The sequence below is a fragment of the Allobosea sp. GW821-FHT10B12 genome, assembly GCF_059415545.1.
This window is the reverse complement of record NZ_JBWKNL010000005.1, coordinates 401,147-457,317: the sequence shown is the minus strand read 5'-3', so window position 1 is coordinate 457,317 and position 56,171 is coordinate 401,147. Positions and strand designations below refer to the sequence as shown.

At 66.5% G+C, this 56,171-nt stretch carries 55 protein-coding genes (1 of these 55 cut by a window edge); 29 read left to right on the top strand and 26 right to left on the bottom strand.

Annotated features, from left to right (window positions below; translation table 11 throughout):
* On the top strand, positions 1–296 hold the end of the coding sequence (locus tag AC07O0_RS19830; protein WP_494625396.1) for a glycosyltransferase family 2 protein. It extends 2,026 nt beyond the left edge of the window; the window shows 296 of its 2,322 coding nt (coding positions 2,027–2,322); its start codon lies beyond the left edge, outside the window; the stop codon is at positions 294–296.
* 85 nt (positions 297–381) lie between these two features.
* Here the strand turns inward: AC07O0_RS19830 and AC07O0_RS19825 are convergent, their stop codons facing one another.
* The 7 genes from AC07O0_RS19825 to AC07O0_RS19795 form a co-directional block, all read right to left on the bottom strand.
* Positions 382–1,188 carry an ABC transporter ATP-binding protein gene (locus tag AC07O0_RS19825; protein WP_494625395.1) on the bottom strand — a complete coding sequence of 269 codons (807 nt, stop codon included), beginning with the start codon at positions 1,186–1,188 and terminating at the stop codon, positions 382–384.
* Complete coding sequence (locus AC07O0_RS19820) at positions 1,185–2,234, bottom strand: FecCD family ABC transporter permease (protein WP_494625394.1); 1,050 nt, start codon at positions 2,232–2,234, stop codon at positions 1,185–1,187. The genes AC07O0_RS19825 and AC07O0_RS19820 overlap by 4 nt, the downstream gene beginning before the upstream one ends.
* The gene (locus tag AC07O0_RS19815) at positions 2,231–3,202 is read right to left on the bottom strand and encodes a FecCD family ABC transporter permease (RefSeq protein WP_494625393.1); all 972 of its coding nucleotides are present in this window, start codon (positions 3,200–3,202) and stop codon (positions 2,231–2,233) included. Before AC07O0_RS19815 ends, AC07O0_RS19820 begins: the two co-directional genes overlap by 4 nt.
* Before the next feature lie 8 nt (positions 3,203–3,210).
* Positions 3,211–4,137: an ABC transporter substrate-binding protein gene (locus AC07O0_RS19810; protein WP_494625392.1), complete on the bottom strand. Its 927-nt coding sequence runs from the start codon at positions 4,135–4,137 to the stop codon at positions 3,211–3,213.
* Between the two features lie 5 nt (positions 4,138–4,142).
* Complete coding sequence (locus AC07O0_RS19805; RefSeq protein ID WP_494625391.1) at positions 4,143–6,533, bottom strand: TonB-dependent siderophore receptor; 2,391 nt, start codon at positions 6,531–6,533, stop codon at positions 4,143–4,145.
* A 162-nt stretch (positions 6,534–6,695) separates the two neighbouring features.
* Entirely contained in the window at positions 6,696–7,667 is a 972-nt protein-coding gene (locus AC07O0_RS19800; RefSeq protein ID WP_494625390.1) for a FecR family protein, read from the bottom strand.
* A gap of 37 nt (positions 7,668–7,704) precedes the next feature.
* Positions 7,705–8,196: an RNA polymerase sigma factor gene (locus AC07O0_RS19795; RefSeq protein ID WP_454026900.1), complete on the bottom strand. Its 492-nt coding sequence runs from the start codon at positions 8,194–8,196 to the stop codon at positions 7,705–7,707.
* Positions 8,197–8,376: 180 nt separating this feature from the next.
* On the opposite strand from AC07O0_RS19795, the gene AC07O0_RS19790 reads away from it, so the two are divergent.
* Positions 8,377–9,147, top strand: a complete 771-nt coding sequence (locus tag AC07O0_RS19790; protein ID WP_494625389.1) for a siderophore-interacting protein — start codon at positions 8,377–8,379, stop codon at positions 9,145–9,147.
* Between the two features lie 134 nt (positions 9,148–9,281).
* Here AC07O0_RS19790 and AC07O0_RS19785 read toward each other — a convergent pair whose 3' ends face one another.
* Positions 9,282–10,187: a dihydrodipicolinate synthase family protein gene (locus AC07O0_RS19785; protein WP_494625388.1), complete on the bottom strand. Its 906-nt coding sequence runs from the start codon at positions 10,185–10,187 to the stop codon at positions 9,282–9,284.
* A gap of 99 nt (positions 10,188–10,286) precedes the next feature.
* Between AC07O0_RS19785 and AC07O0_RS19780 the strand changes: the two genes are divergently transcribed.
* The 4 genes from AC07O0_RS19780 to AC07O0_RS19765 all read left to right on the top strand — a co-directional run bounded on the left by AC07O0_RS19780 (position 10,287) and on the right by AC07O0_RS19765 (position 14,059).
* The gene (locus AC07O0_RS19780; protein WP_494625387.1) at positions 10,287–11,033 is read left to right on the top strand and encodes a FadR/GntR family transcriptional regulator; all 747 of its coding nucleotides are present in this window, start codon (positions 10,287–10,289) and stop codon (positions 11,031–11,033) included.
* A complete protein-coding gene (locus AC07O0_RS19775; protein ID WP_494625386.1) occupies positions 11,030–11,998 on the top strand; it encodes a tripartite tricarboxylate transporter substrate binding protein in 969 nt (322 codons plus the stop codon). The genes AC07O0_RS19780 and AC07O0_RS19775 overlap by 4 nt, the downstream gene beginning before the upstream one ends.
* A 75-nt stretch (positions 11,999–12,073) precedes the next feature.
* On the top strand, positions 12,074–12,547 hold the full coding sequence (locus AC07O0_RS19770) for a tripartite tricarboxylate transporter TctB family protein (protein WP_494625385.1): 474 nt from the start codon (positions 12,074–12,076) through the stop codon (positions 12,545–12,547).
* A gap of 6 nt (positions 12,548–12,553) precedes the next feature.
* A complete protein-coding gene (locus AC07O0_RS19765; RefSeq protein WP_494625384.1) occupies positions 12,554–14,059 on the top strand; it encodes a tripartite tricarboxylate transporter permease in 1,506 nt (501 codons plus the stop codon).
* Positions 14,060–14,124: 65 nt separating this feature from the next.
* On the opposite strand, the gene AC07O0_RS19760 is transcribed toward AC07O0_RS19765, so the two are convergent.
* A complete protein-coding gene (locus AC07O0_RS19760) occupies positions 14,125–15,717 on the bottom strand; it encodes an ABC transporter substrate-binding protein (RefSeq protein WP_494625383.1) in 1,593 nt (530 codons plus the stop codon).
* A 221-nt stretch (positions 15,718–15,938) separates the two neighbouring features.
* Between AC07O0_RS19760 and AC07O0_RS19755 the strand changes: the two genes are divergently transcribed.
* Positions 15,939–16,988, top strand: coding sequence for a phosphotriesterase family protein (locus AC07O0_RS19755; RefSeq protein ID WP_494625382.1), 1,050 nt, complete (start codon positions 15,939–15,941; stop codon positions 16,986–16,988).
* 8 nt (positions 16,989–16,996) lie between these two features.
* Here the strand turns inward: AC07O0_RS19755 and AC07O0_RS19750 are convergent, their stop codons facing one another.
* Complete coding sequence (locus AC07O0_RS19750) at positions 16,997–17,779, bottom strand: TetR/AcrR family transcriptional regulator C-terminal domain-containing protein (RefSeq protein WP_494625381.1); 783 nt, start codon at positions 17,777–17,779, stop codon at positions 16,997–16,999.
* Between the two features lie 156 nt (positions 17,780–17,935).
* Between AC07O0_RS19750 and AC07O0_RS19745 the strand changes: the two genes are divergently transcribed.
* A complete protein-coding gene (locus tag AC07O0_RS19745; protein WP_494625380.1) occupies positions 17,936–19,246 on the top strand; it encodes an aspartate aminotransferase family protein in 1,311 nt (436 codons plus the stop codon).
* A gap of 103 nt (positions 19,247–19,349) precedes the next feature.
* Here AC07O0_RS19745 and AC07O0_RS19740 read toward each other — a convergent pair whose 3' ends face one another.
* The 6 genes from AC07O0_RS19740 to AC07O0_RS19715 form a co-directional block, all read right to left on the bottom strand.
* The gene (locus AC07O0_RS19740) at positions 19,350–19,646 is read right to left on the bottom strand and encodes a hypothetical protein (protein ID WP_494625379.1); all 297 of its coding nucleotides are present in this window, start codon (positions 19,644–19,646) and stop codon (positions 19,350–19,352) included.
* 151 nt (positions 19,647–19,797) lie between these two features.
* On the bottom strand, positions 19,798–20,559 hold the full coding sequence (locus AC07O0_RS19735; RefSeq protein WP_494625378.1) for an HpcH/HpaI aldolase family protein: 762 nt from the start codon (positions 20,557–20,559) through the stop codon (positions 19,798–19,800).
* A gap of 11 nt (positions 20,560–20,570) precedes the next feature.
* Positions 20,571–21,353: a fumarylacetoacetate hydrolase family protein gene (locus tag AC07O0_RS19730; RefSeq protein ID WP_485847893.1), complete on the bottom strand. Its 783-nt coding sequence runs from the start codon at positions 21,351–21,353 to the stop codon at positions 20,571–20,573.
* Positions 21,354–21,446: 93 nt separating this feature from the next.
* A complete protein-coding gene (locus AC07O0_RS19725) occupies positions 21,447–22,952 on the bottom strand; it encodes a 2-hydroxymuconic semialdehyde dehydrogenase (RefSeq protein WP_494625377.1) in 1,506 nt (501 codons plus the stop codon).
* Positions 22,953–22,979: 27 nt separating this feature from the next.
* Positions 22,980–23,720: an SDR family NAD(P)-dependent oxidoreductase gene (locus tag AC07O0_RS19720; RefSeq protein ID WP_494625376.1), complete on the bottom strand. Its 741-nt coding sequence runs from the start codon at positions 23,718–23,720 to the stop codon at positions 22,980–22,982.
* Positions 23,717–24,430, bottom strand: a complete 714-nt coding sequence (locus AC07O0_RS19715) for a GntR family transcriptional regulator (protein WP_494625375.1) — start codon at positions 24,428–24,430, stop codon at positions 23,717–23,719. The genes AC07O0_RS19720 and AC07O0_RS19715 overlap by 4 nt, the downstream gene beginning before the upstream one ends.
* Before the next feature lie 255 nt (positions 24,431–24,685).
* Here AC07O0_RS19715 and AC07O0_RS19710 point away from each other — a divergent pair, with 255 nt between their 5' ends.
* From AC07O0_RS19710 to AC07O0_RS19675, 8 genes are read left to right on the top strand one after another with little or no spacing between them, the layout of a single operon-like run.
* Positions 24,686–25,891 carry an ABC transporter substrate-binding protein gene (locus tag AC07O0_RS19710; protein ID WP_494625374.1) on the top strand — a complete coding sequence of 402 codons (1,206 nt, stop codon included), beginning with the start codon at positions 24,686–24,688 and terminating at the stop codon, positions 25,889–25,891.
* 20 nt (positions 25,892–25,911) lie between these two features.
* A complete protein-coding gene (locus AC07O0_RS19705) occupies positions 25,912–26,781 on the top strand; it encodes a branched-chain amino acid ABC transporter permease (RefSeq protein ID WP_494625373.1) in 870 nt (289 codons plus the stop codon).
* Positions 26,778–27,797 carry a branched-chain amino acid ABC transporter permease gene (locus AC07O0_RS19700; RefSeq protein ID WP_494625372.1) on the top strand — a complete coding sequence of 340 codons (1,020 nt, stop codon included), beginning with the start codon at positions 26,778–26,780 and terminating at the stop codon, positions 27,795–27,797. Before AC07O0_RS19705 ends, AC07O0_RS19700 begins: the two co-directional genes overlap by 4 nt.
* A complete protein-coding gene (locus AC07O0_RS19695) occupies positions 27,794–28,564 on the top strand; it encodes an ABC transporter ATP-binding protein (protein ID WP_494625371.1) in 771 nt (256 codons plus the stop codon). The genes AC07O0_RS19700 and AC07O0_RS19695 overlap by 4 nt, the downstream gene beginning before the upstream one ends.
* Complete coding sequence (locus tag AC07O0_RS19690) at positions 28,564–29,310, top strand: ABC transporter ATP-binding protein (RefSeq protein WP_494625370.1); 747 nt, start codon at positions 28,564–28,566, stop codon at positions 29,308–29,310. The genes AC07O0_RS19695 and AC07O0_RS19690 overlap by 1 nt, the downstream gene beginning before the upstream one ends.
* Complete coding sequence (locus AC07O0_RS19685; protein ID WP_494625369.1) at positions 29,307–30,164, top strand: VOC family protein; 858 nt, start codon at positions 29,307–29,309, stop codon at positions 30,162–30,164. Before AC07O0_RS19690 ends, AC07O0_RS19685 begins: the two co-directional genes overlap by 4 nt.
* 40 nt (positions 30,165–30,204) lie before the next feature.
* The gene (locus AC07O0_RS19680; RefSeq protein WP_494625368.1) at positions 30,205–31,062 is read left to right on the top strand and encodes a VOC family protein; all 858 of its coding nucleotides are present in this window, start codon (positions 30,205–30,207) and stop codon (positions 31,060–31,062) included.
* Positions 31,059–31,745, top strand: coding sequence for a class II aldolase/adducin family protein (locus tag AC07O0_RS19675; protein WP_494625367.1), 687 nt, complete (start codon positions 31,059–31,061; stop codon positions 31,743–31,745). The genes AC07O0_RS19680 and AC07O0_RS19675 overlap by 4 nt, the downstream gene beginning before the upstream one ends.
* Positions 31,746–31,857: 112 nt before the next feature.
* On the opposite strand, the gene AC07O0_RS19670 is transcribed toward AC07O0_RS19675, so the two are convergent.
* Complete coding sequence (locus AC07O0_RS19670) at positions 31,858–33,042, bottom strand: MFS transporter (RefSeq protein ID WP_494625366.1); 1,185 nt, start codon at positions 33,040–33,042, stop codon at positions 31,858–31,860.
* A 51-nt stretch (positions 33,043–33,093) separates the two neighbouring features.
* Positions 33,094–33,750 (bottom strand): O-methyltransferase, encoded by a 657-nt coding sequence (locus AC07O0_RS19665; protein WP_494625365.1) that lies wholly within the window; start codon positions 33,748–33,750, stop codon positions 33,094–33,096.
* 93 nt (positions 33,751–33,843) lie between these two features.
* Here AC07O0_RS19665 and AC07O0_RS19660 point away from each other — a divergent pair, with 93 nt between their 5' ends.
* Positions 33,844–34,491 carry a TetR/AcrR family transcriptional regulator gene (locus AC07O0_RS19660; RefSeq protein WP_494625364.1) on the top strand — a complete coding sequence of 216 codons (648 nt, stop codon included), beginning with the start codon at positions 33,844–33,846 and terminating at the stop codon, positions 34,489–34,491.
* A gap of 119 nt (positions 34,492–34,610) precedes the next feature.
* On the opposite strand, the gene AC07O0_RS19655 is transcribed toward AC07O0_RS19660, so the two are convergent.
* The gene (locus tag AC07O0_RS19655) at positions 34,611–35,519 is read right to left on the bottom strand and encodes a LysR family transcriptional regulator (protein WP_494625363.1); all 909 of its coding nucleotides are present in this window, start codon (positions 35,517–35,519) and stop codon (positions 34,611–34,613) included.
* A gap of 116 nt (positions 35,520–35,635) precedes the next feature.
* Here AC07O0_RS19655 and AC07O0_RS19650 point away from each other — a divergent pair, with 116 nt between their 5' ends.
* The 10 genes from AC07O0_RS19650 (at position 35,636) to AC07O0_RS19605 (ending at position 45,332) form a co-directional block, all read left to right on the top strand.
* Complete coding sequence (locus tag AC07O0_RS19650) at positions 35,636–37,069, top strand: NAD-dependent succinate-semialdehyde dehydrogenase (protein WP_494625362.1); 1,434 nt, start codon at positions 35,636–35,638, stop codon at positions 37,067–37,069.
* A gap of 26 nt (positions 37,070–37,095) precedes the next feature.
* On the top strand, positions 37,096–38,076 hold the full coding sequence (locus tag AC07O0_RS19645) for a dihydrodipicolinate synthase family protein (RefSeq protein ID WP_494625361.1): 981 nt from the start codon (positions 37,096–37,098) through the stop codon (positions 38,074–38,076).
* 32 nt (positions 38,077–38,108) lie between these two features.
* Positions 38,109–38,660, top strand: coding sequence for a 3-hydroxyanthranilate 3,4-dioxygenase (locus AC07O0_RS19640; protein ID WP_454026863.1), 552 nt, complete (start codon positions 38,109–38,111; stop codon positions 38,658–38,660).
* A gap of 120 nt (positions 38,661–38,780) precedes the next feature.
* Positions 38,781–39,953, top strand: coding sequence for an ABC transporter substrate-binding protein (locus AC07O0_RS19635; protein ID WP_494625360.1), 1,173 nt, complete (start codon positions 38,781–38,783; stop codon positions 39,951–39,953).
* A gap of 76 nt (positions 39,954–40,029) precedes the next feature.
* On the top strand, positions 40,030–40,944 hold the full coding sequence (locus AC07O0_RS19630; protein ID WP_494625359.1) for a branched-chain amino acid ABC transporter permease: 915 nt from the start codon (positions 40,030–40,032) through the stop codon (positions 40,942–40,944).
* Positions 40,945–40,996: 52 nt separating this feature from the next.
* Positions 40,997–41,959 (top strand): branched-chain amino acid ABC transporter permease, encoded by a 963-nt coding sequence (locus AC07O0_RS19625; RefSeq protein ID WP_494625461.1) that lies wholly within the window; start codon positions 40,997–40,999, stop codon positions 41,957–41,959.
* The gene (locus tag AC07O0_RS19620) at positions 41,956–42,708 is read left to right on the top strand and encodes an ABC transporter ATP-binding protein (protein WP_494625358.1); all 753 of its coding nucleotides are present in this window, start codon (positions 41,956–41,958) and stop codon (positions 42,706–42,708) included. Before AC07O0_RS19625 ends, AC07O0_RS19620 begins: the two co-directional genes overlap by 4 nt.
* Entirely contained in the window at positions 42,708–43,409 is a 702-nt protein-coding gene (locus AC07O0_RS19615) for an ABC transporter ATP-binding protein (RefSeq protein WP_494625357.1), read from the top strand. Before AC07O0_RS19620 ends, AC07O0_RS19615 begins: the two co-directional genes overlap by 1 nt.
* Positions 43,396–44,514 carry an alpha/beta hydrolase gene (locus tag AC07O0_RS19610; RefSeq protein WP_494625356.1) on the top strand — a complete coding sequence of 373 codons (1,119 nt, stop codon included), beginning with the start codon at positions 43,396–43,398 and terminating at the stop codon, positions 44,512–44,514. Before AC07O0_RS19615 ends, AC07O0_RS19610 begins: the two co-directional genes overlap by 14 nt.
* Entirely contained in the window at positions 44,403–45,332 is a 930-nt protein-coding gene (locus tag AC07O0_RS19605; RefSeq protein ID WP_494625355.1) for an aspartate dehydrogenase, read from the top strand. The genes AC07O0_RS19610 and AC07O0_RS19605 overlap by 112 nt, the downstream gene beginning before the upstream one ends.
* A 54-nt stretch (positions 45,333–45,386) precedes the next feature.
* Here AC07O0_RS19605 and AC07O0_RS19600 read toward each other — a convergent pair whose 3' ends face one another.
* From AC07O0_RS19600 to AC07O0_RS19570, 7 genes are all read right to left on the bottom strand, one after another.
* Positions 45,387–45,947, bottom strand: a complete 561-nt coding sequence (locus AC07O0_RS19600) for a PRC-barrel domain-containing protein (protein WP_494625354.1) — start codon at positions 45,945–45,947, stop codon at positions 45,387–45,389.
* A gap of 40 nt (positions 45,948–45,987) precedes the next feature.
* The gene (locus AC07O0_RS19595) at positions 45,988–46,326 is read right to left on the bottom strand and encodes a cytochrome C oxidase subunit IV family protein (RefSeq protein WP_494625353.1); all 339 of its coding nucleotides are present in this window, start codon (positions 46,324–46,326) and stop codon (positions 45,988–45,990) included.
* A 7-nt stretch (positions 46,327–46,333) separates the two neighbouring features.
* Positions 46,334–47,056, bottom strand: coding sequence for a heme-copper oxidase subunit III family protein (locus AC07O0_RS19590; RefSeq protein ID WP_494625352.1), 723 nt, complete (start codon positions 47,054–47,056; stop codon positions 46,334–46,336).
* Positions 47,057–47,080: 24 nt separating this feature from the next.
* Positions 47,081–47,803, bottom strand: a complete 723-nt coding sequence (locus AC07O0_RS19585) for a cytochrome c oxidase subunit 3 (RefSeq protein ID WP_494625351.1) — start codon at positions 47,801–47,803, stop codon at positions 47,081–47,083.
* Positions 47,804–47,815: 12 nt separating this feature from the next.
* A complete protein-coding gene (locus tag AC07O0_RS19580) occupies positions 47,816–49,576 on the bottom strand; it encodes a cbb3-type cytochrome c oxidase subunit I (RefSeq protein ID WP_494625350.1) in 1,761 nt (586 codons plus the stop codon).
* A 63-nt stretch (positions 49,577–49,639) separates the two neighbouring features.
* Positions 49,640–50,455 carry a cytochrome c oxidase subunit II gene (locus AC07O0_RS19575; RefSeq protein ID WP_494625349.1) on the bottom strand — a complete coding sequence of 272 codons (816 nt, stop codon included), beginning with the start codon at positions 50,453–50,455 and terminating at the stop codon, positions 49,640–49,642.
* A 436-nt stretch (positions 50,456–50,891) separates the two neighbouring features.
* The gene (locus AC07O0_RS19570) at positions 50,892–51,251 is read right to left on the bottom strand and encodes a c-type cytochrome (protein WP_494625460.1); all 360 of its coding nucleotides are present in this window, start codon (positions 51,249–51,251) and stop codon (positions 50,892–50,894) included.
* Between the two features lie 222 nt (positions 51,252–51,473).
* Between AC07O0_RS19570 and AC07O0_RS19565 the strand changes: the two genes are divergently transcribed.
* Both AC07O0_RS19565 and AC07O0_RS19560 read left to right on the top strand, forming a co-directional pair.
* Positions 51,474–51,680, top strand: a complete 207-nt coding sequence (locus AC07O0_RS19565) for a hypothetical protein (protein ID WP_494625348.1) — start codon at positions 51,474–51,476, stop codon at positions 51,678–51,680.
* A 268-nt stretch (positions 51,681–51,948) separates the two neighbouring features.
* A partial coding sequence (locus AC07O0_RS19560; protein ID WP_494625347.1) for a beta strand repeat-containing protein occupies positions 51,949–56,171 on the top strand: 4,223 nt, incomplete at its 3' end.

Here is a 56,171-nt window from a genome sequence, read left to right as displayed (position 1 = left end):
AGGCGGTCGGCGGTTTCGATCCGGCCTATCGGATCAACTACAACGATGTCGATTTCTGCATGCGGCTCAACGCCCGGACCGGTGGGCATTTCATCTTCACGCCCTATGCCTGCCTCGAGCATCACGAGTCGGTCAGCCGGCCGGAGCCCGTGTGCGGCGATCTCGACAAATTCAATCGGCAGTGGTCCGCAATCGTCGGCCGTGATCCGTTCTACAATCTCAACCTGTCGCAGAACTCGGCCTGCTTTGCGCTTGCGGCTGATCCTCGATCGCTGCAGGAGATATACGGGCTGTAGTTTGGAGTATTGGCGCAAGGCATGTCGTGACATGCCGTCCAGGCCCTCTTGTGAGCGACCGGCCGATGTTTCGGCCGCCGGCGGCCTATCTCGGCGACGGGTGTTCCATCCTGAAGCGCGGCACGATCATCGGAGTCCCGGCCATAGGGTCCGGGATGACGACGCAGGCGACGCCGAAGACCGCTTCTATCAGCTCGCTGGTCACGATCCCCGCCGGGGTGCCCTGAGCCTGGATCCTGCCGTCCTTCATCGCAATCAGGCAGCTCGCATAGCGGCAGGCCTGGTTGAGATCGTGCAACACGGCGACGATGGTCTTTCCAGCTCGGTTCAGCGCCCGGCAGAGCTCCAGCACCTCGATCTGGTGCGCAAGGTCGAGGAAGGTGGTCGGTTCGTCGAGCAGCAGCAGGTCAGTTTCCTGGGCGAGCGCCATGGCGATCCAGGCCTTCTGGCGCTGGCCGCCCGACAATTCGTCGAGGCGTCGCGCGGCGAGAGCGGTGACGCCGGCCGCCGCCATGGCTTTGGCGACAGCGGCCTCGTCATCGGCCGACCAGCGCTTGAACAGGCCGCCATGCGGGTGGCGTCCGCGCGCGACGAGATCGGCGACGGTGATCCCATCCGGTGTCTCCGCTCCTTGCGGCAGCACGGCGAGCCGACGCGCGCGCTCGCGATGGCTGAAATCGGCGATGGCGCGCCCGTCGAGCAGGACGCTGCCGCCGGATGACGCGTGCAGGCGAGCGAGCGTGCGCAGCAGGGTCGACTTGCCGCAGGCATTGGGGCCGACAATGACCGTGAAGCCGCCGCGCGGAAAAGCGAGATCGAGCCCGCACAGAATGTCCCTGGTACCGTGGCCGGCACGCAGGGCACGGGTCTCGAGGGGATAGACTTCACTCATGAACCCGCACCGCTTCGCATCCTGCTCCGCAGCAGCAGGACGAAATAGAGGCCGCCGAGGCAGGCGGTGACCGCTCCGACGGGAAGCGAGCGGGGTGCGAACAGGATCCGCGCGACGCAGTCGCTGCCGAGCAGGAAGAGCGCCCCGAACAGGGCCGAGGTCGAAAGCGGCAGCCCCGTGCTGCCGGCGAGCCGGCGCGCGGCATGCGGCGCGATCAGCGCGACGAAGCCGACCGGCCCCGCGATCAGGGTCGCGGTGGCGGTCAAGCTGAGCCCGACGAGGCCGAGGCACAGTCGCGCGGTGCCGGGCGGCTCGCCCAGCGCCATCGCCTTGTCGTCGCCCAGTGCGAGCGCATCCATCGTGCGGCGGCAGGCAAGACCCAGCGGCAGCAGCACGAGCAGGATGGTCGCTCCGATCGCGAGCCGGCCCCGGTCGATGCCGGCGAGCGCGCCTTGTTTCCAGCTCGCCGCGATCAGCGCGGAATCGAGCGGAGCGGTGAAAATCAGCCAGTCGTTCAGGGCGGTGAAGCCGGCGCCGACGGCGATGCCGATCAGGATCAGCCGGTTGCGCTCGACATGGCCGCCGCCGGCCGCGGCATAGACGAGCAGCCCGGCGAGGAGCCCTCCGGTGAAGGAGGCCAGCGCGACGATCGAGGCGGCGGCGCCTGCCAGCATCGCCAGGATCGCGCCGGAGAAGGCGCCTGCGTCGAAGCCGATCACATCCGGGCTGCCAAGTGGGTTGCGCAGCAGGGTCTGGAACAGGGCGCCCGCCATGCCGAGCGCGGCGCCGGCTGAGAGTGCGGCGAGGACACGCGGCAGCCGCCATTCGAGCACCATGAGCTGGATCGGAGCTGCAGCCTCGCCCGCCAGCGCGCGAGCGGTATCCGCGAGCGAAACCGGCATGGTTCCGAGCGTAAGCGCGAGCAGCGCCAGGCCAATGCAGGTCGTTGCAAGGCCAAGGTCGACTGCGAGCGAGCGGCGGGCGGGACGCCCAATACGGGTTGTCTCGCCTTGCGCTGGAACCTGAGCGATGAGCGGCATCGTCATGCCTGGCTCTGCCGTGATCGCGCCAGCAGGACCAAGATGGGCGCACCGATCAGGGCTGCGACGATACCAACGGGTAGCTCCGCGGGCGGTGCGGCCACGCGCCCGAGCGCGTCGGCGGCGGCGACAAGTGCGGCACCAACGAGAGCCGCGACGGGTAGGATGATGCGCTGGTCAACGCCACCGAGCCGACGCGCGATATGTGGGGCGGCGATGCCGATGAAGGCGATCGGCCCGGCGGCCGCGACAGCCGCGCCCGCGAGCAGGACGACGGCGACGAGGCACCCCGCTTGCGCCCAGCCGACATTGAGCCCGAGCGCGGCAGCACGGTCTTCGCCAAGCGCCAGCAGGTTGAGCCGTGGCGCCAGCAGTGCGGCAAGCACCATCCCCATGAGCAGCGGCGGCGCGATCGCGGGCAGCAGAGCGAGGCCGTCGCCGGAGAGCGCGCCGACCCGCCAGTTGCGGACGATGTCGAAGCGTTCCGGGTCGGCGAGCGCGATCGCCTGCCCGACGCCGAAGCAGAAGGCGGTGACGGCGACGCCGGCAAGCGTCAGCTTGATCGATGCGGAGGAGCCGCGCGGCGCGCCGGCGACCGCATGCACGGCGAGCGCAGCCAGCGCAGCGCCGCCGGAAGCGAGCCAGACATTTGCCGTCGGGCCGAGTGCGAACACCCCCGAGCCGATGATCATCGCCAGGCTGGCCCCCGCATTGATGCCGAGCAGGCCGGGATCGCCGAGCGGGTTGCGCGTTGCCGCCTGGATGATCGCGCCAGCCACACCGAGGGCGGCGCCGACGATGAGCCCAAGCGCCAGCCGTGGCAGGCGCAATTGCCAGAGGATCAGCACCGCCTCGCTGTCACGCCCCTGCGCCAAGTCGAGCAGGCTCGACGGTGGCAGCAGTTTTGCTCCGGCGAGCAGGCTCGCCAGCATCGCGGCCGCAAGCAGCAAGCCGGCGATGAGAGTGCTGCGCAAGTGGCCAGTCATGCCGAAAGCCGCGCAAACAGCGCGCCCCAGGCGCGGGCGAGATAGCGCGCCGTATAGAGCGAACCGAAGGTGCAGTTGCCGGCAACGGTCTCGATCCGGTCGGCCCTCACCGCCGGCAGCCGCTGCCAGAGCGCCTCGCGCGCCAGCATCTGCGGCCCGCCGTCGCCGAAATCGATCAGCAGGATGCCGTCGACTGCGCCGAGCACGTCGCCGAAGGAATCGAGCGCGACCTCGCCATTGGGGCCGAGGCGGTCGGCGGCGACTTCGCGGCCGCCGAGCTCGGCGAGCACCTGGGCCGGCATGACGAGGCCGTAGCGGGTGCCGGCGCTACGCACCAGCAGGCGGCGCTTGATCGCGTCGTAGTGCACGGCGGCGACGAGCGAACCTTCGATCGCTGGCCGATGTCGCTGCCGGATCGCAGCAACTATCTCTGCATGGGCCGCGACGATCCGCACCGCCTCCTCCGGTCGGTCGAGCCAGCCGCCCAGCCGCGTCAGGTTCTCCTGCCAGGTGATGCGATGGTTGCTCGGCAGGACGGGAGCGATTGCCGGCAGCCGTGCTAGCGGCCACCAGTCGGAGTTCGGAGCGCTGTCCGGACACAGGATCAGGTCCGGTGCCAGCATCAGGATCTGTTCGAGATCGGGCGGCGCGGCGAGGAAGGGCACGTTCGGCGGCACGGGAACCCAGGGCCGCGCCCGGCTATGGCTGTAGCCGACCAGCGGCAGATCGAAGGTGAGTGCCTGCTCCAGTCCGATACGCGAGTCGATCGCAACCACCCGCTGCGGCACGGCCGGGATATCGAGCCGGCCGAGCGAGGTTTCGACCTGCCGGCGAGTTGGCGCGGCCGTTACTGCTGCGGGCGCACCTAGCAGCGCTGCCGCCCCGGCCGCGAAGACACGCCGCGAGAGCTTCCGGCCCCGCACGCCGTTCAGAACTCGAAGGTCGAGGACACAGAGACCATGCGCGCCTCGCTCGGGTAGAGCAGGTTGAAGCCCGGATAGGTCGTCCAGTAGGCCTTGTTGAACAGGTTGGTCACATTGGCCTGCAGCGTGATCGGCTTGCCGTCGGCGCGTTCGATCTTGTAGCGCGCCCCAATGTCGAAGGTGGTCCAGGCCTTGAGCTTCTGCAGGTTGGCCGCGTCGGCATAGTTCGAGCCGGTGTAGATCATCCGCCCGAACAGGGTCAGGTTGCGGACGAAGCCCGGATCCCATTCGACGCCGAGATTGGCCTGCACGCGCGGAGCGCCCTGCGCGGTGTTGCCGTCATAGAGCGCGTCCTGCGTGCGGGTCAGTTTGGCGTCGAGCAGCGTCACGCCGCCAAGCACGCGCACGCCCGGGGTGACTTCGCCGGCGAGATTGAGCTCGATGCCGCGATAACGGGTCTCGCCATTGTCGTTGAAAGTGTTGGTCACGGTGTCGGCGATGCCGGAGGCTTGCGTCGTGTGGAAGGCGCTCAGCGTGGCCAGCATCGTGCCCCAGTCGACCTTGACGCCGGCCTCGTACTGCTTGGTGACGAAGGGCGGCAGGATCTGGCCGGCATTGGCGAAATTGTTGGCGACGACGGTGCCGACCGTCAGCCCCTCGATATAGCTGGCATAGAGCGAGACGTTCTCCAGCGGCTTGACGACGAGGCCGACCATCGGCGTCAGGGCGTTGCTCTTGTTGCGCGAGGTCACCGCCTCGGTCACCGCGGCGAAGGTCTTGGCCTCCACATATTGCTGGCGCAGCCCGAGCGTGAGCTGCACGCGCTTGTCGAGGAAGGAGAGCGTGTCGGAAACGGAGACGCTACTGAAGGTGCTTTCGTTCTGCTTGTAGCGGATGCGCGAGCCCAGCGGCGGCATCACCGAGAAGGTCGGATTGTAGATGTTCGACTGCGTCACCACCGCTGGCGGCTGCGGTGCGCTGGCGCGGGCCGAGAACAGCGTGTTGGCGGAGACCACGACCTCATGCTCGACCGGACCGGTGACGAAACGGCCACGCAGGCCGGTCTCGCCGGAATGGCGGTTGATGTCGATCAGATAGGCCGCGCTGGTCGCGGTGAAGTTGCCGTTCGGCATCAGCCGCGTGCCGGCCTCGACCGCCTGGTCCCAATCCATCCGGCTGGCGCCGCCCTTGGCATAGACGGTGACATCGGGCGTGATGTCGTATTCGGCCGAGAGCATGCCGTAGGTGTCGGCGAACTTGCTGTAGTTCCAGGGCGAGACGTAGCTCTTGTCGGGCTTGATCGGCCGCGGCACGGGCTGCCCGGCGAGCGGCGTCACCGTGTTGTTCATCCGGTCGGTGTTCAGGATTTGGTGGCCGACATCGAGTGAGACTCGCAGCGCCTCGCCGCGGTAGTCGAGCCCCAGCGTGCCGTTGAGCAGCGTCTGCGATTGCTGGCTGATCGGCGTGCCGCCGTCGCGATAGAGCAGGTTCGCCCGGACGCCGAATTCCTTGTTGGCGCCGAAGCGACGGCCGATATCGAGATGGCCGCCGAACTGGGTATTGCTGATCCAGGTCGCGGTGAAGCGCGTCAATGGCTCGTCGCCGGCGCGCTTCGGGATCAGGTTGATGATGCCGCCGACGCCGCTCGGCGAGAGCCCGCCGAGGAAGGCGCCGGGCCCCTTGATGATCTCGACGCGCTCGATGCCGGCGAGCGTCGTCTGCGCGTTCGGCGCAATGCCGAACAGTCCGCCGAAGCCGACCGCGGCGTTGCCGATCTGGATGCCGCGGATGACGAAGTAATTGGCGTTGCCGACATTGGTCGGCTCGACATTGCGGATGGCGGAATCGTTCTTGACGACATCGGCCACCGACTGCGCGCGCTGATCCTCGATCAGCTTGGCGGTGTAGTTCGAGACGGTGAGCGGGGCGTCCATGACACTGCGGGCACCGAGCACGCCGAGCTGTCCGCCGGTCGCGATCTGGCCGCCGGGATAAACGGGTGCGAGACCCGGCACGCCCGCTCCGGTGACATTGATCGTGTCGAGCGGGATGGAGCCGGCCGGCACACCCGCCACGCCCGGCTGCGGCCTTGCCGGGTCGAAGATCTCGACCGTCGTCGCGTTGCTGAAGCGATAGGACAGGCCGGTACCCGATAGCAGCGCCGCGACCGCCTGGCCGGTGGTCAGCGAGCCGCGAACCGGATTGCCCCGGCGCGAGGCGGCAGCGGTCTCGGCGAAGACGACGTCGATGCCGGTAACCCGGACGATGTCGTTCATCGCGGCGCGCACCGGCTTGGCGGGAATGTCGAAGCTGTAGGCCGACTGTGCCTGTGCCGGCCTCACTATCCCCGTGGTGCCCACGCCGATCAGCATCGTCGTCGCCAGCAGGAGCCCCATTCTGCCCAGCCTTGCCCTGCTCATGCCCCGGCCTTCCCGAAATCCAGCGATGCGGGCAGCTCCGCGCACCCGTCGCGTGCTGCCTTCATCTCCTTGTCGTCCGGGAGCGGGCGCCACCCTCACCGTTTCAGGAAAAAACTTTGCGGGCCTGTGCTGCTTCGTTCACGGGCTGACCAGCGTCAGCCGGCCGAGTGTGGTGACCTGGAAACCGACCGAGGACTGCACCGCCGCGAGGGCGGCATTGCCGTCGCGCAATGCGATGTTGCCGCTGACACGCCGCTCGCCGAGCGCGCCGCTCGTCACCACGATGCGGCCGCCGCGATAGCGCCCGATCCGTTCCAGCACATCGGCGAGCCGGACATTGGTGAAGATGTAGCGGCCCTGCCGCCAGGCCGTGGTCTCCGCGAGATCGACGGCATGGGCGCTGCCGAGGCTAATAGCGTCATAGGCGACGCTTTCGCCCGGCTTCAGCACGAGACGGCCGCTGCCGTTGCGCAAGGCGACCTCGAGGCTGCCGCTGTCCAGCGTCACGCTGACCGCGCGATCCTCGGCCGCGACCTCGAAGCGGGTGCCGAGCACGCGCGCTTCGCCATTACGGGCCGCGACAGCGAAGGGCACTTGCCCCGGGATGACGCTGAAGAAGGCGGTGCCGCGGAGGAGCTCGACCCGGCGTTCCGTTACGGTGAAATCGACCGTGATCGCGCTGTCGGCGTCGAGCAGAACGGTCGAGCCGTCGGTGAGCGTCAGATTGCGCTGCTCGGCGCGTGTTGTCGCATAGTCCGCCTGCCAATCCTGTAAAAGATGTGGGCGCTCCAGCCAGAGCCAGCCCATCGCCACGCACAAAAGCAAACTGAGCACCGCTCCCGCGGCGACCTTGCCGCTTCGGCGTTGGCGCCGGAGTTCCTCGATCTTCTGCAGGGGGCCTGCAAGTGCTGTCGCATCGTGCGGCTCGACTGCGTCCGCGAGCGGACCGAGATCGGCCCAGAGCCGCTGCACATTGGCGTAGTGCTGCTCATGGGCTGCCGAGACGGCAAGCCAGCGCGCGAAATCCTCATGGTCGGCAGCCGACGGCCTGCCGTTCATCCGTGTGAACCAGGCGATGGCCTGCTTCTCGATCTGCCGCTCGTCCGACATGGCCCGGAAGCCGCCTTTGTGCTCGCTCAGCCGCTGGTTAGCGCAGGCCGTCGCGGCAGGCCAGCAGGGCCCGCGCGATCTCGCGCTCGACCGTGCTGTAGGACAAGCCGAGCGCCGCTGCGATCTCCTCATATGAACAGGCGTGCAGCCGGTTCAGCAGGAAGACCTGCCGCGTCCGCTCCGGCAGGGCCGCGATCGTGTCGTTCAGCCGCGTAAGCTCCTGCCGCGCCGCCACGACCTGGTCTGGCAGTACCGCGGGAGCGACGTACTGCTCCTCGGTGATGCGCTGCGGCAGGCTGGCCCGCCGGCGCTCCGCCCGCAAATGGCTGATTGCCGTGTAGTGGGTTGCGCGCGTCAGATAGGCAGAGGAGCAGCCGATCTGCTCGCGCGCCCGCGTCCACAGCGTGATGAAGACGTCCTGCACGACATCGGCGGCGTTGGCCGCTCCGACGCGGCGTGCCGCCAGCCGTTCGAGCCGACGTTGCTCCAGCGCATAGAGGCTCCCGATGTCATCGAGGCTCGTGGACATGGCCGAAAAAGGCTCCGCGGACGCCATCACCGGAAGCGTCCATAACAGCGGATACCTTGTGCAGCAACGACGATAATTTAGAGATAATCTAAAGAAATCAAATGCCTAAGTCGCTTGCCCCCGAGCGCGCGACATGGAAGAAGCAGCGCCACGACCAGCGCCAGCCAGACCTGCGAGAGCATGAGCAGCAGCCCCTTCCATGAAGCGACCTTGGTGCGGCGCGAGATGCTGACGCCCGGCATGGTCCGGCTGACCTTCTCCGGCGAAGGCCTCGCGAACTTCCATTCGACTGGCATTCCGGACGAATACATCCGCCTGTTCTTCCCCGATCCGGAGAGCGGCGAGCTCGTCCTGCCGGCGATCGACGCCGACGGCCGCTGGACCTTTCCGGAGGAACGGCACCGTGTCCGCTATTCCACCTACACGGTTCGCCGCTTCGACGCGGTCAGCCGCGAGCTTGATATCGATCTCGTGGTCCATGACGGCGGTCAGGCCAGCGACTGGGCGATGACAGCCTCTGTCGGCGAGCGCATCGTCATCAACAACCCGCGCGGGCTCTATGTGCCGCCGGCCGATCTGCGCTGGCAGCTCCTGATCGCCGACGCGACCGGCCTGCCGGCGGTCGCCCGCATCCTCGAGCAGACGCCGGCGGGGATCTTCAGCGACATCTTCGTCGAGCTCGTCGACGAAGCGCATGTCCAGGATTTGCCTGAGCACTCCAGTGCGCGCGTGACCTGGCTCACCGGCAGTGGCAATGGCATCGCCGACAGCCGGATCGGCAGCCTGCTCGCGAACGCCCCGCGGACGCAGGACGGCGGCTATCTCTGGGTCGCCGCCGAGAAATCGGCGGTCCGCGAGCTGCGCGAACAGGCGCGGGCGCTGCCCTGTTTCGTCGACGGGCGCCAGAAGCTCGTCGCCTATTGGAGCCGGTCGCAGGACATGGCTGGGTAGGCCAGGGAGCACCTGCGGCGCGAGCACTCGGTGGCCTCGCGCCGGTGGCGCGGCGCTTCAGCGCTGGCAACAGGCGGGCTTTCAAGCGGGCAGCAGCATGGCCCGCTCATGCGGTTTTCATCGGGTATGACCGGTCAACGCCGGATTTGATAAGATCCGAGGTGCTCTGCATGGCGGCGGACGAGTTCCAGCCCAAAGGCCGTCGGCCTCATGGCAGGCGCGCGATCGTGGATCTCGATACCGGCCCGCGCCCCGAAGATGCGCTTGCCGTAGCAGATCAGGCTTTCCAATGACTGCATGATGAAGACGATCGCCGGCAGCACCTCGCGGTAGAGCGCCTCCGCCCCGTCTTCGTCACCAGCGACAAAGCGCTCATAGATCGCCACGGTCAGGTCGATCAGCTCGGGCGCGAGGATCATGCCGACGCAGCCGGCACGCAGATTCTCGATCAGTTCGAGCCCGCCGCGCCCGTTCAGCACCGGCAGACGGCCCTCGGTCGTCTCGATCAATTGCCGGATCTCGGTCGCCGCTCCCTCGCCCTTCACCAGCCTGATGTTGGGATGCTGCGCGACGAGGCTGCGGATATCCTCCGCCGACAGGCCGCGGCCCATATAGGCCGGCGCGTTCTGGATCGCGACCGGTAGGCTCGTCGCATCCGCGACCCGACCGAAGAAACGGATGTATTCGATCGCCGCGAAGCTGCCGACCATGGGCGGCTGCAGGATGACCCAGTCGGCCTTCGCTGCCTCCGCTGCCCTGACCAGCTCGATCTGTTCGCCGACCGAGGTCCCGTAGATCGTGAAGCCGAGCGGCTTCAAGCCCCCGACATCCTCCGAGGTCCACTCCATCACCGTCCGCCGCTCCGGCACGGTCAGCTTCGAGACTTCCGTCGCGAGGCCGAGCGCCGCGATGCCGTGGGCACCGTGCTCCAGGCAGATCTCGACCTGCCGCTGCATCGCCTGCCGGTCGAGCCGCTCCTGCGCATCGAACAGCGCATAGAGGATCGCATGAATGCCGGTGAACGCGGTCTGAGTGGTCATGGTCATACCTCGCTTCAATGATCAGATGTTAAACATCAGATGAATGCTTGCGCGCAAGCCCCGGACGTGACAGCTTCCCGCCGCGGGAGAGAAAACGGCATGGCGCGGGGCAGCAAACCGGGAAAGATCGGCACGATGGTCGCGGCGCTCGGCGCTGCGATCGTGCGTGGCGAGATCGCCTCGGGCACCGTCCTGCCGCCCGAGCCGGAACTGGCCGAGCGCTATGGCGCCGGGCGTAGCGTCGTTCGCGAAGCCGTGAAGATCCTCGTCGCCAAGGGCCTGCTCACAGTGCGCCCGCGCCATGGCACGCAAGTTCGTCCCCAGCACGACTGGACGCTGCTCGACCGCGAGGTGCTCGGCTGGATGCGCAGCGAGGACGGGCTCGACCGCGACCTGCTGCTCGCTCTGGAGGAGACGCGCGAGATCATCGAGCCGGAAGCGGCCGCCTTGGCAGCGACCCGCGCCACGCCCGAGGATCTCGCCCGCATCCGCGCCGCGCTCGCCGCCATGGAGGCCGAGCAGGACGATCCGCAGGCCGCCATCGCCGCCGACAAAAGCTTCCATCTCGCGATCCTCGACGCCACCAACAACCCGATCCTGCGCAGCTTCCGCGGCGCGATCGACACGATCCTCAGCGCGATGTTCGACTTCACGGTCGATGTCTTCGCCGGGAACCTCGCGAACCACGCCGCGGTCGTCGACGCGATTGCCGCCGGCGAGCCCGAGCAGGCCCGCCAGGCGATGCGCCAGGTGCTCGGCTACACGCGCGGCCACATGCTTTCCAGTTCCGCACTTGCGGATGGAGCCAGCCCAAAAAAGAAAACCGTTCCGGGAGAAACGCCATGAAACTCGCAAAACTGCTGCTCGCCGCCGCTATCGCAGCGGTGTCGCCGCCCGCCTTCGCCGCCTGGCCCGAGCGCCCGATCACCCTGGTCGTGCCCTGGGCCGCCGGCGGCGGCACCGATGCGGTCGCCCGCATCCTCGCAGCCGGGTTGGAGAAGGAGCTCGGCAAGCCGGTCAACGTCGTCAACCGCACCGGCGGCGGCGGCGTGGTCGGCCATACCGAGATCGTCAACGCCAAGCCGGACGGCTATACGATCGGTCTCGCCACGGCGGAGGTCACGACCTTCTACTGGTCCAACACGGCGCCGTTCACCTATGAGAAGCTCACCCCGATCGCGCTGGTGAACTTCGACTCCGCCGCCTTCAACGTCGCCGCGAACTCACCCTGGGCCGATCTGCGCGCCGCGCTCGACGACATCAAGAAGCAGCCGGTCGGCAAGTACAAGCTCTCCGGCATGGGCGCAGGCGCGGCCTATCACCTCGCCTTCGCCGGCTTGATGCAGCTCGAAGGCATCGATCCCAAGGCGGTCGTCGTGGTGCCGAGCCAGGGCGCCGCTCCCGGCTTCCAGGAACTGGCCTCGGGCGGCGTGCAGATCGTCCCGTCCTCCCTGCCCGAGGGCAAGCCGATGTTCGATGCCGGCCGCGTCAAGTCGCTGGCGGTGATGTCGAAGGAGAAGATCGGCGCCTTCCCGGCCGTGCCGACGGTCAAGGACGCGATCGGCAAGGAGTATGAAGGCGGCACCTGGCGCGGCCTTGCGGCCCCGGCCGGCCTGCCGGCCGACGTTGCCGCCCGCCTCGTCGAAGCGGCGGAGAAGGTCGCGAACTCCGAAGCCTACAAGTCCTTCCTGGCCGAGCGCGGCTTCGGTTACGCCTTCGCCAAGGGGCCGGCTTTCGGCAGCTTCCTCGCCACCCAGCACAAGAACAACGGCGAGATCATGGGCGCGCTCGGCCTGCGCCTGCGCCAGTAGCCCACCGCTCTTTGCAATGAACAAGGCGCGGCGAATTTCGCCGCGCCCGTTTCCATCGCGCACGCCGAGCACGCCATGAAGTTCAACGATCTCTTCGGAGGCCTCGTCTTCCTTGTCCTATCGGGCCTGGTCGCGTTCGCCTCCTGGAACCTGCCGAACCCGTCGCAGCAGCCGCTCGGCCCTTCGGCCTTCCCGCTGATCCTGTCAGGCCTGCTGGCGCTCTGCGCCGCGATCCTCGCGGTCAACGGCGCCCGCGCGACGCAAGGCGGGCCGCTGATCGGCCTCGCCGACTGGGCACGCAATGGCGGCGCTTTACCGCGCCTGCTGCTCGTGCCGGCGGCGGTGATCTTCTACATGCTCTTCGCCGAGACGCTCGGCTTCCTGATCTGCGCTCCGCTGATCCTCACCGTCCTCTTCCTGGCCGGCGGCACCAGGCCGCTGCACGCGATCGCGCTCTCGCTCGCGGCCGCGCTCGTCATCCACTCGATCTTCTATCTCGCCCTCGGCGTGCAATTGCCCTGGGGACCGCTCGAACCTCTGCGCTGGTAAGCCGCCATGCTCGACGCCTATGTCACCGCGCTGGGGATGGTGCTCGATCCCTATGTGCTCTTCGTCATCACCGCCTCGGCGATCTACGGCCTCGTCGTCGGCTGCATTCCCGGCTTGTCGGCGACGATGGCGACGGCGCTGTTGGTGCCGCTGACCTTCTTCATGCCGCCGGTGCCGGCGATCGCCGCGATCGTGACGACCTCGACCATGGCGATCTTCTCCGGCGATATTCCGGGCTGCCTGCTGCGCATCCCGGGCACGCCGGCTTCGGCGGCCTATGTCGACGATTCCTACCAGATGACTCTGAAGGGCAAGCCGGAGCTCGCTCTCGGCATCGGCCTGTGGTTTTCGGTGTTGGGTGGCCTGTTCGGCACGGCGGTGATGATGGTGGCCTCGCCGGCCATTGCCGATTTCGCGCTCGGCTTCGGCTCGGTCGAATTCTTCTGGATCGTCATGCTCGGCCTCGGCGGCGCCGTCTTCATCGGTTCCTCGACGCCGCTCAAGGCCTGCATCTCACTGCTGATCGGCCTCTTGATCGCGATGGTCGGCATGAACAACCCCGCCGGCCAACCGCGCTTCACCTTCGACTCCACCGAGATGCTCGGCGGCGTCTCGCTGATCCCGATGATGGTCGGCATGTTCGCCTGCTCGGAGGTGATGCGGCACATGGTCTCCGACGGCAGCGCCCCGCATGCCGTGGTCCAGAAGATCGGCCCGATCTTCGCCAATATGTGGCGGCTGACCAAGCAATATCCCTGGCAGCTGATCCGCGGCAGCGCGCTCGGCACGATCATCGGCATCCAGCCGGGCAGCGGCGCCGACATGGCGGCGTGGATGTCCTATGCCATGAGCAAGCGCTTCTCGAAGGAGCCGGAGAAGTTCGGCACCGGCCATCCCGAGGGGCTGATCGAGGCCGGCGCCTCCAACAACTCCTCGCTCGCCGGCGCCTGGATCCCGGCCCTGGTCTTCGGCATCCCCGGCGACTCGATCACCGCGATCGCGATCGGCGTGCTGATGATGAAGAACATGGCGCCGGGGCCGACGATCTTCGTCAACAACCCCGAGAACGTCTATGCGCTCTTCCTGATCTTCGTCATCGCCAACCTGCTGATGCTGCCGCTCGGCTGGGCGATCATCAAGATCGCGACGCGTGTGCTCTCCGTGCCGCGGCGCGTGCTGATGCCGATCATCCTGCTCTTCGCCATCGTCGGCTCCTACGCGATCAACAACTCGCTGTTCGATGTCGGCGTCATGCTCGCCTTCGGCGTGCTGGCCTTCGTGCTTGAGGAGAACGACTTCCCGGTTGCGCCAGTGATCCTCGGCGTCGTGCTCGGGCCATTGCTGGAGGAGTATTTCATCAACTCGATGATCAAGTCCGACGGCCGGCTGGTCGGCCTAGTCGACCGGCCGATCGCCGCGGTCCTGGCGGCGATCACGGTCACTATCGTGGGCTGGACGATCATCGCATCCATGAAAGGCACCAAGACGCCCGAGAGTGTGCCACGCGGCTGAGCTGCGCCATGGACCGGCTTCAGCGCATCGTCCGAAACCGGAGATTCAGCGCCGGCTGCCGCTGCTCACTGAATGCGGCGAACATTCCACATGCTCGGGATCGTCGATTCGAGAAAACCGGTCAGATCGGCGCGATAGGCCGTCGGGATGAAGAACTGACCGAGCGGAATGATCGGCGCCTGCTTGAACGCGTCGACCTGGATCATCTCCGCGATCGCCTTCTGCTCGGCCGGATCCGTCGCCGTCAGCCATTTCGAGGCCAGTTCCTCTGCCGCCGCGTTCTCGTACCAGCCGAACCAGCCCTTGGCGCCCTGGCCGCGCAGCGTTTGATTGATCGCGGGATTGTCGACGGCGAGCGACGGCCACCAGGTGTGGAAGACGCTCCAGCCGCCCTTCTCGACCGGCTCGCGCGAGGCGCGCCTCTGAACGACCGATCCCCAATCGGTTTCCACCAGCTCGACATTGATCCCGAGCTTGCGGAAGAGGTCGTCGGTGATCTGCCCGAGCGGTCCGATGCTGGCGATGTCGGTCGGGCTGATGATGACCACACGCTCGCCCTTGTAGCCGGCTTCGCGCAGCATGGTCCTGGCGCGCCCGAGGTCGCGCGGTCCCTTGAGCGGCTCCGCGCCGGCTTCGCCGGCATAGCTCGTGCCGCATGGCCACATCGAGAAGCAGCTGCGGAAGTTGTCGTCGATGCCGCCTGTGACCGAGCGCATGTAGTCGGCCTGCTCCACGGCATACATGATCGCCCGACGTATGGCCGGATTGTCGAAGGGCGGATGCAGCGTGTTGAAGCGCATCATGCCGATGAAGCCGGCCCGGTCGTGAATGGCGACCTTGACGTTCCTGCTGGCCTGCAGGGCCGGTATCAGATCCGGCAGGGCCTGATCCCACCAGTCGATTTCGCCCGTCTGCAAGGCTGCCGCGGCCGTTGCAGCATCCGGCATGACGATCCACTCGATCCGCTCGAAATGCGCGACCTTGCCGCCGGCCGTGCGCTCGGCCGCCTCGGGCCGCGGGACATAGGCTCCGAACCTGGCATAAGCCGCCTTGCTTCCGGAGACGTACTCGTCCTGCAGGAAGCGGTACGGTCCCGAGCCGACGATCTCCGTGATCTGCTTGAAGGGGTCGGTCTTCGCCACGCGCTCCGGCATGATGAAGGGCGTGACGCCCAGAGGCTTGGCGATCGCTTCGAGAAAGAGCGGGAAGGGCGCCCGGAACGAGACGCGCAGATGCCGGTCGTCCGGCGCCTCCCATGTGTCCGCCATGGCGTCGAGCAACTGGCCGAAGGCGTCGCGCTTGGCCCAGCGTTGCAGGCTCGCGATGCAGTCGCGTGCGAGCACCGGCTGGCCGTCATGCCATGTCAGCCCTTCGCGCAGCTCGACCGTCCAGGCGCGGCCATCGGCCGAAACGGAATGTCCCTTGGCCATCTGCGGCTGCGGGCGCAGCGTGTTGTCGAGGCCGTAGAGGGTGTCGAAGACGGCATAGCCGTGGTTCGTCGTGACCTGCGCCGTCGTCCAGATCGGATCGAGCGAGGTCAGGTTCGCCTGCGGCACGAATTTGAGAACCTTCGGGTCGCGGCGCTGCGCTCGCACGCTGCCGGCGATCCCGGCTGACAGGAAGCCCGCCGAAGCGGCCAGAAAGTCTCGCCGTCTCATCTCCACCCCCTTTTTTGCTCTCGATTGTCGATCAGGTTGACATGCGTCGAATTAATTGTCCATCGTACAATTAATCGAGATCAGGGAGGGCGTATGAGCGGCGGATTCGGTATCACCCACGAGGATCTTGCCGTGGGACACGCAGCCACCCGCCTCGCCGGCGCGGTCCGGGCGCACCTGAGCGGGCACCAGGTCGATCTCTTCGACCGAGGACAACTCGCATGACACAGCGTCTCGATCGTGCCGCCTTGCGCGGCAAGGCTCAGAGCGTGCTCGGACTCGTCGATCCGGCGAGTCTCGGTGCCACCTTGATGCACGAGCACCTGATCTGGGACATCCGCACGACCGCGATGGCCGCCGACCCCGATCAGGGGCCCGAAATCTCGCTCTGCAACTGCTTCCGCATGAACTACGGGCGCTGGAAAGTACCCGGCAATCTCGTCCTGCGTTGCCGCGATACTGCCGCCAGGGAAGTGCAGGCAATGGCCGATGCCGGTGGGCAGACCATCGTCGAGCTCAGCAATGGCGGGCTGAAGCCTGATCCCGATGGGCTGGCCGAGATTGCGCGCCGGACCGGCGCCACCATCGTCATGGGCTGCGGCCACTATGTCCACGACTACCAGGACCGGGCCAATGACGACCGCGATATCGACAGCTTCGCGGCGGAGATGATCGACCAGGTCTTCGAAGGCGCCTGGGGCACCTCGGTGCGCGCCGGGATCATCGGCGAAATCGGCTGCCAGGTGCCGTGGACCGATCTGGAGAAGCGTGTGCTGCGCGGCGCCCTGATCGCCCAGAAGGAGACCGGTGCTGCCGTCAACATCCATCCCGGACGTGCGGTCGAGCAACCGCAGGAGATCGCCGCTTTCGTCCTGGCGCATGGCGGCGATATCGGGCGCGTGATCTTCAGCCATATCGACCGGACGATCTTCGACGAAGTCACGCTGCTACGCCTGGCCGATACCGGCTGCGTGATCGAGTTCGATCTCTTCGGCCAGGAACAGGCCTTCTACACCTGGGCCGATATCGACATGCCGAACGATGCCGGCCGCCTGCGTTTCATCCGCAGCCTGATCGACCACGGCCATCTCGAACGCGTCGTGATCAGCCACGACATCTGTTACAAGACGCGGCTGACCAGCTTCGGCGGGCACGGCTATACCCACATCTTCGAGAATATCGTTCCGCTGATGCGCTCGCGCGGCTTCTCGGAGGCCGAGATCGAGGCGATCCTCGTCGGCAATCCGCGCCGGCTGCTGACTTTCGTCTGACCGGAGGTTCAGGCCGGCTTGCGTGCGAGCGTGCGCAGGCCGGTGATGATGGTCTCGACATAGAAGTCGAAGCTGTGCGTCATCGGCTTCTCGGCGCCGCCTTGCCAGCGGACGATGAAGGCGCGGTTGGCGAGCGCGTCGAGATTGCGCGCGAGCCGCGGGAACCGCTCCGCGTCGACGGCGCGGATCTCGGCCTCGAAGGCGCTCGCCCATTCGCTGGCGTCCTCCGTCGGGCCGGGTGCAAGCTCCAGCGTGACATAGCCGAGCAGGCCCGCGACCACCGTATTGTAGGCATCGACCAGCCGTTCGCCGGCAAAGCCAGCGGACTCAAGGGCCGCGAGGACGCGCTCCACGAGTTCCATGTCGACGCCCGTGTTCGAGACGATCTGGGCACCGAGCAAGGGCGCGATATTGGGGTGCTTGCGCAGCGATTCGCGGTAGCGGGTGAAAAGCGCGCGGACCCAGTTCTCCCAATCGCTGACCGCATCCTCAGCAGGCGGGACGACATCGGTGAAAGCAGTCGCCGCGACCGCGCCGAGCACGGCATTGCGGCCGCCGGGCATGTGCCAATACAGCGCCGTTGGAAACACGCCGAGCGCCCGTGCGAGCTCGCGCAGGCTGAAGGCCTCCAGCCCGCGCTCGTCGATCAGCCGCAGTGCCTCCGCCACGATCTGCGTGCGATCGAGCGCGACGACTTCGTCGCGTCTGGGGCGCCCGCGTCGCTTGCGTTGCTCGGCTTCCTGCATGACCTCCCCGGCGCTCGCGGCGGTCGAGCCGGTTCTGCTCGACAAGTCGCAATTAGCAGCCGCACCGAGGTCGCGATACCTTGCAAGGCAAATCCTCGCCAATCCCTCTCGACAAATAAATTGTACATCGTACAATTATTTTCGATGACGCTGCGCCGCCGTGAGGGCCGCGCGGCGAGGCAAACCGGTGGACGGCGGATCATGGACACGGCACGGCGAAACAGGACGATCGACGACGAGCTGGTGGAAGCCCGGGCGCGCTATGCGCAACGGCGGCCTAAATCGCTGGCCGTCCACCAGCGCGCCTGCGAGGTGATGCCAGGTGGAAACACTCGGACCGTTCTCTACCATGGCCCGTTTCCGCTGCGGCTGGCTCACGGCCGGGGAGCGGTGGCGACCGACGCCGACGGCCATCGCTATGTGAATCTGCTCGGCGAATACACTGCTGGCCTGTTCGGCCATTCCCATCCGGTCATCCGAGCCGCGATCGACGCGGCGCTCGATGGCGGCGTCAATCTCGGCGGTCACAACATGTTCGAGGCGGAGCTCGCCAGACATGTGGTCGCCCGCTTCAGCGCGATCGAGCGGGTACGCTTCACCAATTCCGGCACCGAAGCGAACCTGATGGCGATCGCCACGGCGCGCGCCTTCACCAAGCGGCCGAAAGTCCTGGTGTTCCGGGGCGGCTATCACGGCGGCCTGCTCTATTTCGGCGGCGGTGGCATCCCGATCAACGCGCCCTATGACTTCATCGTCGCGCCCTACAACGACGCCGAGGCGACGGCGCGGCTGATCCGCGAGAACGGAGCCGATCTCGCCTGCGTGCTGACCGAGGCGATGATGGGATCGGGAGGCTGCATCCCCGGCCAGCCCGATTTCCTTGGCATGCTGTGCGAGGAGACGCGCGCCGTGGGGGCGCTCTTCATTCTCGATGAGGTGATGACCTCGCGCTTCGGCCGCGGTGGTGCTCAAGGCCTGCTCGGCCTTGATCCCGATCTGGTGACGCTTGGCAAGTGGATCGGCGGCGGCATGTCCTTCGGGGCCTTTGGCGGCCGGGCCGACATCATGGCGATGTACGATCCCGAGAGGCCGGGCTCCCTGCCGCATGCGGGGACCTTCAACAACAATGTGCTCTCCATGTCGGCCGGCATCGCTGCGCTGACGCAGGTCTTCACGCCGGAGATCGCCGAGGCGCTGCACGCGCGCGGGGAGCGCTTGCGGGAACGCATGAACGAGGTCTTCCGTGGCGCCGATGTCGCGCTCCAGGCCACGGGGCAGGGCACGCTGATGAATATCCATGGTTTCCGCGGGCCGGTGAACACGCCGGACGACCTCGCCGGCAGCGACGATCGCCTCAAGGAGCTCGTCTTCCTGGATCTGCTCGAGCGCGGTTTCTATCTGGCGCGGCGCGGCTTCATCGCGCTGTCGCTGGCGATCGACGATGCGGCGATGGAGCAACTCCTGGCCGCATTGCAGGACATCGTCACGGAGCGCAGGCATGTGCTCGCTTGAGCCGGCGTGGCCTTGTTCCGTGGCCTTGTTCACGGCAGGGCGGTTTCCCTCCGGGGGAGCTGCGTCGAAATCGGGTTGCCGGCGATCTTGCCGATAGCTCGCCTCAATCGGCCTCGTACAGGGCCTTGAACCAGATCGCCGACAGCTCCTGGATCAGCGCTTCGCGATCGGCGGCGGCTGCGATGATGTCCGGGTTCCGGATGACGAAAATCTCGCGCAGGATGTCGTCGACCATGCATTCCATGGCGAAGATGCGCAGCTTGAGTCGGGCCGGATCGAGCGGTGAGGGGCGGTGCTGGGCGGCATGCGCCAGGACCCGCTCGGCCCAGCGGCGGTTGACGCGCTGCTTTTCCGCGATCAGCTCCGGCAAGGTCTCGCGAAGCTCGCGGACACGCTCCATGAAGACCGCGTTCTTCTCGAAATAGTCGATGTAGTAGCGGTTTGTGGCGATGATCGCCTCGAGCGGGGACCACCCGGCGGGTGAAGGGCTGGCGCCCGATCAGTGGATGCCGTTGCTGCCATTGCAGATATCTGATGCTGGCCTGCGCGTTTCAACGGAACGTTTTGGCCAAGGCGTCGGCGTGCTTGGTCAGCAGGCCGAGATCCGAGCCGACCGCGACGAAGCGGTAGCCCCATTCGATGTAGCGGCGGGCATCGGCCTCGGACGGCGTCAGGATGCCGGCCGGCTTGCCGACGGCCGTCAGGCGATCGACCGCGCTCTTGATCGCGTCCTGCACCTCGGGATGGCCGGGATTGCCGATATGGCCGAGCGAGGCGGAAAGGTCGGCCGGGCCGATGAAGACGCCATCGACGCCGTCGACCGAGGCGATCGCCTCGATCTGTGCCAGGGCCTCACCGGTCTCGACCTGCACGAGAACGCAGATCTCGGCATCGGCGCGCTTGAGATAGTCGGGCACGCGGCCATAGTGGCTGCCGCGCCCGCTTCCGGTGATGCCGCGGATGCCGGCCGGTGGATAGCGGCAGGCGGCGACGGCCTTGGCCGCCTCCTGCGCATTCTGGACGAAGGGCACGAGCACAGCCTGCGCGCCGATGTCGAGCAGGCGCTTCAGCAGCACCGGATCATTCCAGGCCGGGCGCACGATCGGGGTTGCGGTGCCGGCCTGCATGGCCTGGAGCTGGGCGAGCACGGCCGGAGGCTCGTTCGGCGAATGCTCGGTATCGACCAGGATCCAGTCGAAGCCGCTATGGCCGATGATCTCGGCGACGATCGGACTGCACAGGCTGCTCCACAGCCCGATCTGCAGCTCGCCGCGGGCGAGCGCGGCCTTGAAGGCGTTGCGGGGCAGATCCATCGGAAGCTCCTTCAGACGAACTGCACGGAGACGCTGCCGAGCGGCCCGAAATCGGCGTGCAGCGTATCGCCCTTAGCCGCCCAGACCGGGCGTGTGAAGGAGCCAGACAGCATCAGGTCGCCCGGCTGCAGGGTGATGTCGAAGGGGGCGAGCTTGTTGGCGAGCCAGGCGATCGCCATGGCAGGATGGCCGAGCACGCCGGCGGCGAGGCCGGTCTCCTCGATCTCGGAGTTGCGGTAGAAGATCGCGCCGACCCAGCGCAGATCGACATCTTCAGGCCGGACCGGCCGGCCGCCCAGCACGATGCCGGCGGCAGCGCCATTGTCGGCGACCGTGTCGAAGATCTTGCGCGGCTCGGTCACGCGCGCATCGATGATCTCGATCGAGGGCACGACATATTCGGTCGCCCGGAGCACGTCGATCAACCCGATGCCCGGACCCTTCAGCGGCTCCTTCAGGATGAAGGTCAGCTCCGGCTCGACGCGCGGCACGCAGAAATTCTCGAACTTCACCTTGGCGCCGTCGTTCAGGAGGAGGTCGTCGAAGAGATAGCCATAGTCGGGCTCGTCGATCTTCGAGGAGGCCTGCATCGCCTTCGAGGTCAGGCCGATCTTGTGGCCGATGATGCGGGCGCCGGCCTTGACCCGCTCCTGCGCCACCGCCGAGGAGATCGCATAGGAATCGGCGATCTCGATCTCCGGAAACATCTGCGAGGGCCGCTCGCCCTGCTTCTTGGTGCGATGGCTTTCGAGCAGGGAGCGCACCACTTGTGCGCGCTGGGCTTCGGTTAGCATGGACGTTTCCTATGATTTACGGCGCTGAGCGCGCTTGTGGAGACGGTGGTCGCAAGCGGCGACCACCGGGGCGATGGAGAAGACGAAGAGGTCTCAGAGCTTGACGCAGACGTTGCGCAGCTCGGTGTAGAACTCCATCGAGTGCACCCCGCCCTCGCGGCCGATGCCGGACTGCTTCGAGCCGCCGAAGGGCGTGCGCAGATCGCGCAGGAACCAGGAGTTCACCCAGGTGATGCCGACCTCGACCTGCGCAGCGACGCGGTGTGCTCGCGTCAGGTTCTCCGTCCAGATCGAGGTGGCGAGGCCGTAGGGGCTGTCGTTCGCCAGGGCGATGACGGCGTCCTCCTCGTCGAAGGGGACGATGTTGCAGCAGGGCCCGAAGATCTCCTCGCGCATCACCGCGGAATCCTTGCCGAGGCCGGTCCAGATCGTCGGCTCGACGAAGGAGCCGGCAGAGTAGGGGGCTGGAAGCTCGGGCACGCCGCCGCCGGTGACGATCTCAGCCCCCTCGGCCCTCGCCTTGGCGTAATAGGACAGCACCTTGTCGCGATGGACCTGGCTGATCAGCGGGCCGAGCGTGGTCGAGGCCTCGAACGGGTTTCCGGGCTTCAGCTTCTCAGCCGCCTGCTTCAGGCGCTGCGTGAACTCAGCGAAGATCGGCCGCTCGACATAGACGCGCTCGGTGCCGAGGCAGACCTGGCCGCAATTGGCGAAGACGGCGCGGGTCACGCCCTCGATCGCCTTGTCCATGTCGCAATCGGCGAAGACCAGCGAGGCGTTCTTGCCGCCGAGCTCGAGCGAGACTGGCCGGACGCCCCTGGACGCCGCGCGCATGATCGCCTCGCCCGTGCGGGTCTCGCCGGTGAAGGTGATGCCGTCGACATCAGGGTGGCTGGTCAGATATTCGCCAGCGCTGTCCTCGCCGAAGCCATGCACGACATTGTACACGCCGGGCGGTACGCCGGCCTCGTTCATGATCTCGCCGAGCATGGTCGCCGTGGTCGGCGTCTCCTCGGAGGGCTTGACCACGACGGTGTTGCCGCAGGCCAGCGCCGGCGCGACCTTCCAGGTCATCAGCAGCAGCGGCAGGTTCCACGGGCAGACCACGGCGATGACGCCGCGCGGCCCGCGGATCGCATAGTTCAGTGCGCCGGCGCCATCCGGGGTCGCCATGCGGAAGGTCTCGGTCGAGAGCGTCAGCACCTGGTCGGCGAAGACGTTGAAGTTCGCGGCGCCGCGCGGAATGTCGATATGCGAGGCGAGGCTCTTGGGCTTGCCGGTATCGAGCACTTCGGCTGCGAGGAAATCGTCGAAGCGGGCCATGATGCCGTCGGCGACCTTGCGCAGGATGGCCGAGCGCTGCTGCTCGCTCATCTTGCCCCACGGACCCTTGAGGGCACGCTTGGCTGCCTTGACCGCATCGTCGACCGCGGCCGAGTCGGCCTCCGGCACGAGGTTGATCAGCTCGCCGGTCGCCGGGTGGCAGTTCTCGAAGCTGCTGCGGCCGGCCGGCACGAAGCGCCCGTCGATGAAATGCGACAGGCGGGCGGTCTCGGCACTGACAGCAGCACCCTGATAGCGCGGAACGGCGCTGTTCATCGTCTCACTCCCGGTTTGTTGTCATTGTCACGGGCGCATCATCGCGCCGCCGTTCACATCGAGGATGGCGCCGGAGACGAAGCTCGCGGCGGGTGAGCAGAGGAAGGCGATCGGCCAGGCGATCTCCTCCGGCCGGGCCGCTCGGCCGAGCGGATGCTTCGCCAGTGCCGCCGAAAGGTCGTGGACGCCGACCATGGCGGTGTCGGTGATGCCCGGCGCGACGCCGTTGACCAGCACGCCCTGCCCGCCGAAACGGGCCGCGAGCCAGCGCACCAGCGTGTGCAGACCGCCCTTGGAGGCTGCGTAATGCGGGCCGACGCCGGGGAAGGAGCCGCCGGTCGCGGCGACGATCGAGCCGACGAGCACGACGCGGCCACCGCCGCGCGCCGCCATGGCGGGCACGAGTTCGCGCGCGAGGCGCATCGGCGCCATCAGGTTGAGCAACAGCGTGGTCTCGGCGACCTCTTCCCAGCCACCATCATCCCAGTCGAGCGGGCGGTAGATGCCGGCGCCGAGGACGGCCGCATCGATCGGCCCTGCCAGTTCGGACAGGCGCCGTGGCGCCTCGTCGTCGAGCAGGTCGATGATGATCTCGCGGGCATTGCCGGCTTTCTCGCCGAGCCCGGCAATCGTCGTGGCGCAGGAGATGCGGTCGGTGAGCACGAGCTTGGCGCCAAGGCTCGCCAATACTTGCGCGGTGACCGCGCCGATACCACCGGCCGCGCCGGTGACCAGAATGCTCTGGTTGCTCAGATCGAAACCGCTCACGCCTTGCCTCCGAGAACATCGTCGTCCCGGCTCAGCGCGGCCATCGCCTTGCGCACTTCCTCGGCCGTGCGGGCGAGATGCAGTTCGGTCATCCGGCAGGCGCGCAGCGCATTGCGCTGCATGGTGGCATCGTAGATGGCGCGATGCTCGTCATGGACGTTGCGCCAGCCGCGCGAGACGTTGAGCGAGACGCGGCGATAGCGCTCGGATTGCTGGTAAAGCAGGTCGCGCAGCTTGATCAGCATCGGCGAGCCGGCAGCCGAGACGAGCGCGGCGTGAAAGGCGCGGTTGCGGGCTTCCCAGATCTCGAGCTGCTCCGGCGGCAGCGCCTCGCTGGTATGCGGCAGATGCTCCTCCACCGACGACAACGCCTCGAACGCCGCGGTGACGTCGCGCTCCCATTGCACATCGCCATTGCGGATCGCGGCGTTGAGCGCCTCGGTCTCGATCAAAGCGCGGACGCGCGAGACATCGTCGAGTTCGTCGAGCGAGAGCGGCGCCACCCAGAAGCCGCGCTGCCCCTCGGAGACGACGAGCAGGTCGCCCATCAACCGGGCGAGCGCCTCGCGCAACGGCGACATGCCGACGGAATAGTCCTGCGCCAGCCCTTCGAGCTTCAGCTTGCTGCCGGCTGCGAGCCGGCCATTGACGATGTCGCCGCGCAATTGGCGGTAGGTCCGGTCGGCCAGAGTCTTGTCGGAAGAGGTCATTCCGAGGCGCGCAGCTCCTGTGGTCGATGGCCTTCTCTATCATCAAATTTCGAAATTACAATCCTGATTGAAATGCCTCACCGATGCCAAGCTCATTACAAACTTCGTAATTATGGGAATTTTATGAGACGCCGTTGGTCTCGAGCGCGAACTGCGTTCGAAAAAATATCGAAATAAGATTGACAGGCTTATATCGATCTTGTTGGATGCCGGGCAATCGGGTGGCGCCAAGACCGCCCCATTGGAGGATGTCCCATGACCGAGCGCTTTCCACTGTCCCGCCGCAGCTTCCTCGCCACCGCCGGTGCCACCGCGCTCACCGGCGCGATCGGTGCGCCGGCCCTGGCGCAGAGCGCCAACAAGCCGCTGAAGATCGGCATGGTGACCTCGCTGTCGGGGCCGTTCACGGCGCTCGGCGAGAGCATGCGCGCCGGCATGCAGATGTTCCTGGCGGAAAACGGCGGCAAGCTCGCCGGCCGCCCCGTCGAGCTGATCGTCGAGGACGATCAGGCCAAGCCCGACGAGGGCGTGCGCAAGTTCCGCAAGCTCCTCGGGCAGGACAATGTCGACATCGTCTCCGGCGTGATCTCCTCCGCCGTGGCGCTCGCCGTCCGCGATGTGGTGACCGAAGCCAAGGCGCTGACCTTCATCTCGGCCGGCTCGGCCAATGACCTCGCCCGCAAGGCGGCGAGCCCCTTCGTCTTCCGGCCGACCAAGACCAACTGGATGCTCGGCCACACCGCCGGCCTCTGGGCCTATGAGAAGCTCGGCAAGACCGGCTGCATGACGATCGGCGCCGACTATGCCGCCGGACGCGAATACATCGGCGATTTCGTCGCCACCTACCAGCAGCAGGGCGGCAAGGTCGGCAAGCAGCTCTGGGCGCCGCTCGGCACCACCGATTTCGGGCCGCTGTTGACCACGATCGCGGCCGAGAAGCCGGAGTTCATCTACTCATTCTTCGCTGGCTCGGACGCGGTGCGCTTCCTGCGCCAGATGCGCGAGTACCGGCTCTCCGGCAAGGTCAAGCTCATCGGCGGCGGCGCGCTGTTCGACCAGGAGGACGTGGTCTCGGCGGTGAAGGAGGCCGCGCTCGGCGGGCTCAACACCTGCAACCAGTCGCCGACGGCGCCGAGCTCGGCCGCCTTCACCAAAGCCTATCAGGCGGCCCGCAACGTCATGCCGGGTGAAATGGGCACGGCCGGCTACGTCACCGGCCAGGTGATCAAGGCCGCGGTCGAGCGCGTCCAGGGCGATCTCTCCAACAAGGAGAAGGTCAAGGAGGCGCTGCTCGCCAAGGAAGTCGAGACGGTGTTCGGGCCGATGCCGTTCGACCCGCGCAACAACCAGGCGATCCTCGACATCTACGTCAACGAGGTGAAGGACGGCGCCGGCGGCGTCCCGGTCAACCAGGTGATCCACACCTACAAGGGCGTGCGCGATCCGGGCCCGATGGCCTGACGCGGCGAAGGAGCGGTTCCGTGGGCTTCTACGCCGTCCAGAGCCTGAACGCGCTGTCGTTCTCGATGCTCTTGCTGCTGACCGGGCTCGGCCTGTCGGTGGTTCTCAACCTGATGAACTTCGTCAACCTGACCCACGGCTCTTTCTTCCTGCTCGGCGCCTATGTCGGCGTCTATTGGCTCGCTTCGGGCGTGCCCTGGTGGCTCGCCTTCCCGGTCGCCTTCGTCGCCGCAGGCCTCGCCGGCTTCCTGCTGGAGCGCTTCCCGTTCCGGCAATTCTATGCCCGCACCCATCTGATGCAGGTGCTGCTGACCTATGGCCTCTCGGTGATCTTCGCCGACCTGATGCGCTGGGGTTTTGGCGCGCAGATCCTGTCGCCGGAGATTCCGGAGGCGTTGCGCGGCGTCGTCTTCATCATGGACATGCCGTTCCCGATCTACCGGCTCTTCATCATCGGCTTCGGCGCGGCGCTCGCCTTCGCGCTCTGGTTCGTGATCGACCGCACCATCTGGGGCGCGGTGGTCAGGGCCTGCGTCACCGATCGCGGCTTCGTCGAGACGCTGGGCCTCGATACGCGCCGGATCTTCACGGCGGTGCTGGTGATCTCGGCGGGCCTGGGCGGCATTTCCGGCGCGCTCGGCGCCGGCATCCTCTCCGCCTATCCCGGCCTCGACGAGGAGGTGCTGATCCTGGCGCTGATCGTCGTCGTCGCCGGCGGGCTCGGCACCTTCCGCGGAACGGTGCTGAGCGCGCTGCTGCTCGGCTTCGCCATGACCTTCTCCAAGGTCTGGGTGCCGGAATTCTCCAATGTCGTCGCCCTCGCCGTCATGGCCGCGCTGCTGGTCGCGCTGCCTGAGGGGCTGGTCGCCAAGAAGGTGAGGCAGGTATGAGCTCGATCGCCGACGGGACCGGCCGCGTGGAAACGCGCCCCGCCAGTGAGCGGCGCAGCCTGCCCGTGGTCGCGAGACTTGCGCTGCTCGCGCTCGCCGCCGCCCTGCCTCTGCTGTTCGCCGGCGACTACCAGCTGCGCTTCCTCGCCGAGATCCTGATCATCGGTACTGCCGTGCTCAGCCTCGATTTGCTGGTCGGCTTCGGCGGGCTGGTCTCGCTCGGCCATGCCGTCTTCTTCGGCGGCGCGGCCTATGCCGCGGCGATCGCCGCGCAGACGCTCGGCGCCGACATCGTCGTGATGCTCGCGGTCGGGATCGCGACTGGCATGGCGGCGGCGCTGCTGATGGGCGTCGTGGTGATGCGCACCATCGCCCTGTTCTTCCTGATCCTCAGCCTGATCGTCGGCCAGATCGTCTGGGAGGTGGTGTTTCACTGGCGCGAGGTCACCGGCGGTGCCGACGGCCTGCGCGGCTTCCCGGTGCTGACCCTGCACACCGGCTTCGCCACGATCCCGCTCAACAACGGTGTCGCGCTCTATCTCGCCGCTCTGGTGCTTGCGATCGTCGCCTATTTCGCTGCCCGCTCCTTCGTCACAGCGCCGATCGGCCGCGCTTTGCTGGGCACGCGCGAGCGGCAGCTCCGGATGAGCGCGCTGGGCTATTCGATCCCGCGCATCCGCCTGATGGCGCTGCTCGCCTCCGGCGCCATCGCCGGCGCGGCCGGGGCGCTCTACCCCTTCGTCAACCAGTATGTTGGCCCCAACGCCGTGCATTGGACGATGTCGGCGATGATGATCATCATGCTGGTGATCGGCGGCGTCGGCTCGCTCTATGGCGCCTTCATCGGCTCGGCGATCTATCTGGGCATCCAGACCTATGTCTCGTCCTACACCGATCGCTGGCAACTGGTCGTCGGCCTCGTCTTCGTGCTCACCGTGATGGTCATGCCGAAGGGCGTCGTCGCCGGGCTGAAAGCAGCCTTCGGACGGCGCAAGGATGCGGAGGGCCGGTCATGAGCGCGAACACCGTCCCTGCCCTCGCGATCGAGGGCGTCGCCAAGTCGTTCGGCGGGCTGAAGGTGCTGAGCGACGTCTCGGTCACGCTCGGGCAGGGCGAATGCCTCGGCCTGATCGGCCCCAACGGCGCCGGCAAGACCACGCTGTTCAACATCGTCACCGGCTTCCTTATCCCCGACCAGGGCCGCGTTGCCTTCGCCGGCGAGGACATCACCAGGGCAAAGCCGGACGTGCGGGTTCGCGCCGGGTTGGTGCGCACCTTCCAGAAGAGCATGGCCTTCCCGGAGCTGAGCGTCCGCGAGAACCTTGCCTTGGCGGCTCGGTCCCGGAGCGGCGAAGGCTATGGCTGGTTCGGCAGCCGCAAGGCCGTCGCCGCGGCGGACGAGGCTGCCGATGCGTTGCTGACGCGCGCTCAACTGCGCGAGCGAGCCGAACTGCCGGTCGCCGGCCTGTCCTATGGCGAGCAGCGCATCGTCGACGTGCTGGTCTCGCTGGCGATGCGCCCGCGCGTGCTCCTGCTCGACGAGCCGACCGCCGGCCTGTCGCGCGCCGAGGGCGAGCATCTGATCGAGGTGGTCCGGACGCTCGGCGAGGGCCTCTCGACCATCCTGATCGCGCATGATCTCGACATCGTCTTCGGCGTCTGCGACCGCGTCGCCGTGCTCGATCTCGGCCGGTTGATCGCCTGCGACACGCCGGATGCGATCAAGGCGCATGAAGGTGCGCAGGCCGCCTATCTCGGCGCCTCGCTCGGGGAGGCCGCATGATGTCGGTTCAGGCACAGCAACAGGCGGCCCCCGCCAGCTATCTTTCGGTCGCCGGGCTCGATGCCGGCTATGACGGCGTGCGCGTCCTGCACGGTGTCGACTTCTCGCTGGCGCAGGGCGAGGCGGTGGCCCTGCTCGGCCGCAACGGCGCCGGCAAGAGCACGCTCTGCTCGGCCCTGTTCGGGCTGGAGCCGCAGGTCACCGGCCGCATCGCCATCAAGGGCCAGGAGGTCGCCGGCTGGCCGGGGCACCGCATCGCTCGGCTCGGCGTCGCGCTGGTGCCGCAGGGCCGCGGCGTCTACGCCAACCTCACGGTCGACGAGAACCTGACCATGGCGGCGCTGTGGTCGCGCAAGCAGCCAAACCGGCGCTGGGTCAAGGAGCGCATCTACGAGGATTTCCCGCGTCTCGCCGAACGCCGCTCCTTCTCCAGCGGCGCGCTCAGCGGCGGCGAGCGGCAATTGCTGGCGATCGCGCGGGCATTGCTGACCCAGGCCGACCTGATCGTGCTCGACGAGCCGAGCGAGGGCCTCTCGCCTCGCGCCATCGAAGAGGTCATCATCGGCACGGTCGGGCGCTTGCGTGGCGAGGGTTATACCTTGCTGATCGCCGAGCAGAACCTCGCCATGGCGCTGAAGCTGGCCGAACGGGCGCTGGTCCTCGACCATGGCCGCGTCGTCTTCGACGGGCCGTCCGACGTTTTGATGGCCGACAAGGACCTCCAGAAAGAGCATCTCGGGCTATGAGCGACGCGATCACCATCGAGCAATTGCGCTATGTCCGGCTCGGCACCGCCGATCTGAAGGGCGCGGCCGATTTCGCCTCACGCATCCTCGGCCTGCAACTGGTCGACCGCACCGAGACATCAGCCTATTTCCGCTCCGATTATCGCGACCACACCCTGGTCTATGTCGACGGGCTCGATGCCGGCCAGGCGATCGGCTTCGAGCTGCGCGATCCCGATGCCCTGGCCCATGCCGAGACGGTGCTGCAGGGCGCGGGCTTCACCACGACGCGAGGCGACGCCGAGGCCTGCGCCATCAGAAAGGTCCGGCAATTCGTCTCGTTCCGCATGGCCGCCGGCTACGATATCGAGCTCGTGGTCAGGCCGCTGGAATCGGGCTGGCGCTATCATGGCCCGCGCGATGCCGGCATCACCGGGCTGGAGGCGATCGCCTTGCGCGGCGCGCCCGACGCTTCCGACCAGCAGGTCTGGACCAAGCTGCTCGGCGGCAAGGTCAGCGACTGGGTCGGCGAGGCTGCCTATATCCGCTTCGACGAGGCTCATCACCGCATCGCCGTGCATCCCTCGCAGGAGAAGGGCATCCTCGCCATCGAGTTCGGCGTCGAGGACGTCGATCTCGTCATGCAGAACGCCTACCATCTGCGCGGCGCCCAGGCCCGGATCGTCGACGGCCCCGGCCGGCGCACCGCCTCGCAGCAGCTCTTCCTGAGCGTCGCCGGCCCCGACGGCGTCAACTTCTCCTATGTCGCCGAGGGCGAGCAGCTCGCCGCGCCCCGCCGGGCCAGACAGTTCCCGCGCAAGCGCGAATCCTTCTGCGCCTGGGGCAGCGACACTCAAGTCCCCGAATATCGTTGAAGCGTCTTCGCCGGCTTTGCGCCGGCAGGAGGGAGCGACCATGATCAAGCTAGCCGATGTCTCCTATGTCCGGCTCGGGACCCGCGATCTCGAGGGCGCGACCCATTTCGCCACCGAGTATCTCGGCCTCGACGTCGCCGAGCGCGCCAAGGGCTCGGTCTATTTCAAGTCGGACGCGCGCGAGCACACGCTCTGCTATTTCGAGGGCGATCCGGGCGATCAGGTCGTGTGCTTCGAGGTCGAGGAGCAGTCCCATCTCGACGAGGCCGCGACGCAGCTCGAAAGCCTCGGCCATCCCGTCAGGCGCGGCACGGCGTCCGAGGCGGCGCTGCGCAAGGTCCATGATTTCATCGCCTTCCGCGATCCGACCGGCAATCCGATCGAGCTGGCCTGGCGGCCGGCCTATAGCGGGCGGCGCTATCACGGCGCGCGCGATGCCGGCATCACCGGCTTCAGCCATGTCGGCCTCTGCTCCAGCGATCTTGCCCGCGACGAGGCGTTCTGGACCAAGGTCACCAATGCCCAGGTCTCCGACCGGATCGGCGATGCGCCGCTGCTGCGCATCGATGAGGTCCATCACACCATCGCGCTGTTCCCCTCGGCGAAGCCCGGCATCCAGCACATCAACCATCAGGTCGAGACCGGCGACGACATCATGCGCTCGCACCAGTTCCTGAAGGACCGGCAGGTGCGCATGGTCTTCGGCCCCGGCCGGCACCCGACCTCCTCGGCCAAGTTCCTCTATTTCGAGGGGCCCGAGGGCATGGTCTTCGAATATTCCAGCGGCGTGCGCGAGATCGCCGACGAGCTGCTCTGGCGCGAGCGCCAATACATGTTCGAGCCGAAAGGCTTCTGCAAATGGGGCGCCAAGCCCAACATCGCCGAATTCAACAAGTGAGCGCTTCGTCTTCGCGGCCGAGCGCCGCCCAGGAGGATCTGGTTCGGCAGGCCGGGCGCGCTCTGGCGCGCCATGGCCTCGTCCATGCCTATGGCCATTGCAGCATGCGCCTCGACGAGCGCCATTTCCTGGTCTCGCCGGCGAAGCCGCTCGGGCTCGTTGTGGACGAGGACGCCTGCAGCGTCGTCCCACTCGAAGGGCCGCTACCGGACGGCGTGCTCGGCGAGGTCCGCATCCATCGCGAGATCTATCGGCGGCGCCCGGAGGTCGGCGGCGTCGTGCGCTCGATGCCGCAGCGGGTGATGACGCTCGGCACTGCCCGGATCACGCCAAAACCACGGCACGGCTTCGGCAGCTATTTCGCGCCGCAGCCGCCGCTCTGGGACGATCCGCAATTGCTGCGCAATGACGAGCAGGCGGCTGCGCTGGCCGAGCAGATGGGCCCGGCCCGAGCCATCGTCATGCGCGGCAACGGCGCGGTGACCGCGGGCGGAAGTCTGGAGGAGGCCGTCGTGCTGACCTGGTATCTCGAGGACGCGGCGCGCGTCGAATTCGAGGCGAGGGCAGCCGGCATCGCCGAGACCGGAGTGGTTTTCGGCGAGGCCGAGGCCGCACAGCGTGCGACCTGGTCGGGCGCCATCCTGGAACGGATGTGGGTCTATCTGGCCGCGCCGAGAACCTGAACACTGCCGCGAGCTCAACGTCGAAAGTGCTCGCCAAAGCACCTCCATCTACCCCAAGGCCGGACGCTTCTGGACGAGATCAATCGGGCACGCACTCCCAGGCAGCGCTGGCCTATGGTTTCTCCGTGCTGGACGATCGTCGATCCGACATGACGAGCAACAGCCCCAGCGTCGCGGCAAGGCCACCGATCAGGAAAATCGAGGCATAGCCTGTTCGGTCGGCGAGTGCGCCGGCAAGCGGTCCGGTGGCGCCATAGGCGAGGTCCTGGAAGGCCGCGAAGCCACCGACCGCAGTCCCGCGCATGTGAGGCTGAACACGCTTGACCACCTCCGAGCCCATCGCCGGGAACACCATCGAACAACCGAGCCCAGTCAGCAGGGCACCAGCAAGCGCCGCGTAGGGTCCGGGCGCGAGCCAGATGAGGTACTGGCCACAGGCCTCCACGATCAGGGACGCGATCGCGACGGGCCTACCGCCGATCCGATCCGGGAGGTGTCCGCAGAGAAGGCGCATGGCAACGAAGCCGACGCCGAAAAACGTCAGACCGAGGCTCGCATGCGCCCATCCCTTGCTCAGCGCATAGAGCGAGAAGAAGGCTCCCAGCGCCGCGAAGCCGACCCCCTGCAGGCCGACGGCCAGACCCGGACGCCAGATCTGGCCGATGATTGCCCAGAACGACTGCCGGCGACCGGGATGTGGCGCCACACCCGGCAGCCAATGGATGGCAACCAGCCCGGCGAGCGGCAGGACTGTGCAGGTAAGCATCAGCCCACCGAAGCCAAAACGGTCGAGCAAGGCCAGGCCCAGCGGCCCGCCGGCTGCGAAGGCGCCGTACATGCCCATCCCGACGAGCGAGATCACTAGGCCCGACCGAGCCTGTCCCATAAGGCCGATGGCCCAGCCGATCATCCCGACCATCGCCACGCTCTCGCCGAGGCCGAGCAGCAGGCGCCCGGCGATCAGGACGGCATAGCTCCCGGTCGCGGAAAATCCCGTCCAACTGGCCGCAAGGCAGATCATCCCTGCTGCGGCGTAGAGAACCAAGCCGCGCTGCATGCACGGCTTGCCGCCGAGCCTGTCGGCCCAGGAGCCGGCACGACCGCGCGTCAGGATCGTCGACAGGAAGGCGATGCCGACCGCCAGGCCGCCATAGGCATTGTCGAAACCCAGCCCCTGCACGACATGGACCGGCACGGCCGGCAACGACATGGCGACGGTCAGATAGGAGAGGAACAGCGCGGCTGTCAGGGCGAGCACGCGGCGATAGGCCAGATCGGGCCGATCCGTATCGGTCATCTTCAGATCTCTGGATGAGGAGGCGCTGGGCAGTCGCCCAGGGGATGCGGATCAGCTGATGCGCATCGACAGTTCGACGTCCTCGGCGAAGGGGACGGACAGGTAGCCGCTGGCGGGTGCGCGTACCCGCTTGAGGTATTCCGGGCTGTCATCGGCATTGTCGGCGACGATGAGCGAACCGGGACGAAGCCTGCCTTCGACCAGATCGAGGATGTCGGGATAGAGCGGCTTGGCACCGTCGAGCAGCAGCAGGTCGATCTGTTCGGGGAGGTCGGCAGCGAGCGTCTTCAAGGCATCGCCCTCTCTGATCTCGACGAGGTCGGCGAGACCACCGGCGGTCAGGTGCTCACGCGCCCGCGCCACCTTCGAAGGCTCGAATTCGGTGGTGATCAGGCGTCCGCCGCCATTGTCGCGCAGAGCGGCGGCGAGATGCAGGGTCGAGATGCCGAAGGAGGTGCCGAATTCGATGACCGTCCGGGCACGGCTGTTCCGGGCGAGCATGTAGAGCAGCAGGCCCGTCTCCCGCGAAACCGGCAACCAGAGATCCTTCAGGCGGCCGTAGAGCTCGAGATATTCGGTCTTGCTGCCCATGAGGCGCTCGCGCTCCTCGCGCGAGAAGCCTGCAAACGCAGAGCTTGGGGCCGCATTCGCCTGCTCGAACAGGCGGTCGAGAAGGGGCGCGAGCGGCGCTGTGGTCAGGGTCGTCATGGGGGTCTCCGATCCGAAAAAGGCAGTCCTTGTCTCGGGACAAAAAATACGAATAATTCGTCGCGTTTCATATTCGCATTGTCGGAGCGCGACGTGGCTAGTCAGCCAACTTCCCGGATTTCCTCGCGAAAAGCGCCGAAGCAGGCCCGCTCGGCGGAGCTGGTTTCAGCCATTCTGGAGGCCGCTATTCAGGTTCTGGCACGGGAAGGCGCGCAGCGCTTCACCACGGCGCGTGTCGCCGAGAAGGCCGGAGTCAGCGTCGGCTCGCTGTACCAATATTTTCCGAACAAGGCGGCCATCCTGTTCCGACTCCAGAGCGACGAATGGCGGCAGACCCATACGATGCTGGCCGGCATCCTCGGCGATGCCACGAAGCCCCCGCTCACCCGGCTGCGCACGCTGGTCCATGCCTTCATCCGCTCCGAATGCGACGAGGCTGCCGTGCGCGTGGCACTCAACGATGCGGCTCCGCTCTACCGCGCTGCCCCCGAGGCGCTGGAGGCACGTGCGGCCGGTGCCCGCCTGTTCAAGAGGTTCATGGAAACGGCGTTGCCGGCCGCTTCTGCCAGCGAACGCGCGCTGGCTGGCGATCTCATCACCGCGACGATGAGCGCCGTGGGCAAGGAGTTTTCTGAAACATCGAGAACCGATGCTGAAATCCACGTCTATGCCGACGCGCTTGCCGACATGTTCTGCGCGTATCTGCATCATCTGCAGAAGCGCTCGGACGAGGCGGGCTAATGCGAGTCCGAGCCGAATGATTCCAAAGGGACGATAGCGGCCATCGGTTCACAGCCGGGAAGCGGACATTCGGCGCAGAAGCCTTGTGCAGCCTGAATGCCGTCGCCCCGTCATCGCATTCAATCGGCATCGGTTGGTGCGAGGCGGCGAGCATAACGCCGCAATATCGTCTCGAAGGCCGCGAGCGCGGGCGAGACCGAGCGGCCGCTCTGCCTGATCAGCACGATATCCCGCGCGATCGCCGGGTTTGACAGCGGCCGGGCGAGGACCCTGCGATGCGGGGCGGCGGCGCGCGCATAGGTCGGGAGCACGGCGACGCCGAGCCGCGCCTCGACCAAAGCGAGCGCGGTAGTGATCTGCGAGACCTCATAGGCCGGCACGAGCGGGATGCCGACGGTCTCGTAGGCGACCTCGACCAGGAGGCGGATGCCACTGTCGCGCGTCAGCGTGATCAGCGGTTCGCCGTGCAGGTCGCGCCAGTCGGCGGCTGCGTCGGCGAAGCGGCTGCCGGGGCTGCAGAACAGCATCAGATTGTCGCGCGCCATCGGAATGCGCTCGATACCGTCCTCGACTGCGGCGAAGGTGCCCAGGCCGCAATCGGCCCGGTTCGTCCTGACGGCCTCGATGATCGTATCGGTGCGCGCATCGAGCACCGCGACCCGCACGCCGGGAAAGCGCTCGCGCATCTCCGCGATCGCCTCGGGCAGGATCGCCGCCGCCAGCAAGGGCGGAGCGGCGACGGTGATCCGGCCGCGCCGGCGCTCGGCGAGGTCGTTGGCGTTCTGGATGGCGAGGTCGAGATCGTGGACGATCTTGGCCGAGGCGCCCTGGAATTCCCGGCCACCCTCGGTCAACTCGACCCGGCGCGTCGTGCGGTCGAACAGGCGAATGCCGAGCGCCTGCTCCAATTCGCGCACCAATTGCGACAGCGCCGGCTGGGCCATGTGCAGGCGCTCGGCCGCCTTGGTGAAGGTGCCGAGCTCGGCGACGGCCAGAAAGGCCTGAATCTGTCGAAGCGTGACCGCCATGCCAATTTATAAGCACAGCATCTGAATTCAGACAAATAAGCTGAATTCCATATGGTCATGGCCAAGGCCATCATGCCTCGACATCGCGCCGCTGGCCGCTCCGTTCGAGGCTTTTCATGACCGCCTATCCCGATCTGCAGCTCTATATCGGCGGCGCTTGGCGCAAGACCGCCGACAGTCTGCCGGTGCTCAATCCGGCCGATGAGAATGTGATCGGCGCCGTGCCTGTCGCTGCTCGTGCCGATCTCGACGACGCGCTGGCGGCAGCCAAGGAGGGTTTCAAGGTCTGGAGCCGGACATCGCCGCGGGCCCGTGGCGAAATCATGCTCAAGGCCGCGGCGCTGATGCGCGCCCGCATCGACGCGATCGCCCATGCGATCACGCTCGAGCACGGCAAGCCCTTCGCCCAGGCGCAGCTCGAGGTGATCCGCGGCTGCGAGTTCTTCGAATGGGATGCGGCCGAGGGCCAGCGCACCTATGGAAGGGTGATCCCGAGCGAGCCCGGCATCAAATATGTCGTGATGCACCAGCCGATCGGCATGGTCGCGGCGTTCTCGCCCTGGAACTTTCCGATGAGCCAGCCGGCGCGCAAGATCGCCGGGGCGCTGGCGGCGGGCTGCTCGATCATCCTGAAGGCGGCCGAAGAGACACCTGCGGGTGCGCTCCACATCGCTCGTGCTTTACACGATGCCGGTCTGCCGCCCGGCGTGTTCAACCTCGTCTTCGGCGTGCCGGCCGACATCTCCTCCTACCTGATCCCGCAGGAGCAGACGCGGCTGATCGCCTTCACCGGCTCGACCGCCGTCGGCAAGCATCTGACCCGGATCGCCGCCGACCATATGAAGCCGGTGCTGATGGAGCTCGGCGGCCATGCCCCGGTGATCGTCTGCGACGACGTCGATCCGGTCGCGGCGGCTACGGCCTCGGCGATCCGCAAGTCGCGCAATGCCGGCCAGGTCTGCACCTCGCCGACGCGCTTCTTCGTGCAGGAGCCGATCTATGAGGCCTTCGCCAGGACTTTTGCCGAGAAGGCGCGCTCGGTCGTGGTGGGCAACGGCCTCGATGCCGCTACGCAGATGGGCCCGGTCGCCAATCATCGCCGCATCGAGGCGATGGAGATATTGGTGGCCGATGCCCGCGCCAAGGGCGCCAAGGTGCTGGCCGGCGGCGAGCGCATCGGCAATCGCGGCTATTTCTTCCCGGTCACCGTGCTCGCCGATGTTCCCGACGATGCCAGGGTCATGCGCGAGGAGCCGTTTGGGCCGCTGGCGGTGATCAACCCGGTTTCGACGCTGGACGACGCGATCGCCAAGGCGAACGGCCTGCCCTTCGGCCTGGCGGCTTACGCCTTCACCCATTCCGCCAGCCGGGCCGATCGCCTTGCCGACGAGATCGAGGCCGGCAACGTTTCGATCAACACACTGGAGGCCTCGGTCGCCGAAGTGCCGTTCGGCGGCGTCAAGGACAGCGGCTATGGCCGCGAGGGCGGCGCCGAGGGTTTGGCGCATTACACGACCATCAAGACCGTCTCGCACCGCATGGCGATCTGACCGGCGGGCGACAGGGAGGCAAACGCATGAAATACGCCAGGAAGGACGCGAAGGCTTATACCCGCGCCAATATGAAGGGCATCTGGGCGGCGGCGCTGACGCCCTTCACTCAGTCGCTAGGCATCGACGAGGACGGCTTCCGCGAGAACATCCGGCACTGGACCGAGGATCTCGGCATCGACGGCCTGTTCATCGCCGGCAAGCAGGGCGAGTTCTTCGCGATGTCGGTCGAGGAGCGCAAGCGCAGCTTCGAGCTCGCAGTCGAGGCCACGGCTGGCCGCGGCCAGACGATCATGTCCTGCTCCGACCAGAACATGGACGTCGTCATCGATCTCGCCAGGCACGCCCAGAAGGTCGGCGCCGACTACATCGTCGTGCATGCGCCGCTGCTGCACTTCTTCAAGGCGCAGGACGAGACGCTCTACGAGTACTACCGGACGATCGCCGAGCAGGTCGACATCGGCATCGCGCTCTGGAGCCACCCGGACTCCGGCTATCTGATGAGCCCGCAGCTCTGCAACCGGCTCGCCGATATCGAGAACGTCGTCGCGATCAAGTACAGCGTGCCGCGCGCCATGTATGCCGAGCTGACCCGGCTCGCTGGCGACCGCATCCTGGTCAGCACGGCCTCGGAGGAAGAATGGCTCGACAATATCGTCGAGCTCGGCTGGCAGGTCTATCTCTGCTCCTCGCCGCCCTATCTGATCCAGACGGCGAACGACCGGCGCATGCGCGACTACACCGATCTCGCCTTCGCCGGCGAGGTCGGGAAGGCCCACGCCGTGCGTGACAGCCTGAACCCGGTGCGCGAGGCGCTCCGCACGACGCGGCCGGCCGAGAAGCCGCATGCGCACCAGAAATACTGGCAGGAACTGCTCGGGCAGGTCGGTGGGCGCGTGCGTGCGCCGCTGCTGGAGCTGACCGAGGCCGAGAAGGCGGCGACGCGCGCCGCCTTCGAGAGCTGCGGCCTGAAGCTTGCCGGTGCACCGCTGGCCAAGGCTGGCTGAGACTTAAGGCTTGAACGACGGGAGAGACGGATATGGCGACCGAAGGACGGCTGAAGGCCTTCAACTTCAAGAAGTGGATCGCGGAGAACGAGCACCTGCTGAAGCCGCCGGTCGGCAACAAGAAGGTGTTCTCCGACGGCCAGATGACCGTGATGGTGGTCGGCGGGCCGAACCAGCGCGCCGATTTCCATGACGACCCGGTGGAGGAGTTCTTCTACCAGCTCAAGGGCGACATGATGCTGAAGCTGGTCGATGACGGGAAGCATTACGACGTCACGATCCGCGAGGGCGACGTCTTCCTGCTGCCGCCGCATGTGCGCCACTCGCCGCAGCGCCCGCAGGAGGGCTCGATCGGGCTCGTGGTCGAGCCGGCGCGCCATGCCGATCAGGTCGACGGCTTCGAATGGTACTGCTTCGAGTGCAACGGTCTGGTGCATCGCATCGAGCTCAAGGTCGGGGACCTCGTAAAGGACCTGCCGCCGCTCTACGAAGCCTTCTTCGCCGACGAGAAGGCCCGCACCTGCAAGCAGTGCGGCGCAGTCCACCCGGGCCGGAAGCCGCCGGCCGGCTGGGTCGCGCTCTGAGCGATGAGGAAGGCGCCGGCTCGCCCGGCGCCTTTGCGGCTCTTGCGTGCCGATCCAAAATTGCTTTAAGCTTAAAATAATTTCTGACAATCCGACGCAAATGATCGGAGGAGGGGAACCATGCAGCACCGCACATCAGTATGCTTGGGATTGATGCTGGCCGCCGCCGTCGCCTTGCCGGCGCTGGCCCAGCAGGCGCCGGTCAAGATCGGCATGGTCACGACCTTGTCGGGGCCGGGCGGTTATCTCGGCCAGGACATTCGCGACGCCTTCAAGCTCGCGATCGACATGAATGGCGGCAAGCTCGGCGGCGCGCCGGTCGAGCTCGTGGTCGAGGACGATGCGCTGAAGCCCGGCCAGGGCAAGCAGATCGCCGAGAAGATGCTGAAGACCGACGGCATCAAGATCATGACCGGCATCGTCTTCTCGAACGTGGCCGGCGCGACCGTGCCCGATATCGTCGATGCCGGCGCGCTCTATGTCAGCCCCAATGCCGCGCCGTCGAATTTTGCCGGCAAGGAGTGTAACGAGAACTATTTCGTCGTCTCCTGGCAGAACGACAGCCTGCACGAGAGCGCCGGTCAGCACGCCACCAATCTTGGCTACAAGAAGGCCTTCATCCTCGCCCCGAACTACCAGGCCGGCAAGGATGCGCTCGCCGGCTTCAAGCGCCTGTTCAAGGGCGAGGTCGTCGGCGAGGTCTATACCCGCCTCGACCAGACCGATTTCGCGCCGGAGATGGCGCAGATCCGCTCGGCCAATCCGGACGTGGTCTTCCAGTTCCATCCGGGCGGGCTCGGCATCGCCTTCCTGCGCCAGTACCAGCAGGCCGGCCTGCTCGGCAAAACCCCGATGGTGCTGGCCGAGCCCTCGCTCGACGCGACCACGCTGAAGGCGGTCGGCGATGCCGCGCTCGGGCTCAGCGTCACCGCGCACTGGAACACCGACTTCGACAACGCGTCGAACAAGGCCTTCGTCGAGGCCTTCACCAAGGCCTACAATCGGGTGCCGACCTATTACGCCAGCCAGGGCTACGACACCGCGCTCGCCATCGCCTCGGCGCTGAAGGCGACCGGCGGCAAGGCCGATGTGCCGGCGCTGCGCAAGGCGCTGGCCAAGGCGGATTTCCAGTCGGTCCGCGGCGCCTTCAAGTTCGGCCCGAACCAGCATCCGGTCCAGGACTGGTACGCGCTCAAGGTCGAGAAGGGCGCCGATGGCACGCCCGTGCTGAAGACCTCAGGCAAGGTGCTGAGCAATCACAGCGACGCCTACGCCAAGGATTGCAAGCTCTGAACCACTGACAAGCTCCCGCATCGACGGGGTGGGTCGTTTCAAGCCCATCCCGTCGCCAGCCGGACGTGACCAGCAAATGACGCTCGTTCTCGAACAATTGCTCAACGGCCTGCAATTCGGCGTGATGCTGTTCCTGCTCGCCGCCGGACTGACGCTGATCTTCGGTATCATGGGCGTGATCAACCTCGCCCATGGCTCGCTCTACATGGTCGGCGCCTATGCCGCCGCCTTCGCCGCAGCGCAGACCGGCTCGGTCATCCTTGCCATCCTGGCCGGCCTGGCAGCCGCCGCCTTGGTCGGCATGGCGATGGAGCTCTTCGTGCTGCGCCGGCTCTATGCCCGCGACCATCTCGACCAGGTGCTGGCGACCTTCGCGCTGATCCTGATCTTCAACCAGAGCGTGACGCTGCTGTTCGGACGCCAGCCGCTCTTCGTCTCGGTGCCATCCGTGCTCAACGGCTCGGTCCAGCTGCTGCCCGGGCTGATCTATCCGGTCTATCGGCTGATCATCATCGCGGTCGGCCTTCTCGTCGCCCTCGGGCTCTATCTTCTGATCAACTGTACGCGTATCGGCATGCTGGTCAGGGCCGGCGCCACCCATCGCGAAATGGTCCGGGCGCTCGGCGTCGATATCCGCCTGCTCTACACCGCCGTCTTCGGGCTCGGCGCGCTGCTCGCCGGTCTCGCCGGGCTGATGGCCGGGCCGATCCTCGCCGTGCAGGTCGGCATGGGCGAGCAGATCCTGATCATGACCTTCGTCGTGGTGGTGATCGGCGGCGTCGGCTCGATCCGCGGCGCCTTCTTCGGCGCGCTGCTCGTCGGCCTCGTCGACACGGTCCTGCGCGCCTTCCTGCCCGGCCTGCTGCGCCAGGTCATGACGGGATCGGAGGCCGATGCGCTCGGCGCCGGCCTCGCCTCGATGGGTATCTACATGCTGATGGCCGTGGTGCTGCTGGTGCGGCCCAAGGGACTCTTCCCCGCCAATGTCTGAGGACGCCATCACCCATACCGGCTCCCCCGCGCCGAGTACCGGCCGCGCGCTGATGCTGCTCGCACTGGCGCTCGGGCTGATCGCGCTGCCCTTCCTCGTCCAGGCGCTCGGCCAGCCGGCCCTGGTGCCGCTGGCGACCCGCGTGCTGATCTATGCGATCGCCGCCGCCAGCCTGAACCTTGCACTCGGCTTCGGTGGCATGGTTTCGTTCGGGCACGCCGCCTTCTTCGGCGTCGGCGGCTATGTCGTCGGCATCCTCTACCGCAATTACGTCGACGACAGCCTCTTCCTCGGCCTGATCCCGGGCACGAGCCAGCTGTTGATCACGCTGCCGGCCGCGCTCCTCGTCGGAGGCCTCCTTGCTTTGCTGATCGGCGCGCTGTGCCTGCGCACCAGCGGCGTGCAGTTCATCATGATCACGCTCGCCTTCGCGCAGATGCTGTTCTTCCTGTTCGTCTCGCTGAAAGCCTATGGCGGCGATGACGGCATGACGATCCGCCGCCGCAACGAGCTCTTCGGCCTCAACACCCGCGACGACATCACCTTCTATTTCATCTGCCTTGCGGTTGCGGCGCTGGTCTTCCTGGCGCTCTGGCGCATCGTCGGCTCGCGCTTCGGCATGGTGCTCGCCGGCATCCGCCAGAACGAGCGGCGCATGGCGGCGATCGGCATCGCGCCCTATCGCTACAAGCTCGCCGCCTTCGTGATCTCCGGCATGGGCACCGGCCTCGCCGGCGCGCTGATGGCAAATTATCTGCGCTTCGTCAGCCCCGACATGCTGCACTGGACCAAGTCGGGCGAGCTGATGATCATGGTCATCCTCGGCGGGGTCGGCACCCTGCTCGGCCCGCTCTTCGGCGCTGCTGCCCTCGTCATCCTCGAGACGGTGCTGACGTCCTGGACTGAGCATTGGCAGCTCGTCCTCGGGCCGATCCTTTTGCTCGTCGTCCTGTTCACGCAGGGCGGGCTCAACGGGTTGTTCAGCCGCCTCGGCCTCGGCAGGAGCGAGCGATGACGAAGCCGCTCCTCAGCGTCCGCGGCCTGCGCAAGCGCTTCGGCGGACTGATCGCCACCGACAATGTCGATCTCGATGTCGTCGAGGGCGAGATCCACGCTCTGATCGGACCCAACGGCGCCGGCAAGACCACGCTGCTGACCCAGCTCTTCGGCGAACTCAGCCATGATGCCGGCGAGATCAGGCTGGAGGGCGAGGCGATCGATGCACTCGCCACGCCGCAGCGTGTCCAGCGCGGCCTCGCCCGCACCTTCCAGATCAACCAGCTGCTGCCCGATTTCAGCATGCTCGACAATGTCGCGCTCGCCGTGCAGGCCCGGCAGGGCCACAGCTTTCGCTTCTTCGCCGATGCCCGCCGCGACAAGGGCCTGCGCCAGCGCGCCCGCGAGCATCTGACCGCTGCCGGCCTCGCCCATCGCGCCGAGGTCAAGGTCGCCGACCTCTCCCATGGCGAGCAGAAGCAGCTCGAATTTGCCATCGCGCTCGCCTGCGAGCCGCGCTTGCTGCTGCTCGACGAGCCGATGGCGGGCCTGGGGCATGCCGAGAGCGAGCAGATGGTCGCGATGCTCTCCGGGCTGAAGGGACGCGTCACCATGCTGCTGGTCGAGCACGACATGGACGCCGTCTTCGCGCTCGCCGACCGGATCTCGGTGCTGGTCTATGGCCGGATCATCGCGACGGGAACGGCGCAGGAGATCCGCGACAACGCCGACGTGCGCACCGCCTATCTCGGCGAGGGGGACGCCTGATGCTGAGCGTGCGCAACCTACAATCGGCGTATGGCGCGAGTCAGGTGCTGTTCGATGTCGGCCTTGAGATCGGCGAGGGCGAGGTCGTAACCCTGCTGGGGCGCAACGGCATGGGCAAGACCACGACGGTGCGCTCGTTGATGGGGTTGCTCGCGCCCAAGGGCGGCGAGATCAGCTTCGACGGCCGCAAGCTCAAGGGCAGTACGCCGGAGGCGATCGCCCGCTGCGGCATCGGCCTGGTGCCGGAGGGGCGACAGGTCTTCCCGACGCTGACCGTGCGCGAGAACCTCGTCGCCACCGCCGCCAACCGGCTCGGGCGTTCCTCGCCTTGGACGCTGAGCCGTGTCTACGCCCTGTTTCCACGCCTTGAGGAGCGCGCCGGCCAGTCGGCCCGCACGCTCTCGGGCGGCGAGCAGCAGATGCTCGCGGTCGGCCGGGCGCTGATGACCAATCCCAAGCTCCTCATCCTCGACGAGGCGACCGAGGGGCTGGCGCCGGTGATCCGCGCCGAGATCTGGCGCTGCATCGAGGCGCTGAAGGCGCAGGGGCAGTCGATCCTGCTGATCGACAAGAACATCGCCGTGCTCAAGCGCCTCGCCGACCGGCATTACATCATCGAGAAGGGACGCACGGTCTGGTCGGGCTCCAGCACCGATCTCGCGGCCAATGCGGAACTGGTGCATCGCTATGTCGGCGTCTGAAAACGAGATCGTCGCGCGCAGCCTCGCGAGTGACCCTGTCGAGGCCTTGCGCGACACGCTGAGCGAGATCCTCTCCGGTTTGGTCGCGGCCGGCTGTGGCCCGCATCACCTCACTGGCATGGACTGGGAGAGCGCCGACCCCGCCGCCTTCCATCTCGCGCGCCATACGGTCGAACTGGCCTATCGCGAGGTCTTCGCCGGCTTCCAGCCGCCGATCCGGCTGCGGCCCGGAACGGAACCCGGCTTCACGATACGCGCCCGCTTTGCTCCGCCACAGCCGCTGCCGGATATCGAGGTCGAAGGCTATACGCTGCGCGAGCTCGGCCGGCAGTACAGCCCGCGCCTGCAAGCCGACATGACCGCGCTGTTCCGGCAATGGAGCAGGGATGGCGCCGCCTTCCGCGCCGGCCATGCCGGGCTCGATCTCGCTTATGGCCCCGGCCGCTTCGAGACGCTCGATCTCTATCGTCCGGCCGGAGTGCGGCGCGCGCCGATCTTCGTCTTCATCCACGGCGGCTACTGGCAGGCCTCCGACAAGGTCCAGCATGCGCAGTTCGCGCAAGGGATGCTCGACGCCGGTTTCGCGGTCGCTCAGCCGAATTACGGGCTGGCGCCCGACACCCCGCTCGAAGCGAGCATCGCCCAGACCGTCGCGGCACTGAATTTCCTCGTCCGCGAGGCCGATGCACTCGGTCTCGACGCCTCGCAGCTGCATCTGTCCGGCCACTCCGCTGGCGCGCATCTCGCCGCCATGGCGCTGGCCTCGCCAGGCTGTCCGCCGGTTGGTTCCGCCCTGCTGCTCTCCGGGCTCTATCATCTCGAGCCGCTCGGGCATCTGCCGATCGGCCGCCTGCTCGGCCTTGCTGATCCCGCCCGCGCGATGCGGCTGAGCCCGCTCTCCCAGCCGCGGCCGCGCGTGCAGAACCTCGCTTTGGCGGTCGGCGAAGGTGAGAGCGAGGCGTTCAAGGCCCAATCGCTCGCGCTGGCCGAGACTTGGCGCATACCCGAGCCACTGATCTGCCCCGGGCATCATTTCAGCATGCTAGACGGGCTGAACGGCGGCGTGCTGCTCGATCTGGCGCTGCAAACGGCCGCACACCAATGACCAGTCGCCAGTGCAAGCCGCTCCGGATTGCCTTGATTGGCTGGGGTGCGATCAGCCGGCGTGTCGCCGCGCTGCTGTCGAGCTCGCCGAGTGCTGGCGATATTGCGATCGTCGCCATCGGAGCCCGCTCAAGCGCGCGAGCCCCGGATATTCCCACCGGCGCGGTCCTCATCACCGATCCGGCACAGCTTGCCGGCTTGGAGCCCGATCTCGTGGTGGAAGCCGCTGGCCGGGATGCAGTCGCAATCTGGGGCGAGGCTGCCCTGCGCTCCGCGCCGGCCTTCGCTATTGCATCGGCCAGCGCGCTCACTGATGCCACATTGCTCAAAGGGTTGCTGGCGACGGCAGAGGTCCACGGCAGCCAGCTCATCCTGCCGCCGGGTGCTCTCGGCGGGATCGATGCCATTGCGGCAGCATCGGCGCTGCCACTCGACGAGATCGTGCACAGCATCGTCAAGCCGCCTGCGGCCTGGCGTGGCACGCCGGCCGAAGAAATGGTGGCGCTTGACGAGCTCCTCGCACCGGTCACTTTCTTCACCGGCTCGGCGCGTGAGGCAGCCGTTCGCTTTCCGCAAAATGCCAATGTCGCCGTGATCACGGCGCTCGCCGGCGTCGGGCTGGATCGGACCCGTATCGAGCTCGTCGCCGATCCCGGCATCGCAACGAACTGTCATCGCCTGAGCGCTCGCGGTGCCTTCGGCCGCCTGACTATCGTGATCGAGAACAAGCCCCTCGCCGGCAATCCGAAATCATCGGAGATGGCGGCGTTGAGCCTCGTCAGGACGATCAGAAACAGGATCAGTCCGCTCGCTCAGTGATCCAGCCACGTTAGCTCGTGCATTGGAAGGGGCCTCGGAGCCGGTTCAGATCGGTCACCTGGGGGCGTCGTTCCAGTAGTCACTCATGTCCTGCTGGCGTTTCTGGTCTGGCAAAGCGCCCTTATCCCCATACAGGATCGCAGCTCCTCGGACCTGGGCCTCGGTGATGTCGGTGCGATAGCCCTCGAGCTCCTTGTCGTAGGTGAGCTTTTCCCAGGGGATCGTCACGTGGTGGCTGCCAATGCCGAGAAATCCTCCAAACGTCACGTCGACGAAGGAAACACGGCCACTGACCTTCTCGATCAACAGCCGCTTGATGGTGCCGATCTGATCGTTCTTGCTGTCGAACACGGCGGTCCCTTCGACGCGATCGCTTTCGATGGTCAGGTGCGGTGCCGGTCGCTCGGCGGGACCCCAGAGATAAAAGCCGTTCTCGATGAGGCCGGCCGCCACGACCGCCCTGCTGACGGCCAGGGTCCATTCCTCATTCGGTCGGATTTGTCGCGCCAGCCTCCACGGCCCAAGATCCGCGGGCAGACTGGCACCGGCAGGTTCATCGGCGAAGCCGCGCAGGTCGGGGGAGTTCACCGCTTGGAACAAGTAATAGGTTCTCATGAGCGTCTCCCTCTACCGGATTGAGCCTCCAGAGCGCCCGTTATGGACCGGCCACGAAATAGGCCACCCGGGTGAACAGCGTGTATTCCGACTCGAAGACCATGATTCCGACGAAGACCAGCAAAGCCAGCGGCGGGACCAGGATCGCGTAGGTCAGGGCCAATCGCTCCCAGGCCATGTGCATGAAGACGGCGACGATCAGCCCGGCCTTGAGCGCCATGAAAATCAGGATCAGCGACCAGCGCAAATAGCCGGTGAGGTGGAAATAATCGACCAGGTAGGAGCACAGGCTGAGGACGAAGAGCCAGCACCAGACCACGAGATAGAGCCTGATCGGATGATGCTGCTGGGCCTCGGTATGAGCTATGGGCTGTGCCATGGCGACCTCACCAGAGATAGAACAGCGCGAAGATGAAGACCCAGACGAGATCGACGAAGTGCCAGTAGAGCCCTGTGATCTCGACGATCTCGTAATGTCCCTTGCGGCTCGTGAAGAAGCCGCGTCGCCCATCGTCGAAATCGCCACGCCAGACCTTGCGGGCGATGATGATCAGGAAGATCACGCCGATCGTGACATGGGTGCCGTGGAAGCCCGTGATCATGAAGAAGCTGGAGCCGAACTGCTCTGCGCCCCAGGGATTGCCCCAGGGGCGGACGCCTTCTGAGATCAGCTTCGACCATTCGAACGCCTGCATGCCGACGAAGGTCGCGCCGAGCACTGCCGTCAGCAGCATCAGGATCGCGGTCTTCTTGCGGTCGCGGCGATAACCGAAATTGACCGCCATCGCCATCGTGCCGCTGCTGCTGATCAGGACGAAGGTCATGATGGCGATCAGGATGAGCGGCAGGTGGTGGCCGGCGATCTCGAGCGCGAAAACCTCGCTCGGATTAGGCCAAGGCACCGTCGTCGACATCCTGACCGTCATGTAGGAGATGAGGAAGGTGCCGAAGATGAAGGTGTCGCTGAGCAGGAAGATCCACATCATGGCCTTCCCCCAGGACACATTCTTGAAGGCCCGCTGATCGGACGACCAATCCGCCACGATCCCTTGCCAACCGGGCGCGCGACCGATCTTGGGGTTCAGGGTGTTCGGCGCGATCTCATTCATCGTTCCGACCTCGTTTGGAGCCTTCTAAGTCAGCAATCCCCGGCAGATCGCGATGAGATCATCCGTCCAGCGCATGAGCAGGCTGAACAGGATGAGCCAGACGAGCAGCAGGAAGTGCCAGTAGAGCGCGCAGAGCTCGACGCTGAGCGTGAGCTCGCCAGCCGCCCGCGGAGGACTCGCCGCCGATAAGGCGAACGCTCTGACGCTGGTTCGGCAAAGCGCCACGAGCCCGCCCAGCATGTGCAGGCCATGCACTGCGGTGATCAGATAGAAGAAGGCGCTGGCGGGATTGGCAGCGGTGAAATAGCCGGAGGCGGCAAGCTCGCGCCATGCCAGCAGCTGGGTTGTGAGGAAGGCGAGCGAACACACGCCTGCTGCAAGGATGCTGGAGCGGACGTGGCCGAGTTCGTCGCAGCGCGCGGCGATCACCGCCATGTGCAGGGCGATGCTGGCGAGGATCAGCAGGCCCGTACTGAACCACAGGACCGTCGGCATCGGCAGCGCGCGCCAATCCGCCATGTCCATCCGCATCGAATAGGCGCTGACCAGAAGCGAGAACAGCGAGCCGGCCACGGCGAGGAAGGCGCCGAGGCCGACCTTCGCCGTTGGGGAAGGCGGCAGCTCCGCACCGCCAGCCTCGACGCCCACCCCGGCCTCGAGCCAAGGCTTGTCGGCCAGACCCTGGCGCGACAGCCACCAGCCGGCGAGGACTGCCATCAGGACCATGAAGACGACGACCACGACCATGGCGGCACCTCGTCACGCGGTCCGCGGGGTCGGCGGCTGGTTCTGCGGCAGGAAATCCTCCGCGGCGCCGGGCACGCTGTAGTCATAGGCCCAGCGATAGACCACCGGCAGGGTCTTGCCCCAGTTGCCATGCGCCGGCGGCGTCTGCGGCGTCTGCCATTCCAGCGTGGTCGCGCGCCAGGGGTTGCCGCCGGCCGGCCTTCCGTGCCTGACGCTCCAGATGAGGTTGAACAGGAAGACGAGCTGGGCGGCGCCGACGATCAGGGCGACGACCGTGATGAACTCGTTCAGCGTCGCCGCCGAGGGCGGGACGAAGGCCATCCCGCTGATCTCGTGATAGCGGCGAGGCACGCCCATCAGCCCGATATAGTGCATCGGGAAGAAGATCAGGTAGGCCCCGAGGAAGGTGACCCAGAAATGCAGCTTCCCGAGCACGTCGCCGAGCATCCGCCCGGTGACCTTCGGATACCAATGGTAGATCGCCCCAAAGATCACGAGGATCGGCGCGACGCCCATCACCATGTGGAAATGGGCGACGACGAACATCGTGTCGGAGAGCGGCACGTCGACGACGACATTGCCGAGGAACAGGCCGGTGAGCCCGCCATTCACGAAGGTGACGATGAAGCCGAGTGCGAACAGCATCGGCACGGTCAAATGGATGTCGCCGCGCCAGAGCGTCAGCACCCAGTTATAGACCTTGATGGCGGTGGGGATCGCGATGATCAGCGTCGTCGTGGCGAAGAAGAACCCGAAGGCGGGGTGCATGCCGCTGACATACATGTGGTGCGCCCAGACCACGAAGCTGAGCGCGCCGATCGCCACCAGCGCCCACACCATCATCCGGTAGCCGAAGATGTTCTTGCGCGCATGGGTGCTGATCAGGTCGGAGACGATGCCGAAGGCCGGCAGCGCGACGATGTAGACCTCGGGGTGGCCGAAGAACCAGAACAGGTGCTGGAACAGGATCGGGCTGCCGCCCTTGTGGGCCAGCCGCTCTCCCATCGCGACGATGGCCGGCATGAAGAAGCTCGTGCCGATCAGCCGGTCGAGCAGCATCATCACGGCGCCGACGAAGAGTGCCGGGAAGGCGAGCAGCGCCATGACGGTGGCCGTGAAGATGCCCCAGATCGTCAGCGGCATGCGCATCAGCGTCATGCCCCGGGCCCGTCCCTGCAGCACGGTGACCACGTAGTTCAGCCCGCCCATGGTGAAGCCGATGATGAAGAGGATCAGCGAGACGAGCATCACGAGGATGCCCCATTGCTGGCCGGGCGTGTTGGCGAGGATTGCCTGCGGCGGGTAGAGCGTCCAGCCCGCTCCCGTCGGCCCGCCCGGCAGGAAGAAGCCGGCGACGAGCACCAGCACGGCGAGGAAATAGATCCAGAAGCTCAGCATGTTCACATAGGGGAACACCATGTCCCGGGCGCCGAGCATCAGTGGGATCAGGTAGTTGCCGAAGCCGCCGAGAAACAGCGCGGTCAGCAGATAGATCACCATGATCATGCCGTGCATGGTGATGAACTGGTAGTAGCGATCGGGGTCGATGAACGAGAATGTCCCCGGGAAACCGAGCTGCAGCCGCATCAGCCAGGACAGGACCAGGGCGACCAACCCGATTGCCAGCGCCACGATGGAATACTGGATGGCGATGACCTTGGCGTCCTGCGAGAAGACGTATTTCGTGATCCAGCTATGCGGGTGGTAGAGTTCGACATCGTCGACCTCGGGCGCCGACAGCGGCCCGGCTGCGTCATGCGTCACGTCGGCCATCGGAGCATCTCCCACTCCTCTCGGACGTAGCCCCTGTTCCGGGGCTTGATCCTGTATCAATCCCTAGTTCCTCGCCTCCGCCCTGGCGGGTGCCTGAAGCTGGGCGAAGGTTTTCTGCTGCTGCAGCCAGGCCTGGTAGTTGCCCTCCGGCTCGACCACGACATTGCCGCGCATGAAAGTGTGGCCGGTGCCGCAGAGCTCGGCGCACAGCACGTCGAAGGTGCCGGCCCGTGTTGGCGTGAACCAGTAATAGGTGACGCTACCGGGGATCATGTCCATCTTGGCGCGGAACTCCGGCACATAGAAATTGTGCAGGACATCGACCGCGCGCAGCAGCATCCTGACCGGCTTGCCGAGCTGGAGATGGAGGTTGTCGCCCTGAATGACGACGTCGTCCTGCCCGTGCGGATCCTTGGGATCGACGCCCAGCGGGTTCTCAGGAGTGATGTGGGCGACGTCGGAGGCGCCAAGCCTGCCATCGGCGCCCGGTAGCCGGTAGGCCCATTGCCATTGCTGGGCGACGACCTCGACCGTGGTGGCGTCCTTCGGAACCGTGACGAACTGGTGCCAGACGACGAGGCCGGGCGCGAGCATGGCGGCGACGCCGACGCCGGTGCCGACCGCGAGCCACCATTCGAGCCGCTTGTTCTCGGGCTCGTAGGCCGCGCGATTGCCCTCGCGATGGCGGAAGCGGAGGACGCAATAGGCCATGAACAGGACGACGGCAGCGAAGACGACGCCAGTGATCCAGAACGTGATGATGATGGTGTCGTCGATATAGCCCCAGTTGGAGGCGATCGGCGTCCACCACCACGGGCTCAGGAAGTGGAACACCACCGATCCGATCACGACCAGAGCCAGGACGACCGCGATACCCATTCCTCTTTCATCCTTGCCGAGGGCGGCATGAACAGGAACCAGGCAATGCCGCGGCGCAGGTAACGCGCCACGGCGCTACGTAGACGAGCTCACTTTCGATATGAAAATGGGGTTGGGGCCCGAAACGAAACGGGCCCATTGCTTAAAACGATCGAGGTCAACCAGATCGGAGGCGGCACAAGGCTGCCGCTGGGCGCGGGCTCGGCCGAGCGCGCCGTCGGGCTGCAAGTTTTGCTTCCTGTTCGCCATCGCCGAACCTTTGGTTCGCCTGGACGACCACGCGTCACGTCTGACGCACAAACTCTCAGCCGGGCTGCAGGACACTCAAGCCTCCAGCCCATAGTCACCTTATGTTGTCGTCCTGCTCGCGGTGGTTGTCAATCGAACCCACATCGCAGCCCGACGCAGCTACGGCTGCATTCAAGCGCCGATCCGGCTATTTCTTCTTTCCATCGGCGTCAAATTGCTTGAGGAAGGCGAGGATGTCGTCGATTTCCTGCTCCGACTTGAGACCCGGAAACACCATCTTGGTGCTCGGGATCTTGGCCTGCGGCGCCTTGATGTAATCCCGGAAGGTAGGCTCATCCCAGGTGATGCCGGAATTCTTGTTGGCGGGCGAGTAGCTGTAGCCCTCGATCGATCCCGCCGGCCGGCCGAGAAGGCCGTTCAGTCTCGGTCCGACGGCATTCTTGGCCGTCTCCCCGACCTGGTGGCAGGCGCGGCATTTCAGGAAAACCTTCTCACCCGCGGCGGGATCGCCAACCGCTTTGGCTGGATCGGGTAGGGCCGCAAGCATCAACAAGGCCGACAAGGTCAAACGCAGCATCGAAGGTTCTCCTTCGAACTCGGAAGGCGACCCCATCCGCGTGACCGCGGCCGAGCCGCACAGCCTTTCACAATACGCTTACACTATTGCCGGCCTCCCTCCAATTCGAGGGCTGCCAGACCCCGCGCGATTTGCGCGCGGTCCTGGCGGCGGCTGCAGATCGGGGATTCGCTGGAGCCTGCGGTCCGGCTGGTGATTGGTCGCGATATTCTCGATCGCGACAAGGCTGATGACGAGCCCGCCAAATTCTTCGAAGCGCTCGTCATTATCCAGGCGGGCGGGCCTCGCGCGGAGCGCCTCGATCGCTCGACCGGACCGGCGGTTTGGCTGGACGTGGAGCGGTCCGCACTCGAGGGCTTTTATCTGCAGCTTTCGGAGCAAGCAGCCGTGCCGCGTTAAGCGGTCGACGGCGTTTGCGGATGGAAAGCGTGCTGGCCGCACGGAGCCCAGTTGGCTCGCCTCTGGCGCATGCCAATCATGCTTTGTTTGCATATTGCTATTATCGGCAGAACTACTACCGTGCCCTACAACTTACGCGATATTTCGACTGTAATTTCTCTAAAATGATTATTATATTCAATAGATAAGAGTATAAATTGGGCGTCTTTGTCAGAAAATCGTCACAGCTACTGTAGATCTATTGAGGCCTTGTGGAGGGGCTGGCGCTATGGCTACGAAATACGGCACGGAGCAGGCGGATGTTCTTTTTGCTGATGAAGAGTTCGTTGATGTTTCGGGGCTGGGTGGCGATGACCAGATCTTCGGCGATGCGCAGGCCAACGTACTCTCGGGCGATGATGGCGCCGATCTGCTCGATGGCGGTGCTGGCGACGACACGTTGATCGGCGGCGCGGGCAATGATGTCTACGTGGTCGACAGTGTTGCCGATGCGGTGGTCGAGGCGGCGGATGAAGGCACTGACGAGGTTCGCACCAGCCTGAGCGCCTACACCCTGGGCGCAAACGTCGAGAACCTGACCTATACTGGCAGCAGCAACTTCACCGGCACCGGCAATGCCGCTGCCAACGTCATTGTTGGCGGCAGCGGCGACGATACGTTGATCGGCGGCGCTGGAGCCGACACGCTCGATGGTCGCGACGGGGCCGATACGGCGAGCTATGCGACGAGCGCCGCTGCCGTCACGGTCAATCTGGCGACGGGCGTCAACACCGGCGGCGATGCGCAGGGCGACACGCTGATCAGCATCGAGAACGTCACCGGCTCTGCCTTCGACGACAGTCTGACCGGGGCTGCCGGCGCGAACGTGCTGGCAGGTGGTGCTGGTGCTGACACGTTGGATGGCGGGGCCGGCGATGACACGCTGATCGGCGGCACGGGCGATGATGTCTATGTAGTCGACAGCGCGTCGGATGTCGTCGTTGAGGCGACGGGTGAAGGCACGGACGAGGTTCGCACCAGCCTGAGCGCCTACACCCTTGGCGCGAACGTCGAGAACCTCACTTATACCGGGACGGCCAACTTCACCGGCACTGGCAACAGTGCCAACAACGTCATCGTCGGTGGCAGCGGCGACGATATCCTCACCGGTGGGGCAGGGGCCGACACGCTCGACGGCCGCGGTGGGAGCGACACCGCGAGCTATGCGGCCAGTGCGGCTGCAGTCTCCGTCAACCTCGCGACGGGCGTCAACACAGGCGGCGATGCGCAGGGCGACACGCTGATCAGCATCGAGAACGTCACCGGCTCCGCCTTTGACGACAGCCTGACCGGTGATGCCGGCGCGAACGTCCTGACGGGTGGTGCCGGCAACGATACGCTCGATGGCGGCGCCGGGGCCGACACGCTGATCGGCGGCGCCGGCAATGACCTCTATATCGTCGACGACGCCTCCGACGTCGTGACGGAGCTCGCGAACGAAGGCACGGATGAGGTCCGCACCAGCCTGAGCGCCTACACTCTCGGCACAAATGTCGAGAACTTGGCCTATACCGGCGGCAGCAATTTCACCGGCACAGGCAACGCCGGCGCCAACACGATCATCGGTGGATCGGGCAACGATACGCTCGATGGCGGCGCCGGGGCCGATACGTTAATCGGCGGAGCCGGCAATGACCTCTATACCGTCGACAATGCCGCAGACGTCGTGACGGAGCTCGCGAACGAAGGCACGGACGAGGTCCGCACCAATCTGACGACCTATACGCTGGCGGCCAATGTCGAGAACCTCACTTATACCGGGACGGCCAACTTCACCGGCACCGGCAACGCCGGCGCCAACACCATCATCGGCGGCTCGGGCAACGATACGCTGAGCGGGGGCGCCGGGGCGGACACGCTCGACGGCCGCGGTGGCAGCGACACGGCGAGCTATGCGACCAGTGCCTCGGCCGTCACGGTCAATCTCGCGACCGGCGTCAACACCGGCGGCGATGCGCAGGGCGACACGCTGATCAGCATCGAGAACGTCACCGGTTCGGCCTTTGATGACAGCTTGACCGGTGATGCCGGCGCGAACGTCCTGACGGGTGGTGCCGGCAACGATACGCTCGATGGCGGCGCTGGGGCCGACACGCTGATCGGCGGCGCCGGCAATGACTTCTATATCGTCGACGACGCCTCCGACGCCGTGACGGAGCTCGCGAACGAAGGCACGGATGAGGTCCGCACCAATCTGGCGACCTACACGCTGTCGGCCAATGTCGAGAACCTGACCTATACCGGCAGCGGCAATTTCACCGGCACGGGCAATGCCGGCGCCAACACGATCATCGGCGGCTCGGGCAACGATACGCTGAGCGGGGGAGCAGGCGCCGATACGCTCGACGGCGGTTCCGGTTCCGACACGGCGAGCTATGCGACCAGCACCCAGGCCGTGACCGTCAACCTGGCGACCGGCACCAACACTGGCGGCCACGCTGCCGGCGACACGCTGATCGGCATCGAGAACGTCACCGGCTCGAACTTCGCCGATACGCTCACTGGCGATGGCGCCGCCAATGTGCTGAGCGGCGGCGGCGGCAACGATGTGCTGATTGGCGGGGCGGGCGCCGATACGCTCGATGGCGGCGCCAACACCGATACGGCGAGCTATGCCGCAAGCGCCGCCGGCGTCTCGGTCGACCTTGCGACCAATCTCAACACCGGCGGTGATGCCCAGGGCGACACGCTGACCGCGATCGAGAATGTCACCGGCAGCGCCTTCGACGATACGCTGCGCGGCAATGGCTCGGCGAACGTCCTGACGGGAGGCGCCGGCAACGACACGCTCGACGGCGGAGCCGGGGCCGACACGCTCGTCGGCGGTGCCGGCGACGATCTCTATTTTGTCGACAACAGTTCGGACGCCGTGACGGAGCTGGCGGGCGAAGGCACCGACGAGGTCCGTGCAAACGCCGCCACCTATACCTTGGCCGCGAACATCGAGAACCTGACTTATACCGGTAGCGGCAACTTTACCGGCACCGGCAACGCGCTCGACAACACCATCATCGGCGGAGCCGGCAATGATACGCTGACCGGCGGTGGCGGGGCCGATGTGATCGATGGCGCCGGCGGCTCGGACACGGCGAGCTATGCGACGAGCGCCGCGGCTGTCACCGTCAATCTCGCGACCGGCGTCAACACCGGCGGCGATGCCCAGGGCGACACGCTGATCAGCATCGAGAACCTCACCGGTTCGAACTTCAACGACAGCCTGACCGGCGACAGCCAGAACAACGTCCTGGCTGGCGGCGGTGGCGACGACGTTCTGATCGGTGGAGCCGGCAATGACCGGCTCGATGGCGGGACAGGCGACGACAGCCTGACCGGCGGCGAAGGCGACGATGTCTACATCGTCGACAGCGGCGCCGACGTCATCGTCGAAGCGGCTGGCGAAGGCGTCGACGAGGTCCGTACCAGCCTCGCATCCTATACGCTCGCGGCAGCGCTCGAGAACCTGAGCTATACCGGCACCGGCAACTTCACCGGCACCGGCAACAGCGCCAACAACGTCATCACCGGCGGAACCGGCAATGACCGGCTGATCGGCCTCGGCGGTGCCGACACGCTGAACGGCGGCTCCGGCTCGGATACGGCCGACTACTCGGCCTCTGCCGCGGCGGTGGCGGTCAACCTCGCCACCGGCAGCGGCTCGGGCGGCGATGCCCAGGGCGACACGCTCGTCTCGATCGAGAACCTGATCGGGACGGCCTTCGTCGACAGCCTCGTCGGCAATGGCGCGGACAACGTCCTGACCGGCGCCGCTGGGGCCGACGTGATCGACGGCGCCGGCGGCTCCGACACGGCGAGCTATGCGACGAGCGCGGCGGCCGTGACCGTGAACCTGCTCACCGGCGTCCATACCGGCGGCGACGCCCAGGGCGACACGCTCGTCTCGATCGAGAACCTGATCGGCTCGGACTTCGCCGACAATCTGCGCGGCGACGCCAATGCCAACACCATCGAAGGCCGCACCGGCGCCGACGCGATCGACGGCGGCAACGGCACCGATACGGCAAGCTATGTCTCGAGCGACGCCGGCGTCACGGTGAACCTCGCTGTCACCGCGCAGACGGGCGGACATGCCCAGGGCGATACGCTCACATCGATCGAGAACGTCATCGGTTCGGCCTTCGCCGACACGCTGACGGGCAACGCAGGCGCCAACACCCTGTCGGGCGGCGATGGCGATGACACGCTGCAAGGTGCGGCCGGCGCGGACGTCCTCAACGGCAATGCCGGGAGCGACACGGCCTCCTATGCCAATAGTAGCGCTGCCGTGACCGTGAACCTCGCCACGAACGTCAATGTCGGCGGGGATGCGCAAGGCGACCTTCTATCAGGGGTGGAGAATGTTCTCGGTTCGTCGTTCAACGACACGCTGATCGGCGATGCGGGAGCGAACATCCTGCGCGGCGGGGCGGGTGACGACCTGATCCAGGGCGGAGC

Coding starts and splice junctions, on each gene's coding strand:
- AC07O0_RS19825 (WP_494625395.1), bottom strand. CDS start 1,188: ATGAGTGAAGTCTATCCCCTCGAGACCCGTGCCCTGCGTGCCGGCCAC.
- AC07O0_RS19820 (WP_494625394.1), bottom strand. CDS start 2,234: ATGACGATGCCGCTCATCGCTCAGGTTCCAGCGCAAGGCGAGACAACC.
- AC07O0_RS19805 (WP_494625391.1), bottom strand. CDS start 6,533: ATGGGGCTCCTGCTGGCGACGACGATGCTGATCGGCGTGGGCACCACG.
- AC07O0_RS19800 (WP_494625390.1), bottom strand. CDS start 7,667: ATGTCGGACGAGCGGCAGATCGAGAAGCAGGCCATCGCCTGGTTCACA.
- AC07O0_RS19795 (WP_454026900.1), bottom strand. CDS start 8,196: ATGTCCACGAGCCTCGATGACATCGGGAGCCTCTATGCGCTGGAGCAA.
- AC07O0_RS19790 (WP_494625389.1), top strand. CDS start 8,377: ATGAGCAGCAGCCCCTTCCATGAAGCGACCTTGGTGCGGCGCGAGATG.
- AC07O0_RS19785 (WP_494625388.1), bottom strand. CDS start 10,187: ATGACCACTCAGACCGCGTTCACCGGCATTCATGCGATCCTCTATGCG.
- AC07O0_RS19780 (WP_494625387.1), top strand. CDS start 10,287: ATGGCGCGGGGCAGCAAACCGGGAAAGATCGGCACGATGGTCGCGGCG.
- AC07O0_RS19775 (WP_494625386.1), top strand. CDS start 11,030: ATGAAACTCGCAAAACTGCTGCTCGCCGCCGCTATCGCAGCGGTGTCG.
- AC07O0_RS19770 (WP_494625385.1), top strand. CDS start 12,074: ATGAAGTTCAACGATCTCTTCGGAGGCCTCGTCTTCCTTGTCCTATCG.
- AC07O0_RS19765 (WP_494625384.1), top strand. CDS start 12,554: ATGCTCGACGCCTATGTCACCGCGCTGGGGATGGTGCTCGATCCCTAT.
- AC07O0_RS19760 (WP_494625383.1), bottom strand. CDS start 15,717: ATGAGACGGCGAGACTTTCTGGCCGCTTCGGCGGGCTTCCTGTCAGCC.
- AC07O0_RS19755 (WP_494625382.1), top strand. CDS start 15,939: ATGACACAGCGTCTCGATCGTGCCGCCTTGCGCGGCAAGGCTCAGAGC.
- AC07O0_RS19745 (WP_494625380.1), top strand. CDS start 17,936: ATGGACACGGCACGGCGAAACAGGACGATCGACGACGAGCTGGTGGAA.
- AC07O0_RS19740 (WP_494625379.1), bottom strand. CDS start 19,646: ATGGAGCGTGTCCGCGAGCTTCGCGAGACCTTGCCGGAGCTGATCGCG.
- AC07O0_RS19735 (WP_494625378.1), bottom strand. CDS start 20,559: ATGGATCTGCCCCGCAACGCCTTCAAGGCCGCGCTCGCCCGCGGCGAG.
- AC07O0_RS19730 (WP_485847893.1), bottom strand. CDS start 21,353: ATGCTAACCGAAGCCCAGCGCGCACAAGTGGTGCGCTCCCTGCTCGAA.
- AC07O0_RS19725 (WP_494625377.1), bottom strand. CDS start 22,952: ATGAACAGCGCCGTTCCGCGCTATCAGGGTGCTGCTGTCAGTGCCGAG.
- AC07O0_RS19715 (WP_494625375.1), bottom strand. CDS start 24,430: ATGACCTCTTCCGACAAGACTCTGGCCGACCGGACCTACCGCCAATTG.
- AC07O0_RS19710 (WP_494625374.1), top strand. CDS start 24,686: ATGACCGAGCGCTTTCCACTGTCCCGCCGCAGCTTCCTCGCCACCGCC.
- AC07O0_RS19700 (WP_494625372.1), top strand. CDS start 26,778: ATGAGCTCGATCGCCGACGGGACCGGCCGCGTGGAAACGCGCCCCGCC.
- AC07O0_RS19695 (WP_494625371.1), top strand. CDS start 27,794: ATGAGCGCGAACACCGTCCCTGCCCTCGCGATCGAGGGCGTCGCCAAG.
- AC07O0_RS19690 (WP_494625370.1), top strand. CDS start 28,564: ATGTCGGTTCAGGCACAGCAACAGGCGGCCCCCGCCAGCTATCTTTCG.
- AC07O0_RS19685 (WP_494625369.1), top strand. CDS start 29,307: ATGAGCGACGCGATCACCATCGAGCAATTGCGCTATGTCCGGCTCGGC.
- AC07O0_RS19680 (WP_494625368.1), top strand. CDS start 30,205: ATGATCAAGCTAGCCGATGTCTCCTATGTCCGGCTCGGGACCCGCGAT.
- AC07O0_RS19670 (WP_494625366.1), bottom strand. CDS start 33,042: ATGACCGATACGGATCGGCCCGATCTGGCCTATCGCCGCGTGCTCGCC.
- AC07O0_RS19665 (WP_494625365.1), bottom strand. CDS start 33,750: ATGACGACCCTGACCACAGCGCCGCTCGCGCCCCTTCTCGACCGCCTG.
- AC07O0_RS19655 (WP_494625363.1), bottom strand. CDS start 35,519: ATGGCGGTCACGCTTCGACAGATTCAGGCCTTTCTGGCCGTCGCCGAG.
- AC07O0_RS19650 (WP_494625362.1), top strand. CDS start 35,636: ATGACCGCCTATCCCGATCTGCAGCTCTATATCGGCGGCGCTTGGCGC.
- AC07O0_RS19645 (WP_494625361.1), top strand. CDS start 37,096: ATGAAATACGCCAGGAAGGACGCGAAGGCTTATACCCGCGCCAATATG.
- AC07O0_RS19640 (WP_454026863.1), top strand. CDS start 38,109: ATGGCGACCGAAGGACGGCTGAAGGCCTTCAACTTCAAGAAGTGGATC.
- AC07O0_RS19635 (WP_494625360.1), top strand. CDS start 38,781: ATGCAGCACCGCACATCAGTATGCTTGGGATTGATGCTGGCCGCCGCC.
- AC07O0_RS19630 (WP_494625359.1), top strand. CDS start 40,030: ATGACGCTCGTTCTCGAACAATTGCTCAACGGCCTGCAATTCGGCGTG.
- AC07O0_RS19625 (WP_494625461.1), top strand. CDS start 40,997: ATGCTGCTCGCACTGGCGCTCGGGCTGATCGCGCTGCCCTTCCTCGTC.
- AC07O0_RS19620 (WP_494625358.1), top strand. CDS start 41,956: ATGACGAAGCCGCTCCTCAGCGTCCGCGGCCTGCGCAAGCGCTTCGGC.
- AC07O0_RS19615 (WP_494625357.1), top strand. CDS start 42,708: ATGCTGAGCGTGCGCAACCTACAATCGGCGTATGGCGCGAGTCAGGTG.
- AC07O0_RS19610 (WP_494625356.1), top strand. CDS start 43,396: ATGTCGGCGTCTGAAAACGAGATCGTCGCGCGCAGCCTCGCGAGTGAC.
- AC07O0_RS19600 (WP_494625354.1), bottom strand. CDS start 45,947: ATGAGAACCTATTACTTGTTCCAAGCGGTGAACTCCCCCGACCTGCGC.
- AC07O0_RS19595 (WP_494625353.1), bottom strand. CDS start 46,326: ATGGCACAGCCCATAGCTCATACCGAGGCCCAGCAGCATCATCCGATC.
- AC07O0_RS19590 (WP_494625352.1), bottom strand. CDS start 47,056: ATGAATGAGATCGCGCCGAACACCCTGAACCCCAAGATCGGTCGCGCG.
- AC07O0_RS19585 (WP_494625351.1), bottom strand. CDS start 47,803: ATGGTCGTGGTCGTCGTCTTCATGGTCCTGATGGCAGTCCTCGCCGGC.
- AC07O0_RS19580 (WP_494625350.1), bottom strand. CDS start 49,576: ATGGCCGACGTGACGCATGACGCAGCCGGGCCGCTGTCGGCGCCCGAG.
- AC07O0_RS19575 (WP_494625349.1), bottom strand. CDS start 50,455: ATGGGTATCGCGGTCGTCCTGGCTCTGGTCGTGATCGGATCGGTGGTG.
- AC07O0_RS19570 (WP_494625460.1), bottom strand. CDS start 51,251: ATGCTTGCGGCCCTACCCGATCCAGCCAAAGCGGTTGGCGATCCCGCC.